The organism is Dolichospermum sp. FACHB-1091 (genome assembly GCF_014697585.1).
Lineage (GTDB): Bacteria > Cyanobacteriota > Cyanobacteriia > Cyanobacteriales > Nostocaceae > Dolichospermum.
The window spans coordinates 57,672-112,134 of the sequence record NZ_JACJSB010000015.1 but is presented as its reverse complement, the minus strand read 5'-3'; the positions used below and the strand labels follow the sequence as shown (position 1 = coordinate 112,134).

50 protein-coding genes (1 of these 50 running past the window's edge) are annotated in these 54,463 nt (G+C 38.5%); 21 read left to right on the top strand and 29 right to left on the bottom strand.

All coding sequences use genetic code 11. The annotated features are described in order from the left end of the window. Positions 1-95: 95 nt before the first annotated feature. A complete protein-coding gene (rimI, locus tag H6G25_RS11610; RefSeq protein ID WP_190392612.1) occupies positions 96-626 on the bottom strand; it encodes a ribosomal protein S18-alanine N-acetyltransferase in 531 nt (176 codons plus the stop codon). 147 nt (positions 627-773) lie between these two features. Between rimI and lysA the strand changes: the two genes are divergently transcribed. The 3 genes from lysA to H6G25_RS11595 all read left to right on the top strand — a co-directional run bounded on the left by lysA (position 774) and on the right by H6G25_RS11595 (position 4,008). Further along, a complete protein-coding gene (gene lysA, locus H6G25_RS11605; RefSeq protein WP_190392611.1) occupies positions 774-2,186 on the top strand; it encodes a diaminopimelate decarboxylase in 1,413 nt (470 codons plus the stop codon). A gap of 86 nt (positions 2,187-2,272) precedes the next feature. Continuing rightward, the gene (cdaA, locus tag H6G25_RS11600) at positions 2,273-3,262 is read left to right on the top strand and encodes a diadenylate cyclase CdaA (RefSeq protein ID WP_190392617.1); all 990 of its coding nucleotides are present in this window, start codon (positions 2,273-2,275) and stop codon (positions 3,260-3,262) included. Further along, positions 3,259-4,008, top strand: a complete 750-nt coding sequence (locus H6G25_RS11595; RefSeq protein ID WP_190392610.1) for an isoprenyl transferase — start codon at positions 3,259-3,261, stop codon at positions 4,006-4,008. The genes cdaA and H6G25_RS11595 overlap by 4 nt, the downstream gene beginning before the upstream one ends. 210 nt (positions 4,009-4,218) lie before the next feature. Here the strand turns inward: H6G25_RS11595 and H6G25_RS11590 are convergent, their stop codons facing one another. From H6G25_RS11590 to dnaK, 9 genes are all read right to left on the bottom strand, one after another. Further along, complete coding sequence (locus tag H6G25_RS11590) at positions 4,219-4,491, bottom strand: DUF3143 domain-containing protein (RefSeq protein WP_028090609.1); 273 nt, start codon at positions 4,489-4,491, stop codon at positions 4,219-4,221. A gap of 51 nt (positions 4,492-4,542) precedes the next feature. Beyond that, entirely contained in the window at positions 4,543-4,989 is a 447-nt protein-coding gene (locus H6G25_RS11585) for a J domain-containing protein (protein WP_028090610.1), read from the bottom strand. A gap of 104 nt (positions 4,990-5,093) precedes the next feature. Beyond that, positions 5,094-5,738 (bottom strand): flagellar motor protein, encoded by a 645-nt coding sequence (locus H6G25_RS11580; RefSeq protein WP_190392609.1) that lies wholly within the window; start codon positions 5,736-5,738, stop codon positions 5,094-5,096. A gap of 105 nt (positions 5,739-5,843) precedes the next feature. Then, complete coding sequence (locus H6G25_RS11575; protein ID WP_190392608.1) at positions 5,844-7,715, bottom strand: hypothetical protein; 1,872 nt, start codon at positions 7,713-7,715, stop codon at positions 5,844-5,846. A gap of 78 nt (positions 7,716-7,793) precedes the next feature. Beyond that, positions 7,794-11,033: a tubulin-like doman-containing protein gene (locus tag H6G25_RS11570; protein WP_190392607.1), complete on the bottom strand. Its 3,240-nt coding sequence runs from the start codon at positions 11,031-11,033 to the stop codon at positions 7,794-7,796. Between the two features lie 17 nt (positions 11,034-11,050). After that, entirely contained in the window at positions 11,051-12,190 is a 1,140-nt protein-coding gene (locus tag H6G25_RS11565; protein WP_190392606.1) for a VWA domain-containing protein, read from the bottom strand. 427 nt (positions 12,191-12,617) lie between these two features. Then, complete coding sequence (locus tag H6G25_RS11560) at positions 12,618-13,358, bottom strand: Uma2 family endonuclease (protein WP_190392605.1); 741 nt, start codon at positions 13,356-13,358, stop codon at positions 12,618-12,620. 138 nt (positions 13,359-13,496) lie between these two features. Beyond that, complete coding sequence (locus tag H6G25_RS11555) at positions 13,497-14,489, bottom strand: J domain-containing protein (protein WP_190392604.1); 993 nt, start codon at positions 14,487-14,489, stop codon at positions 13,497-13,499. A gap of 203 nt (positions 14,490-14,692) precedes the next feature. Next, complete coding sequence (gene dnaK, locus H6G25_RS11550; RefSeq protein WP_190392603.1) at positions 14,693-16,738, bottom strand: molecular chaperone DnaK; 2,046 nt, start codon at positions 16,736-16,738, stop codon at positions 14,693-14,695. An 835-nt stretch (positions 16,739-17,573) separates the two neighbouring features. Here dnaK and H6G25_RS11540 point away from each other — a divergent pair. Then, positions 17,574-18,152 (top strand): hypothetical protein, encoded by a 579-nt coding sequence (locus H6G25_RS11540; protein ID WP_190392602.1) that lies wholly within the window; start codon positions 17,574-17,576, stop codon positions 18,150-18,152. A 450-nt stretch (positions 18,153-18,602) separates the two neighbouring features. After that, positions 18,603-19,037: a DUF29 family protein gene (locus H6G25_RS11530; RefSeq protein ID WP_190392600.1), complete on the top strand. Its 435-nt coding sequence runs from the start codon at positions 18,603-18,605 to the stop codon at positions 19,035-19,037. Positions 19,038-19,127: 90 nt separating this feature from the next. Here H6G25_RS11530 and H6G25_RS11525 read toward each other — a convergent pair whose 3' ends face one another. From H6G25_RS11525 to H6G25_RS11510, 4 genes are all read right to left on the bottom strand, one after another. Next, positions 19,128-19,352 carry a type II toxin-antitoxin system HicA family toxin gene (locus tag H6G25_RS11525; RefSeq protein WP_190392599.1) on the bottom strand — a complete coding sequence of 75 codons (225 nt, stop codon included), beginning with the start codon at positions 19,350-19,352 and terminating at the stop codon, positions 19,128-19,130. Positions 19,353-19,354: 2 nt separating this feature from the next. Beyond that, the gene (locus tag H6G25_RS11520) at positions 19,355-19,561 is read right to left on the bottom strand and encodes a type II toxin-antitoxin system HicB family antitoxin (RefSeq protein ID WP_168359944.1); all 207 of its coding nucleotides are present in this window, start codon (positions 19,559-19,561) and stop codon (positions 19,355-19,357) included. 373 nt (positions 19,562-19,934) lie between these two features. Continuing rightward, the gene (gene trxA / locus H6G25_RS11515; protein ID WP_190392598.1) at positions 19,935-20,252 is read right to left on the bottom strand and encodes a thioredoxin; all 318 of its coding nucleotides are present in this window, start codon (positions 20,250-20,252) and stop codon (positions 19,935-19,937) included. 224 nt (positions 20,253-20,476) lie between these two features. Next, a complete protein-coding gene (locus H6G25_RS11510) occupies positions 20,477-20,941 on the bottom strand; it encodes a hypothetical protein (protein WP_190392597.1) in 465 nt (154 codons plus the stop codon). Between the two features lie 292 nt (positions 20,942-21,233). Between H6G25_RS11510 and H6G25_RS11505 the strand changes: the two genes are divergently transcribed. Then, positions 21,234-21,944, top strand: a complete 711-nt coding sequence (locus H6G25_RS11505; RefSeq protein ID WP_190392596.1) for a tetratricopeptide repeat protein — start codon at positions 21,234-21,236, stop codon at positions 21,942-21,944. 158 nt (positions 21,945-22,102) lie between these two features. On the opposite strand, the gene H6G25_RS11500 is transcribed toward H6G25_RS11505, so the two are convergent. Then, entirely contained in the window at positions 22,103-22,513 is a 411-nt protein-coding gene (locus H6G25_RS11500) for a hypothetical protein (protein WP_190392595.1), read from the bottom strand. 254 nt (positions 22,514-22,767) lie between these two features. After that, positions 22,768-22,863, bottom strand: a complete 96-nt coding sequence (gene psaM / locus H6G25_RS11495) for a photosystem I reaction center subunit XII (protein WP_006196319.1) — start codon at positions 22,861-22,863, stop codon at positions 22,768-22,770. A 166-nt stretch (positions 22,864-23,029) separates the two neighbouring features. Between psaM and H6G25_RS11490 the strand changes: the two genes are divergently transcribed. From H6G25_RS11490 to H6G25_RS11480, 3 genes are all read left to right on the top strand, one after another. Further along, positions 23,030-24,280 carry an FGGY-family carbohydrate kinase gene (locus H6G25_RS11490; protein ID WP_190392594.1) on the top strand — a complete coding sequence of 417 codons (1,251 nt, stop codon included), beginning with the start codon at positions 23,030-23,032 and terminating at the stop codon, positions 24,278-24,280. A 200-nt stretch (positions 24,281-24,480) separates the two neighbouring features. Continuing rightward, positions 24,481-25,677: an RNA-guided endonuclease TnpB family protein gene (locus H6G25_RS11485; protein WP_190392593.1), complete on the top strand. Its 1,197-nt coding sequence runs from the start codon at positions 24,481-24,483 to the stop codon at positions 25,675-25,677. A 374-nt stretch (positions 25,678-26,051) separates the two neighbouring features. Next, a complete protein-coding gene (locus tag H6G25_RS11480; protein ID WP_190392592.1) occupies positions 26,052-26,903 on the top strand; it encodes a universal stress protein in 852 nt (283 codons plus the stop codon). Between the two features lie 81 nt (positions 26,904-26,984). Here the strand turns inward: H6G25_RS11480 and psbM are convergent, their stop codons facing one another. The 5 genes from psbM to pcrA form a co-directional block, all read right to left on the bottom strand. After that, on the bottom strand, positions 26,985-27,101 hold the full coding sequence (gene psbM, locus H6G25_RS11475) for a photosystem II reaction center protein PsbM (protein ID WP_190392591.1): 117 nt from the start codon (positions 27,099-27,101) through the stop codon (positions 26,985-26,987). Positions 27,102-27,379: 278 nt separating this feature from the next. Continuing rightward, entirely contained in the window at positions 27,380-27,676 is a 297-nt protein-coding gene (locus H6G25_RS11470) for a 2Fe-2S iron-sulfur cluster-binding protein (RefSeq protein ID WP_190392590.1), read from the bottom strand. Between the two features lie 133 nt (positions 27,677-27,809). Further along, positions 27,810-27,947, bottom strand: coding sequence for a photosystem II reaction center protein K (locus tag H6G25_RS11465; RefSeq protein ID WP_006195022.1), 138 nt, complete (start codon positions 27,945-27,947; stop codon positions 27,810-27,812). A gap of 213 nt (positions 27,948-28,160) precedes the next feature. Beyond that, the gene (locus tag H6G25_RS11460; RefSeq protein ID WP_190392589.1) at positions 28,161-29,171 is read right to left on the bottom strand and encodes an adenosine deaminase; all 1,011 of its coding nucleotides are present in this window, start codon (positions 29,169-29,171) and stop codon (positions 28,161-28,163) included. Between the two features lie 220 nt (positions 29,172-29,391). Next, positions 29,392-31,719: a DNA helicase PcrA gene (pcrA, locus tag H6G25_RS11455; protein WP_190392588.1), complete on the bottom strand. Its 2,328-nt coding sequence runs from the start codon at positions 31,717-31,719 to the stop codon at positions 29,392-29,394. 260 nt (positions 31,720-31,979) lie between these two features. Between pcrA and H6G25_RS11450 the strand changes: the two genes are divergently transcribed. Further along, a complete protein-coding gene (locus tag H6G25_RS11450; RefSeq protein WP_028089695.1) occupies positions 31,980-32,417 on the top strand; it encodes a CAAD domain-containing protein in 438 nt (145 codons plus the stop codon). Between the two features lie 436 nt (positions 32,418-32,853). Here H6G25_RS11450 and H6G25_RS11445 read toward each other — a convergent pair whose 3' ends face one another. The 3 genes from H6G25_RS11445 to H6G25_RS11435 form a co-directional block, all read right to left on the bottom strand. Continuing rightward, a complete protein-coding gene (locus H6G25_RS11445; RefSeq protein ID WP_190392587.1) occupies positions 32,854-33,984 on the bottom strand; it encodes a CO2 hydration protein in 1,131 nt (376 codons plus the stop codon). Positions 33,985-34,044: 60 nt separating this feature from the next. After that, complete coding sequence (locus H6G25_RS11440; RefSeq protein ID WP_190392586.1) at positions 34,045-35,547, bottom strand: NADH-quinone oxidoreductase subunit M; 1,503 nt, start codon at positions 35,545-35,547, stop codon at positions 34,045-34,047. Positions 35,548-35,609: 62 nt separating this feature from the next. Continuing rightward, positions 35,610-37,466, bottom strand: coding sequence for an NAD(P)H-quinone oxidoreductase subunit F (locus H6G25_RS11435; RefSeq protein ID WP_190392585.1), 1,857 nt, complete (start codon positions 37,464-37,466; stop codon positions 35,610-35,612). A 636-nt stretch (positions 37,467-38,102) separates the two neighbouring features. On the opposite strand from H6G25_RS11435, the gene H6G25_RS11430 reads away from it, so the two are divergent. The 7 genes from H6G25_RS11430 to H6G25_RS11400 all read left to right on the top strand — a co-directional run bounded on the left by H6G25_RS11430 (position 38,103) and on the right by H6G25_RS11400 (position 43,312). After that, a complete protein-coding gene (locus H6G25_RS11430) occupies positions 38,103-38,411 on the top strand; it encodes a carbon dioxide-concentrating mechanism protein CcmK (RefSeq protein WP_190392584.1) in 309 nt (102 codons plus the stop codon). Between the two features lie 107 nt (positions 38,412-38,518). Next, on the top strand, positions 38,519-38,863 hold the full coding sequence (locus tag H6G25_RS11425) for a carbon dioxide-concentrating mechanism protein CcmK (RefSeq protein ID WP_168496664.1): 345 nt from the start codon (positions 38,519-38,521) through the stop codon (positions 38,861-38,863). Between the two features lie 10 nt (positions 38,864-38,873). After that, positions 38,874-39,173 carry a EutN/CcmL family microcompartment protein gene (locus H6G25_RS11420; protein WP_190392583.1) on the top strand — a complete coding sequence of 100 codons (300 nt, stop codon included), beginning with the start codon at positions 38,874-38,876 and terminating at the stop codon, positions 39,171-39,173. Between the two features lie 97 nt (positions 39,174-39,270). Then, positions 39,271-40,938: a ribulose bisphosphate carboxylase small subunit gene (locus H6G25_RS11415; RefSeq protein ID WP_190392582.1), complete on the top strand. Its 1,668-nt coding sequence runs from the start codon at positions 39,271-39,273 to the stop codon at positions 40,936-40,938. Between the two features lie 129 nt (positions 40,939-41,067). After that, positions 41,068-41,826, top strand: coding sequence for a transferase (locus H6G25_RS11410; RefSeq protein ID WP_190392581.1), 759 nt, complete (start codon positions 41,068-41,070; stop codon positions 41,824-41,826). Between the two features lie 103 nt (positions 41,827-41,929). Then, complete coding sequence (locus H6G25_RS11405) at positions 41,930-42,715, top strand: BMC domain-containing protein (protein ID WP_190392580.1); 786 nt, start codon at positions 41,930-41,932, stop codon at positions 42,713-42,715. A gap of 57 nt (positions 42,716-42,772) precedes the next feature. Next, positions 42,773-43,312: a Uma2 family endonuclease gene (locus H6G25_RS11400; RefSeq protein WP_190392579.1), complete on the top strand. Its 540-nt coding sequence runs from the start codon at positions 42,773-42,775 to the stop codon at positions 43,310-43,312. 403 nt (positions 43,313-43,715) lie between these two features. Here H6G25_RS11400 and H6G25_RS11395 read toward each other — a convergent pair whose 3' ends face one another. Then, complete coding sequence (locus tag H6G25_RS11395; protein ID WP_199319735.1) at positions 43,716-47,033, bottom strand: bluetail domain-containing putative surface protein; 3,318 nt, start codon at positions 47,031-47,033, stop codon at positions 43,716-43,718. A 309-nt stretch (positions 47,034-47,342) separates the two neighbouring features. On the opposite strand from H6G25_RS11395, the gene H6G25_RS11390 reads away from it, so the two are divergent. Then, on the top strand, positions 47,343-48,311 hold the full coding sequence (locus H6G25_RS11390; RefSeq protein ID WP_190392578.1) for a LysR family transcriptional regulator: 969 nt from the start codon (positions 47,343-47,345) through the stop codon (positions 48,309-48,311). A gap of 60 nt (positions 48,312-48,371) precedes the next feature. Here the strand turns inward: H6G25_RS11390 and asnS are convergent, their stop codons facing one another. Both asnS and H6G25_RS11380 read right to left on the bottom strand, forming a co-directional pair. Continuing rightward, positions 48,372-49,763: an asparagine--tRNA ligase gene (gene asnS / locus H6G25_RS11385; protein WP_190392577.1), complete on the bottom strand. Its 1,392-nt coding sequence runs from the start codon at positions 49,761-49,763 to the stop codon at positions 48,372-48,374. A 643-nt stretch (positions 49,764-50,406) separates the two neighbouring features. Then, on the bottom strand, positions 50,407-50,751 hold the full coding sequence (locus H6G25_RS11380; RefSeq protein ID WP_190392576.1) for a hypothetical protein: 345 nt from the start codon (positions 50,749-50,751) through the stop codon (positions 50,407-50,409). A 66-nt stretch (positions 50,752-50,817) separates the two neighbouring features. On the opposite strand from H6G25_RS11380, the gene H6G25_RS11375 reads away from it, so the two are divergent. Beyond that, positions 50,818-51,078 carry a DUF6439 family protein gene (locus tag H6G25_RS11375; protein WP_190392575.1) on the top strand — a complete coding sequence of 87 codons (261 nt, stop codon included), beginning with the start codon at positions 50,818-50,820 and terminating at the stop codon, positions 51,076-51,078. A 24-nt stretch (positions 51,079-51,102) separates the two neighbouring features. Here H6G25_RS11375 and H6G25_RS11370 read toward each other — a convergent pair whose 3' ends face one another. Both H6G25_RS11370 and rlmD read right to left on the bottom strand, forming a co-directional pair. Continuing rightward, complete coding sequence (locus H6G25_RS11370) at positions 51,103-51,552, bottom strand: ATP-binding protein (RefSeq protein WP_190392574.1); 450 nt, start codon at positions 51,550-51,552, stop codon at positions 51,103-51,105. 408 nt (positions 51,553-51,960) lie between these two features. Beyond that, on the bottom strand, positions 51,961-53,343 hold the full coding sequence (rlmD, locus tag H6G25_RS11365; RefSeq protein ID WP_190392573.1) for a 23S rRNA (uracil(1939)-C(5))-methyltransferase RlmD: 1,383 nt from the start codon (positions 53,341-53,343) through the stop codon (positions 51,961-51,963). A 146-nt stretch (positions 53,344-53,489) separates the two neighbouring features. Between rlmD and apcD the strand changes: the two genes are divergently transcribed. Both apcD and H6G25_RS11355 read left to right on the top strand, forming a co-directional pair. Further along, positions 53,490-53,975, top strand: a complete 486-nt coding sequence (gene apcD / locus H6G25_RS11360) for an allophycocyanin subunit alpha-B (protein ID WP_028082722.1) — start codon at positions 53,490-53,492, stop codon at positions 53,973-53,975. 294 nt (positions 53,976-54,269) lie between these two features. Continuing rightward, positions 54,270-54,463: the 5' portion of a glutamate--cysteine ligase gene (locus H6G25_RS11355; protein WP_190392572.1), read on the top strand. 913 nt of this gene lie beyond the right edge of the window; only the first 194 of its 1,107 coding nucleotides appear in the window; it begins with the start codon at positions 54,270-54,272; its stop codon lies off the right edge, out of view.

Here is a 54,463-nt window from a genome sequence, read left to right as displayed (position 1 = left end):
GAGATTTGAATGGTGCGCGAGGAATTTATCTTCGTGCATTGGTTGATACGCCTTGGTTGAGAGACAATCTCAACTTATGTATTTGTTAGCATTAGTTAGCGAAAAAGTATCGGTGAATTCATGAAACTTGCCCATTGATCCAGATTTTTGAGAAAATGTGGCTGCTGTAGTTCAGAAAGCCAAAGAATTAAAGCATCTTCATTGTTGTCTTTGTAATAACCCCGTCGTCGTCCCGCCGTTTTGAAACCAAACTTTTGATACAGGGAAATAGCAATGTGGTTAGAATCACGGACTTCGAGGGTAGCCCTCTCTAAACCAAGATCAGTAGCAGTTCGCAGTAGAGAATATAATATGGCTTTTCCTAGCCCTTGACCATGATACAGGGGATGAACAGCCAAAATTGTAATGTGTGCTTCCTCTAAAATTGACCAAAAACAGCCCATTCCCAAGAGTTCGCAGTCATTAAAAGGTGAAAATAAACCCAGAAAATGACTGTTAGGACTTTCTAATTCGCGTAGATAGCCTTCCATGGTCCACAAACCGTGGAAACAGGCTTTATCTAGTTCTAGTAACGCAGTTAAATTGTCTCTAGTCAAAGGTTGAATTTTTAAGTCTGATGAAATCACGATTTTTGAGGATTAAGGAAGTTTAATAACTAATTACCAATGATCAATGATCAATTACCTATTACCCATTAGCAATGAGAGGGTAAACTAGGAATGAGGACTTATTGTCATTCTGTAGAATTTTCACAAATACAATTTTAATTAATTATGGCATTGACTTACCCCGTCGAACTTCAACTTTCTGGCCGTCAATATTTACAGCCAATAAATGACAATACTGCTGATATTTCCCCTAACCAACAACTTTTACCCCTGACAGCGAGAGTTAATCATGATGATCACCTGGAAATCGGTGGCTGTGACGTAACAACCCTAGTCGAGCAATATGGTTCACCTTTATATATTTTAGATGAGGAAACCCTGCGGACGGCTTGCAGACAATATCGAAATACCTTTAAAGAATACTATCAAGGAGAATCTCAGGTACTTTATGCTTCTAAGGCCTGGAATTGTTTAGCAGTTTGTGCCATTGTGGCCTCAGAAGGGTTAGGAATTGATGTGGTATCCGGTGGAGAACTTTATACTGCGCTGAATGCTGGTATGAATCCCAGCAAGATTTACTTACATGGTAATAATAAGTCTGATGATGAGTTAGTTTTAGCAATTGAGTCTGCTTGTACTATTGTTGCAGATAACTGGCATGAGTTATATAGGTTGGTGAAGATAGGAGGGGAACAAGCAGAAAATTCTGCTGCCGCGCCGATTCGGATTATGCTACGCTTGACTCCGGGGATAGAATGCCATACTCACGAATATATTCGGACTGGACACTTAGATAGTAAATTTGGTTTTGATCCCAATGATTTACAGGAAGTGTTTGCTTTTGTGAGTAAACAAGCTAGTCTAGACTGTGTTGGTTTACACGCTCATATTGGTTCACAAATCTTTGAACGTCAACCACATAGAGATTTAGCGTCTGTGATGGTGCAGTGGTTAAGAGATGCGGCTAAACACGGCTTGACAATTACAGAATTAAATGTTGGTGGTGGTTTAGGGATTAAATATATAGAATCTGATGATCCACCAAGCATTGAAGAATGGTCAAAAGCGATTTGTGAGGTAGTGCAAACGGCTTGTATATCGGAAAATCTGCCTTTGCCAAAATTACTCTGTGAACCTGGGCGATCGCTCATTGCCACGGCTTGTGTTACGGCTTATACTGTTGGCTCTAGTAAGATTGTTCCCGAAATTCGCACTTATGTGGCGATTGATGGCGGAATGTCAGATAATCCTCGTCCTATCACCTACCAATCAGTTTATCGGGCGGTAGTTGCCAATAAAATGTCTGTTCCCTGCACGGAAACAGTGACATTAGCGGGTAAACATTGCGAATCAGGGGATATTCTGATTAAAAATGCCCAACTGCCAAAAACTGAGGCAAATGATATTCTGGTCGTTATGGGAACAGGTGCATACAATTACAGTATGGCATCTAATTACAATCGTCTTCCCCGACCGGCAGCGGTGGTGGTGGCCAATGGCGAAGCAAATTTAATTTTGCAGCGCGAAACATATCTTGACTTGATTCGACAAGATTGCCTACCAGAACGACTGAAATAGTCCGTCCTCAGTGGTCAGTGGTTAAAAAAATACAACTGATAACTGACTACGGACAAATGACAAATGACTATAAGAATCCAGATGTCATGAGAGATTGGTGGAAGCAATGGCTGATAAACCTGGGAGATTGGTCACAGTCCTTGCTCCTTGGGACTCTGGATATGATGTTAGTGTTGGCACTGACATACATGATCCTAGTGATTATTAGTGAACGGCGCACGTTATGGATGGTGCGAGGATTTATAGTCTTAATGCTCTGCTCGGCACTGAGTAGTAAATTAGGATTACCTCTACTAAATTTCGTCCTAGAAAAATTGGTGATTGGTTGTGCTGTGGCTATGGCGGTAGCACTACAATCAGAATTTCGCCGTTTTTTAGAACAATTGGGGCGCGGTGAATTTTGGCAGTGTTTTGTGAATAACGCTAGTGCAATTCCTAAGTCGGATAGTGTCATTGACGAAATCGTGGATGCGGTTAAAGAATTGTCGAAAAATCGCATTGGCGCTTTACTAATTTTAGAAACTACAAGACCTATTGAAGAACAAGATTTTTCCGTGCCGGGGGTAAAGCTAAATGCTGAGGTTTCTAAAGAACTGATCCAAACTATTTTCCAACCCAAAACCTTGTTACACGATGGAGCGACGTTAATTCGTGGTTCACGTATTATATCATCAGGAATAATTTTACCACTTTCAGGACGCACAGCCTCCCGCCAGTTGGGAACACGCCACCGGGCAGCAATGGGAATTACTGAAAGAGTAGAAAATTGTATTTGTGTCGTTGTATCTGAAGAAACCGGTTCTATTTCCTTAGCCGAAAGAGGAACTTTATATAGACCACTAACTATTAAAAAGCTCAAAGAGTCTTTAGAGGCTCGATTTTCCCCAACTGTAGATCGGGAAGCTCATGCACCTGGTATTTTAAGTTTAGTTCGTCGGCTTGGTGGTCAGTCACTACAATTAATTTCTCGATTAGTTAGATTACCTCGTCTGATCTATGAGGGGCTACACCAACGACGCGCTACGCGTAGTTCACTTCCCGGCAGGGATACGACCGCTTCTGAAGATAAAAAATGATAACACAACCAACTGAATTGCAATATTTACCCCCTGATTTAAAACAAGAATTACTACCCCGGCACGTTGCGGTGATTATGGATGGTAATGGACGATGGGCAAAACGCCAAGGTTTACCCCGAATTGTGGGTCATAAAGCTGGTGTCAATGCTCTTAAGGATTTGCTGCACTGTTGTAAGGATTGGGGGATTAAAGCACTAACGGCCTATGCTTTTTCGACGGAGAACTGGAAAAGACCACAGGAAGAGGTGGAATTTTTAATGACTTTATTCCAGCGGGTTTTGCGTCAGGAATTGCGGGAAATGGTGGAGGAAAATGTGCAAATTCAGTTTGTGGGTGATTTATCGGCTTTACCAAAGGCACTTCAGAGGGAAATTTCCCGTTCTATGGCAGAAACTAAGGATAATCGTAGTATTATCTTTACAATAGCTACTAATTATGGCGGTAGGCAAGAAATTTTACAAGCTTGTCAAGCGATCGCTCAAAAGGTTAAAGAGGGTTTATTAAAGCCTGAAGAAATTTCTGAAGAATTATTTGAAAGTCACTTGTATACATCAGGAATAGGAGATCCAGATTTATTAATTCGTACCAGTGGGGAAATGCGCCTGTCAAATTTCTTACTTTGGCAAATGGCTTATGCAGAAATTTATATTAGTGATGCTCTCTGGCCGGATTTTAACCGCAGTGAGTTCCATCGGGCCTTATCTGCTTATCAACAGCGGGAGCGACGGTTTGGGAAAGTCTGAAAATTTTAGATTGTAAATTGGTGATTTGAGATTGACAATCAATCCTAAAATCCTAAAATCCTAAAATCTTAAAATCCTAAAATCTTAAAATCTTAAAATCCCGAAATCCTAAAATCTAAAATCTAAAATCTAAAATCTAAAATCCAAAATCTAAAATCTAAAATCTAAAATCTAAAATCCAAAATCTAAAATCTAAAATCTAAAATTAGATTATGGACCAGAAAAAACCGCTGCTTCCACATCTTCCCGACTCAGGGAATACTTAAAGGAACGTTGAATATCTTGATTATTTCCTCCTGATTGGAGATACCGGACTGTAATTTCTTCAGTGTCTAACCAAATTTCTGCTTCCCAACTAGATCGTTGTATATGCCAACAATGTAGCTGAGTTTCATCTTGATGACAACCTTGGTTTTTTAACCACTGTTCGATTTGTGGTAAAGGATGACTATATAAGGGTGTATGGGAGGGAAGCATAAGCAATTTAAAATTATGGAAAAATTATTGTTTAGTCGAAAAGTGGGAGGTGGTTATTCAGAGGATTACTTCCCCACGAAGAACAGCAATAGCGATCGCTAATAGCATACAACCAACAATGGTCAATCCCAAAATAAATAATACAAATATTTCCCCAGAAGACAGGGGACGATCTGTGGCATCTAAATAACCTGATTTTGACCAGTCATGGCCACGAGACACTGGACGGTTTAAATCAGTCGGGGTTTGAATGACACCAAAACGAGAATAGCCAATTTTTAAATCATAGTTTAAGCGCCGTTCAGGATTACTGAGGGTAGCATAGGCTTCATTAATTTGCTGAAATTTAGCAGTAGCAAGATTAGCAGGTAATTCCGTCGTATCAGGGTGATAAATTTTGCTTAATTCTCTATAAGCGCGACGGATATCAATTACGGATGCTGAGGGATGTAGCCCTAGCAGGGAGTAATAGGTAGTATTGCTAAAAAAGTGGGACTTCCCCATTTTGGTTTACGGTTTTTTGAATCACTTTGCTCAAATTCAGTTCTTTATATTCTAAATCTTTTTTGACATCCTCTCAGATATATAACAAAACTAGATCATCTAAATTATCTAACCTCTTGTACTTCTCCCAAGCGGGTAAAACGGATTTCAATTCGTCGTCGGGTAACATCATCTTGACGCGCTATTGCTGCAAATTGTCCATTTGGTAATATTAATTGTGCCGCAGAATAGGCGCGAAAGGATAATCCAGATAGTCTATTTTCTTTTGTTTGGATATCACGCAGCGCCTTGACAACCGATAAAGCCCGCATTAATCCTAAATCAGCATTAGAACCTGCTCGTAAGTTTCCTACCTGTATATTACCACTAACTACATTTTCTAAATTGACATCCAAATTACTAGTTACTTGACCATTAGCTTGTCCGTCCGTGTGTCCGATTATTTCTACTACATTAATCCCATATTGTTTAGTTCTAGCCTCTATTTCTGGTACTATTTTTTGCAGGATATAATTCGACATTTCTTGAGAGATTTCAGCACTACCAGAAGCAAATCTATAAGCACCTTCATCTTTTATAACTATGATTGGTGGTGCGTCTGTTGATTTTTTGTCAGAGATTTGTGATATGATGATGGTTAAAAACAAAAATAAAACCAATATCATAAACGCATTAGACATTAAATCAGTAAATGCTGGCCAAACGTTTAGGTCTTCATTATATTGTGTGTAGCGTGAACGACGAGCCATAATTGCAATGTTTTATTAATGTTTTATTTTTGTAAATTTGTTAGTCAACTTCAACAGTAGGGTGTGTTAGCGCCAGCGTAACGCACCTCATGTATCGGTATTTGTCTAATCAAGTTTTTGTTGATATTCCTCAAGATTCTTGATTAATAGCTCCAAACCTTGAATATTAGCATCAAAACCCTTCTTGTTGATATTAGTTTGTCTATCAATTCCTTGAATAATGGTATTACTCACATTTTGATATTCAGAAATTAGTTCTGATTGAATTTTAGTAAATTCAAGACTAAATTTACCAACATAATAATTAATATCATTCACAAATGTTTGCAATTTTTGATTATTACCATCTATTTGATTAGATGCTATACTAATAGTATTATTTACATCATTTGTATATGTTTTCACAGTTTTTAACAACTGCTCAATAGTTGTGATTAATTTATCAAAACTATTAACTTTATCGCGCACTCTTTGATCTAAATCATCCAGTTTATTAACTGCTTTTTCATAACTATTAGCTCCTTGCTGAAGTCCGGGAATAATTTCAGTTAAAAGATTTTGGTTATTTTGATGTAAATCTAATACCTGAATTGAAGTTTGGTTCATAGCTTTTATCTCTTCAGATAAACTAATTAAACTCTGATTAGAATTTTCAGTTTCCGTTGTAACTTTGCTAATTAATTCCGTTGTATATGTTTTCACATTTTCTAATAACTGAGTCATAGCTGTGATTAATTGATCAAAATTATTGAATTTATCGCTCACTCTTTGATCTAAATCATCCAGTTTATTAACTGCTTTTTCATAACTATTAGCTCCTTGCTGAAGTCCGGGAATAATTTCAGTTAAAAGATTTTGGTTATTTTGATGTAAATCTAATACCTGAATTGAAGTTTGGTTGATAGATTTTATTTCTTCTCCTAAATTAATTAAACTCTGACTAGAATTTTCTATTTCAATTAAGGCATTTATAATCAATTCCGTTGTTGCTGCTAAACTTGTAGCTGACTCAGAAAATTTTTGTTGTGTATTACTCAAATCTACAACAGCTAATGATAATTTGAGAGGAAACTCACTTTTATTAAAAGTTTCAGCGGACTGTTTAAATATTTGAGATGTTGTGTTTAATGCTGACATAGAATTTTGAAACTCATTAGCAGCACGAGATATAGTTCCAGCAGCGTCTGTGAATTTTTCATAAACTTGTCTAGCTAAATCTGTAGTTTCTTTATTCCCGTCAGCAATTTGTTTTGCGACGTTTCCCATAGATTGTTCTACAGCTTCTCGCACTGTTTTCCCAAAATTTGTTAAAAATTCATCCTGTTGAGATACCATTCTATTAACTATTTTATCAAGACGGGTATCACCCTGCACTTTAGGAAAATATACATTATCTAGATAATCTTCTAAGGAACTAATTAAGCGATATTTAGCAAGTCCACTATTAAAGATGAAATTGACTATTGTTACCAAAGCACTGAAAAATAGTCCTGTTAAACTGGTAGTAAACGCAATACTCATTCCTTCCAATGGTTTTTTTAACTCAGTAACTAAATTACTGACATCACTAGCATTAGCTTGATTAATCGTTTGACTGAGAGTAGATAGATTAATAGTGATACCTAAAAAAGTTCCTAATAATCCAAAAGCTAACAGTAAATTTGGCAAAATACGACATAAATAATCTATTTGTTCACAGGTAAATCCCTTGATTGTTTCCTGACTATAAATTTGATCTATTAATGCTGCTGTATTTACCTGTTCTAATTGTTTACAAGCTTGTTCAAATCTATCTTCTAATGTTTGGATAATTTTCGGTTGTACTCCCCTGATTCCTGTTTTGATTAATCTTTGAACTTTGTTCGTCAAATCTATTAAATAGCGGTAAAGAGATATGCGAATAACAATAGTAATCACAGATGGAATAACGACCAGTAAGAGAGTGATGAGAATTAAGTAAAGTGGTATTGGTGGCATAAAAGTGACCTGTGGTAGTGCAAGAAGTAGTACAAGAAATCTGTGAAAATTGGGTAGATATTAACTACCCATAAAAAACTATAGTGGATATTGGAGGAAAATTCTTTGTTTTTCTCGTTCGTATTCTTCTGAAGTCATAAAACCTTCATCTAAATCTTGTTTAAGCTGCTCTAATTCCTGTCGTCGTCTTGAACGATTATCAGAAGAATTAGCAACTATTTCCCCCACAATAGCTTTTTGAGTTCCTGTATTGTTTCTTGGTAAAATTGAATTTGTGTTTCCGAATTTCGCCTCCATTTTCTTCAAAAAACGATTGATAACGCCCTCCTTTGTATTATCGTTATTATCCCTTGTGTCTGTATATACTCTTGTCTTATAGAGAGAATTAGGATTATCTTCAGAAATCCTGGTCAGCTTATCAGGAAATTGACGCAATTTGGGTAAATATTCATTTACCCACAATGTTGGATTATTTTCCATTTCTAAAATTGTATTATCCAAAATTTGCTTTAATGCTTCAGTCATATTGGGGTGACTAGCTAGATATTCCAAAGATTCTATCCAAATTCCACTCAAGGAAACAGTATCATAACTATTCTGAAAATGGTCATAATATTGAAACTCTAATTCTTGAGTATCATGATTTTCTACTAACAGTTCTAATGCTAAACAAGGATAGAAAATATTTTCCACTTCTTCCATTTTTCCAGCATTAGGTGGCATAATATCAGGAAAGGATATACGATAATCATTATGCAAAAAAGATTTACCAGAATTTTTTTCTTTTAAATATGGGTTTCTCATTTTTCCCAAACCAATAATTAATCTCAAAGGAAACCCACCGTATTCATTCACAAATAAAATTTCATCATCTGCTTGCATTTCTTGTAAGTCACTTTGTTGTACAGATAAATCCTGTGTCAATAAACTTTCAAACTGTGCCACTTCTAATTCTTCTGTATCCTTGTAACCTATTAATTTACTACTTTTACCCTTATCAGGTACAAAATACCTATCCTCCAAATCTAAACGTAAAAGTGGTTGAGATTCCTGGATAATTTGCTTTAAACGAATTGAACGTGCAGATAAAGAATATTTCTGCATGAAGCGTTTAATCACAGAAGTAACAATATTTCTACCGCGAAAAGCAAATAAAGTATTAACTTTCAGATCAATTTTTTCTTTTAGCTGAGAATAAGTAGTGCGTTCCATATTCAGGAAAAATCCTAAAGATGCTCCTCTATCGGTTTCTTGAGTAAGTTCTGAACTTGCCAATATTAATTGAGGACGACTATCATTTTCTGGGATCATTGTTTGATAGCAAAGTTCTATATCTTCAGTATCAAAAATTGCCTCTCCACTCATTTCATCGAAATTCAATTGTTTTAATTCTCGTTCCTCTTTTTCATAAGCACTTTCTAAGTCCTCTACTAAACTACTAAAAGCTGCAATTTGCTTTTCTTTTTCTTGAACTTGCTTTTGTAATTGATTGACAATTTTCAAAGTTTCTTGCAATACAGTTAATTCAAAATTATGCTTGATAATTTTGTAAACTTCTTGGATTACTTTTTTGCACTCCTCCTGAAATGGAATGTTTTTGAAATCAACAAAGGGAATACCTAGTTTATTTTCCATATCTTCAATTGTTTGTTCTGCATTATCCCATTTTCTTTCTACATCTTCTAAGCGCTTCATGCCTCCAAAATCAGTAATTGATTCTTGTAAATCTCGTTGATATTTATGTAATTCGTGTCGCAGAGAATCTAACCAATTGTGTGTATTTTTAATGGAGAAATTAGGATCTACTGGTGTGAGTAATTGCATCACATAATCATCAATATTTCCATTAAGTTCTTTGGTAATCTTAGGAGCAGCTTGCATTAATTTCGTCAACCAATAACCGCGAATACTTTCTGTTTCTCCTGGTTGCACTGTGCGAAATTGTTTATAAAACTCTGTTGCTAATTGCTGACGGATATTAGTGCGGTCATCCTTGTTTCTACAGTCAGCAATTAACCGGGATAATTTATTTTGCCAAGTTTTGAGACTATTACTAAAGGTCTTATTAGATTCTTCTACGGACTCTGCTAATTTATTAGTTAAACCATCTCGTTTTCCTAAGTCATTATGCCAATTATGTTGAATCAAAAATTGCTCAAGTAAGTTAATAGGATCTGGACTTTGACCTTTACCATTTAACCAAAACCTGACTAACTCTAAACCTACCTTTGTTAAAGCAATTTCAATAATAGTATCACGAGGAAAATAAATTGCTGACAGTCCAAATGTTAGGTAGTTTTGGCTATTACGACGTGGATGATCATCGTACTTGGTTATATGTTCTTGTAAATTATCTCTATTTCTTTTCACAGAAGCTGCTAATTCACCAGAAAATTCTAAAGCAATCTTATGGGCAATTACATTACATAGTTTACCTTGGGTAAGTATTGAATATTCTGCTGTTGCTTCATTACTTATTAAATAAGTGTAGTTAAATGGTGGACGCTTTTCTATTACAGAAACTACATTTTGAGTATCATAAAGTGCTTCAAATTTGGTCCCAGGAGAACTATAATAATTCAGTTCTTGTAATGCAGCATAAGTATTAGCAATCATGCTAGTTGTATTACCATATAATTCTGGACTAATTACTAAATAACCTAAAATTTGAGCGCCGTCTTCACCATACAGATTTTTTAGGGTATAGCCAACATCTAAAAACATTCCGCTTCCTGTACCACCACAAAGAGAACCGACAACAAAAATATTTAGTCCCGGTTCTATGATTAAACCTGATTGTAGTAATAAAGATTCATGTCCTTTCGTGCGTTTTTCTGCGGACTCAATGGCTGCTTGAATTTTTCGGTAGTTGTGGAAAAAAGCCAATCTTCCCACAGGTCTAATCCCTTTTGCACCTTCTTCTACTGCTGGGATATTTTGTAATAATTGCGGAGGAAACCATCTCCGAATATGCTCATAAGGTCCATAATTACTATATTCTGAACTCCGTTCTAATTCTTCTACAAACCTGGTGACATCTCTTGACGACATGGTAGCACTGACTTTTTCAGCTTCTTTAAAACTTAAATCCACACCATGATAGGTACTCCCTGTTCTAATCCCTGTGACTTGGGTGGCTGCTTTATCTGTGTCAATGTGAACAAAACTGACAATTGGTAACTTATTTAGGTCTCCATAACGGTCAACAATTAACCGTCTAATTCGCATTAATACATCTCTCCCAGTTCCCCCTAAACCGATACAAATTGTGCGATTAATGCCTCTAGATTGGGTTTCTTTTGCAGATGCTTGAGTCATAGTTTTTCCCCTGAATACTATTTTTCAATTTTAACATTTATTTGGTAATCACGCTGGCGTGAATCTGGACAATTTAGCGTAAATCTAGAATTAGTTATGAGAGTCTTTGATGTCACTTTTTTGTTGTTTAGTTGAATGTTTCCCTCTGGTGTTGGGACTAAATATAGTTTTTCTCCTTGACGTTGTAAATGGCCTCTAATTTCTCCCCCTGGACAGTCAATGGAATTGGGGCTATCTTCACCTATGCCGATTTTCTTCTTATTTGGTAGTATACATAATTTTTCTTCATCTTCTGTATTATCTTCAAATCTAATTCGCAATTTCCATTTTTTTTGTAATCTGGCAAATTTGCATAGACTCCAAACACCAGCAGCTATTAATAATAATAAAATTAAACTGGGAAACCATAGCTGTTTGAGTAAATAAGGATTAACTAAACAGGTTTCTTGACCTCCGGGGGCTGGTGTACAAAATTCTTGAATTGTCGGGTTAATGTCTACTACAGATAGTTGATAATCTTTACTGGATTGTGTTACAATGGTGAGCGATCGCTGTTTTAAAGGTAAAGTCTCAATCCATTTTTGTCTTTCTTGGCTTTCTGGTGATGTTGCTATTCTCAAAGGACTATCAGCAGGGGTTTCTGTCCAAATCTGAGAATTAATTCCCGGTTGAGTAAACAAAGGTGCATCAGTAATCCAAACAACGGACTGGGGATTAATTAATTGATGTTTAGAAACTCGATTTTGATTAATTTGTGCGATACCTTGATAAATAGTTAATTCTGCTTTTTGAATATCTGTACCATAGCGGTTAGGGTCGGAACTAAAAGGTATTTTTGCTAATACTTTATCAATATTTTCTGCATTTTTCTGCCCAAAATATATAGGTGTTCCCAAGGGATTTTCTACAGATATGACATCATCAAAAACCAAATTTTGAGCGAAGGGAACAACATAAACATAATCACCGGTTTTCAGACTGTCTGTAACTATTTGACGTAAACGAATCCGTCCTTGATCATTAAAACCGACACTTTCAGTGACATCAATAGCTAAAATAACATCACGTTTACCCCCAGTCAACAGGGATACTAACTGTAAGCCATTTTTCTGTATATCAGTCAGTGGTTGTCCGGGGCTAATTTTTGTCAAAGTCACAAACTCTATAGCCTATTTTAATAGTGTATGTGTCAATATTATTGCACAAATAATCAATAATTTTAGTCAACTATATAAAAGGATGTTTTAAAAATTGTCAGTATTTAAGTTGTTCTTGATTTTGTTATCAATAGACCTCTTGCACAATTGTTTCTGTGGTAGGATGGGAGGTTTTAGGTTTTATGTAGGGCTTACTGAATAAACCTAAAACCATTTATTAACAAAGGGTTTTGCGGATTTTTACCACAAAAAAGTGCAAGGTTTTGGCTAATAATGTCTCAAAATGAATTGCATTTTTCTTTGTCGGATTTGGAAAATTGAGGATATCCAAACAGTTAAAACTGTTCCCTGTTCCCAGTTAAGAGTTCCCTGCGCTCAAAATGTTGGGTTTCCTTGGGTCAACCCAACCTACACAAACTGTATTATCTCATAAAATGTCAGGGTCAATATTCAATTCTCTGAGTTTGGCTGCTAAACGTTCTGCACGTTGAGTTTGTTGTTCTGCACGTTGAGTTTGTTGTTCTGCGAGTTGGCTTGCTTGTTCTGCACGTTGAGTTTGTTGTACTCCATACTCTTCGGGTGTTAGCATTAACTGTCCTTCTGGCATAAAATAACGCAATTTACCGTCATGGACACCCAAATATAAATTTAGCTGCTGACTCCATAATAAACCTTGAGGATTGGGTTCTATGGGTTGATATGTTCCACCAAACAAGATAAAACCAGCAAATTCTAAACTTTGCGGATTAAACCAAAAATATTCAGGTGTGCGGAAAATATCTTGATAAATTTGTTTTTTTAACCCTTTATCAGTGGAAGCAGTAGAGGGAGAAAGCAATTCTATAATTAGATTAGGATATTTACCACCTTCCTCCCAGACTACCCAACTATTGCGATCGCAGTTTTCTGTGTCCAGCACTAGGAAAAAATCTGGACCACGAAAATCTTTGGTTTTAATTTGCCGAGGACTGTAATAAATAGTCATGTTCCCGGCAACAAAATAATTATTAATTTTATTAATATCTCGCCACCACCAATTGAGACATTGGATTAGCAGTAGCATTTGTTGTAGATGTAAAGATGATTCTAATGGGGGTTCGTCACTTTCTAAATTACTGGGAGGAAATATTACATCTAAACCGGGTTCAATCTTTTGGGTGACGGTCATAGCTGCAAGTTAGTTAGGAATGGGATCTATATTCAGGATAACAGATCCAGGAGTCTAACATTCTCTACCCACTCTGCATCTGAGCCATTTGTGGAGAAATTGATTTCTTTTGTTTTGTGGTAGTTTGTTTTGTTTTATTTAAATTAAATCAGCGCGAGGTTTAAAAGTTTCTATTTCTCGCAATTTCTCATACAGTTCCCGTTCTTGAGGACTAATATTTTTGGGAGTTAATATCTGAATTTCCACTAATTGATCACCACGTTGTCCATTTTCGACAGGGTAGCCTTTATTACCAAGACGGAATCTTTGTCCAGACCTCACACCTGGGGGAATAGTCATTTTCACTGGACCATCAAGGGTAGGTGCTTCAACTTGTCCGCCCAATGTTGCTTCACTGGGAGTTACAGGTACTTGGCAGAAGATATTAGCACCTTCTAGCTTAAACAAGGGATGAGGATCAACGGTGATTTTTAAGTATAAATCACCACCATTAATTCCTTGATTGCGGAGGCGAATAGTTTGACCTGTCACCATGGCTGGAGGCATAGTCACTTCGAGCGATCGCCCATCTTCTAAGCGTATTCTTTCATTACCACCTTGATAAGCCTTCTCTAGAGGTAAGGTTAATCTAGCTTCAATATCTCGACGGTTAGCACGGGGAGGAGTATTAACCGTATATGCAACTTTAGTTCTAGGACTGCGAAAGGGGTCGCTAGTGGTGGTATTTTCCGAACTGCTTTTCGGTTCTTTGCGGTTGCTAACACCAATTACCTGATTCACAAAACTCTCAAAATCGCTAAATTGGCTGGGGTCTACATCTTGACTGGAACGGTCATTAGTGCGGTTATTCCAACCTTTAGACTTGGGAGTTTGTTTATTACCTGCAAAACCGTTTTGTTGCCAATAGCGGCTAAATTGATCATATTGCGATCGCCTGCTAGAATCAGAGAGGATTTCATAAGCCTCACCAATGGTTTTAAATTTTTCCTCTGCTTCCTTATTGCCAGGATTGAGGTCGGGGTGATATTGTCTAGCTAAACGACGATAAACCTTTTTAATTTCTTCACTGGAAGCATCTTTAGGAACTCCTAAAATTTCGTAATAATCCCGAAAATTTTGCAAATTTTGCATAATCTGTTATTTAAATGTTAGTTTAGTGGTCCGTTGTCAGTGGTCCGTTGTCAGTAGTCCGTTGGTCAGTGGTCAGTTGTGCTTATACTTATTACTGACGCTACAAATATTGAAAATTAGATTTTAAATCAAAGATACTGAATCCAAAATCCAAAATCTAAAATCTAAAATCTAAAATCCAAAATCTAAAATCCAAAATTACCTTATAGCCAATCATCATCATCATCCCAATTATCCTGGTAACTGGGGCGTTTAGTGCGGGTGGGACGTTCATAATTAGGAGAACGATTTTCTCTCCCATAATCTCTGTTAACACCTCGGTTAGATGAATTTCGTTCCCGGTAATTATCCCTGTAAACATCTCGTTCCGGTTCTTTTTCACCAGCAAAGATGTCACGGATAGCGCCAAATAGATCATCATCTTCATCTTCAGCATAATACTGACGGACTTCTCTATTCAGTTCATAAAGAGCATCTTGTAAATCAGCATAAGCCTGATCAATACCCCGATCTTCATCAGCTTGTAAACTTTCCCGTAAATTGCGACAAATATTATCAATGCGTTGACGACGGTTACGAGCGAATTGCATTCCCATTTCTAACGCTAGTTCGCGTAATTGCCGTTCTGATTGTAATATTAAAGCTTCAGCCCGGGTACGTTTTTCAACTCGTTCTTTCCTTTGTCTATCAACATTGGCGTATTTTTGAGCATCCTGAATCATTCTATTAACTTCGGACTCGCTTAAAGTAGAAGCGCCTTGAATGGTGATGCTTTGTTCCCTGCCCGTAGTACGATCTAAGGCTGTTACCTGCAAAATACCATTAGCATCAATATCAAAAGATACTTGAACTTGGGGAATACCTCTTGGCGCTGGGGGGATACCATAGAGTTTAAACCGTCCCAAAGACTTGTTATCTGTGGCCATGTCCCTTTCACCCTGAACCACGTTAATTTCTACGCTGTTTTGATTATTTTCGGAAGTAGAAAAGATGTCAGAACGACGAACTGGGATAGTTGTATTCCTTGGTATAAGTTTTTTCATCACACCGCCAATAGTTTCCAACCCCAAAGACAGTGGTGTAACATCTAACAGTAGGATATCCTTAGTTTCACCCGCGAGAATACTGCCCTGAATAGCCGCACCGACAGCGACAACCTCATCAGGATTAACGTTTTCGCTGGGTTCAATGCCAATTAAGTCTTGTACTAGCTGTTTTACCATAGGTATCCTAGTAGAACCACCGACCAAAACAACTTCCTCAATATCTACCGGAGAGAGTCCGGCATCCTTTAATGCCCGCTTTACTGGTGTTCTTAATCTACCTAACAAGTCTACACATAAACCTTCAAATTGCGATCGCGTCAAACGGCTTTCTAGGTGTTTTGGACCATCCTCCGTGGCGGTAATAAAAGGTAAATTAATATCAGTGACGCTGACTGCGGAAAGTTCTATTTTAGCCTTTTCTGCGGCTTCCATTAGTCTTTGCAACGCTTGGCGATCGCGTCTTAGGTCTACCCCTTCTGCTTCTAAAAACTGTTCCGCCAACCAATCAACTACTTTTCTATCAAAATCATTACCACCGAGTTGGGTATCTCCACTAGTAGCTTTAACCTCAAATACGCCGTCTCCCACTTCCAGAATGGATACATCAAAAGTTCCCCCACCCAAATCAAAAACGAGGATAGTTTCCATATCACCTCGATCTAATCCGTAAGCCAAAGCTGCGGCTGTGGGTTCATTGAGAATGCGTAAAACATCTAAACCTGCAATTCTACCCGCGTCACGGGTAGCTTGGCGCTGAGAATCATTAAAATAAGCCGGAACAGTAATCACAGCCCCGGTAACAGGTTCACCCAAATAACGACTAGCATCATCAGCTAATTTTTTCAACACCATGGCCGAAATTTCTTCCGGGGAAAATTCCTTATTCAGCCGAGGACAAGCAACTTTAATATTGCCAATTTCATCTTTACGGATAGTGTAAGGAACACGCTTAGAATCCGGGTTTAATTCCCCATATTTGCGCCCAATAAAGCGTTTGACAGCAAAAAAGGTATTTTGGGGATTAAGGACGGTTTGCCGCCTAGCCATTTGCCCTACAACCCTTTCACCTTCTTTACTAAAGCCAACTACGGAGGGGGTTGTTCGCATTCCTTCTGCATTGGCAATCACCACCGGCTTGCCACCCTCCATGACGGCGACTACTGAGTTGGTTGTCCCCAAGTCGATGCCAACTACCTTGCCCATGCGTTACTCGTCTCCTGTTGCGTGTTTTGTAGATTTATTATGATATAATAAGGCTGATTTTGACTTAGTGCTAAATTAGGTCAATAATCCAATAATATAATAGTCATCATTAAATCAGGAATTAGAGGCATTTTAGCAACAGCGGTGCTACTTGCTAATGAGGATAGCATTTAGAAAGAGGCAAGAGGCAATTACACTTCACTGGCGATGACGATTATGGCTTCTGATGGACTGGGATCTCATAATTATCTCGCAAACTGTCATGAATTTTCACCCAAGTTCCGTCTAAAGCGTGGCGTTAGCCATAGTTCCAGGCTAATAGCTAAAGTTTACTAAAATAAACTAAGCAAATTCAAAAATTTTCTAGTTCTTTTAGTCATCTTCAGATGACTTTTGCTATAAGACTGGGAATTCATTCCCAGTCGAGTTATAGGTTTTACGTCCAAGCCGTTTTGAGTATATCAACGGTCATAAACCGCTTCCGCCCTTTGATTTGTTTGCCTGCATCATAGCCTACTTCCTGACTCACCATCGCCGCACTTTTCTTTTTACACTTCACTTTGACTATCTATGGCTTCTGATGGACTCGGATCTCGTATATTCTCGCAAACTGTCATAAACTTTTTTTAACCCAAGTTCCATCTTCAGGAAGGGTTGAATTAATAAAAAAAGTGAAGGATTTGTTAAGAAAAGTTAAAAATTTCAAATAAATATGTATAAAAAATTAATTTTTTTGTGTGTGATATAAAGTCAATTCATGATGTTGTGGTTTTCAGCATCCATCAAATAACTTCAACTCGTCGGAAAAAATTATTCGTGAAAGTGAGTGAATGTGATGAAATTAACTCTATCTCGTCTTTTCCCTTTAGTTGTTGGTAGTGCTGCTGCTGGTGTCCTTGCTAGCTCGTCTCCTGCTAAGGCGGTTGTATTAACAGTCAACAATGTGGATTACCATGTGGAATCTGTGACCGATACTTATAACAACCTCAAGAACCGGCTTACCAATACTCCTTGGTATCAAAAACCTTACCTTGCAAAAATTTTGGCTAGGCATCTTGGTGAGCTGGACCAACTAGGCCGGCAGGAAAATCTTTTAAGGCCAAAATTTATGTGGTTTTCTCCCTTTTTTCTTTTCTCTGCTGTCCCTGCTGAAAACAATACTCTCTCTGCATATGCTTTTAATTACCTTGACATACCAAATGAATACAATCTCCCTAAAGGTGTGGCATCAAATTATGTACCAAATGCTTTTGACTTGAAGGTAACATACGTTGTGCAAAGTGTCCCCTGGGAAATTTCCGGACGCACTACCATTCCCGCAGTCGGCGCTCTACTCTTGGCCGCAAGATGGAAAGCTAGAAAAAGCATAGCATCAAAAACCCGCACTGCCAACCCTGATGTAGCGGTTCGCTAGAATAAATTTTTCGGCGTTGCTGATTAAGAGTATAATTTTATTATGGCTACGGCAAGCTGCGCGAACACGCAGAGGCGCAGAGAGTAGGAGTTTCGTTTTTTTGATTTTTCAATTTCATACCTCGGTTCAGCAACGCCAAAAAATCCTTGTTCCATTCCTGCTGCAGCCGGATTACCATGAATATAACCTTTCTTTATCCTCCATAGCAAACCCAGCACTGTAATATCGTGCTTTGTCAAAAATGCCCCCGTCGTTTGAGAATACGATTAAAACACATTGCTGTAAGATTAACGCAGATTCTCGAAAAAAGTCAATTGCGATCGCCGCATCTGTTGTATAAAGGTTATTATAGGCGATCTGAAGGTCAGTGTAGTGATCGGCTCTTATCTTAATGGATATAGTAACTAATGCTATAACTACTATATATCCCATTCTCACATCACTAAAGATATGGAAGAACTTTTGACATTAAGGGAATTACTACTTAAAGGTGATATGACTGGAGCTTTGGCAATTGTTGACGAATTAGAAGAAATGAGCAGAGACGATAAAATCAACAACATTCGTAGCTATGCAGTAATTCTGCTTATGCATCTAATCAAGCAAAAAGCAGAAAATCGCACTACGAAATCGTGGGAGCTATCAATTCGCAACTCTATACGCGGTATCCAAACCAAAAACCAGCGACGTAAAGCTGGCGGAACATACCTCAATACCGATGAATTACGCCTAGCAATTTCTGAAGCTTATACAGAAGCAGTTGATCGCGCCTCCTTAGAGGTTGAAGAAGGACGCTATGAACCCCATGAGTTAGCCAAACTAGTCAACCGTCAAGAGATATGCGATCGCGCCATGATTTTAATCTCTACAAATCTAGAAATTTAAACTGGGTGTTAAGGATTCTAATGGGAGCTTAGGCGATTCAGAAGGTCAGTGTAGCGATCGCCATTACTACAAATAATACATACCATATATTTAAACATTGGCAATAAATTCTCCTACTGTTAACCCAGCAGTTCGTATCAGTCCACCTAAAGTCCCTTTTGCCACCTCATGATGATCAGAAACAGACAAAGTTACTATTTCACCTTCTTTGACCAAAATTACATGACTTGCACTTTGGCGTGCAAATCCCCAGCCCAGCTTTTCAAAAGTACGAACTATTTCTTGTCCACTCAGAACAGGTAATTTTGATGCCATAACTATACTAAGACTTCTACTTGTTTAGTTTCAATAGTCAATGGCAACCCCATTTCTGCCCTCACTTGTAAGCAAGCAGAAATCGCATCTTGAATATTCTCTAAAGCCTCTTCTTTTGTCGTTCCCTGACTAATGCAACCAGGAATACTAGGACATTCAATAATCCAGACACCATCTTCGTCTCGATCAATCGTGACATTGAATTTCATACTACAGCGATTTCCAATCATATAAGGTACATCTTAGCCCCCTCATCGCACCCCCCTCAATCCCCCCGCTGCGGGGGGAAGAAAAGGATAAACTTTTGATATTGGAGGGGGTTGGGGTTGGGGTTCTTGTTCCGGGTTTGATGACAATTTGCTGTAAGTTGTAGTTAAGTAATACCTGTATTTTAGCTTTGAAAATTTCGACCGATTATTAGTCTTAATGGAAGATTATCGCAGATTCTCGAAAAAAGTCAATTGCGATCGCTTTAACTAATAATTATAGGCAATTATAGGTGATACCTGCTGAGTAACAAACAGATACCACTCTCATAACCGTTCTCTTTCTCCGTCGTGGTGTATTTCACAACCTACCCTATTAAAGCCGTGATTTCAGGTGTTCTACTAATTGTTGTGCTTGCATAACACCTTCAATTCTGTCCACCGGTTGACCTTGTTTAAATAGTACCAAGGTTGGTAAAGCCGAAATTTGATACTGACTTGCTAGATTTGCATACTTTTCTGTGTCAATCTTGACAATCCGTAATCTGTCTTTTAATTGGAGATTGACTTGTTCTAAAATTGGTACCATCATTTGACAAGGACCACACCAGTCAGCATAAAAGTCTACTAAGACGGGTAAATCTGAACCGGATAGCATTTCTTCAAAGCTATTGAATTGTTTTTTGGTTGTCATAACACGCGCTAATTTTTAATTAATAGTTTGTTTTCAGTCTAGCTAATTCTCCGCGAACTACCCCATCTTACTTCGTTGAAGGTGGGGTTTCTAGATCCCTGTCAGTAAGTTGATATCTTTGACTTTTCCCGCGACCCATTTACTTCATATTTCCAGGATTTTTACCTTTACTTCTTACATGGAACTATGGAGGCAGCTATTAGAATTGCTATAGCAAGCTGAAATTAAAGAACTTTGTGGGTGTGGGAATGTTGTTTCACGTTGTCTTCTTTGGTGACAATTCTGGCCGCGTTGAGTACCCGTTTCCGCTCAGTAGAATAATTCAAATCCGTTTTAGTTGTTCCCAAGGGAATCAGGGCTTGGGCTGCTTCGCGGCGCTTGTAGGTACGAGCCGCAGAAAACAACCGTAATCGAAATTCATCCCCAAATTGGGCTGACTCTGGGAAGCCTTCTGGCAATAGCATTTTATCACCATTTAACACAGATCCCAAATTCGTTGCATAAGCCAGCCTGTAAGAGGTGGGGATGTCTTTACATAGGGCTTCTAATGCGGCTGAAGGAATGGGTTCTATGACTTCAACTTGATGTACTTCTCCATCTTCTTTATAGAAGCACGTAGCTAAACCAAGAACAATATAGTCGTCAGTATTGAGATCCGTAGCATCAGCATAAGAAATTATTGTTGTCATGAGAAATGTCTCTTCTAAAATTGGTAGTTAGTTGTCATTGATAAAATCTTACCTATTCTGTCTTAATTACCTCTTACTTCTTGCTCTTTGTCTGTCATCTTGAAAATTTACACTTCGATTCTTCAGATTTTTACTGATTCTGGAATTGAACTTGGGTATGAAGTATACATTATTAGATTTATGGCTGATGTTGTTTCAGCTTGTCAAATCTATTTCCTTCCACAGTCCTAGAGCCATCAAGACGGGAAAACTTTCACTTTGACAAACTCAAGTAAATCAAATAGGTAAAATCATGAGTAAGCACTCTTTTTTAAATTCTGGCATTCAAAACAATCAAGTATCTCTTTTTGATAAAAACAATCTTTCTCCTCAATATGCGCGGTTACAGGATGGTGACGAGCTAATCTTGGAAGAACGTTATCTACGCTCTTGCGCGTTGAAATTAGCACAACAAGGGGATTATACCAAAGCGATCGCTCTTTTAAGTCACCTCATTGACCATCATCCTGAAAATGCTGTGGATTACAATAACCGAGGTCTGATTTATTTTCAAAGTGGTGACGGACACAAAGCTCTCTGCGATTATAACAAAGCCCTGGACTTAAATTCTAAATTAGCTAGTGCCTACAATAATAGAGCTAATTATTATGCTGCTTGTGGTCAATTAACAGCCGCATTGGCTGATTATGAACAAGCATTGGATTTAAATCCTCATTATGTTCGGGCTTGGATTAATCGCAGCATTACTTTACGCGACTTGGGTGAATATGCAGAAGCCATTGATAATTTAGAAACCGCGCTACTTTTTGGTCAACTTAAAGGACACATCTGGGCTGAACGCGGACGTACTTATCATATCTGGGGTGATTGGAATTGTGCGATAGCTGATTATCGTCGCGCATTAGCAGAATTATCATCTTTCAAGGATCAATATGCTTCCGGTTATCGCTTACGGTTACAACTCCACAACTGGTTAAACGAGTTGCTATTTTTTGAAGAATAATTTGGTAGATAGCTCAATTTAGGAGTCAGGATTTTGGAAGTAATTTGTGAAACCAACTCGAAAATTTGAATTTTCTCACTCTTATCAAAACTAAATCAAAACTTATATCCTTGGTAGTCACCCTAATAACCATGATGATTAATATATTTTCTGCACTTTTATGGAACTGAATCAGATTGTTGCGTTACAGTCTGATCTTGATTCGTCAATATAACTGGACGCTGATTTGCTTGAAATCGGTATGATTTTTGTTGCATAATACTCTTAGCTTGTCCAGGATCAAAATTGCGGCTAAATTCGGTCTGCAAATTCTGGACACGCCCTTCCATGACTTTAACTTCAGTCCGTATTTCCCGTAACTTTTCCTGTTGTAACCAATGATAAGGTAACAATTGTACTAAAGCGGAAACCGCTGCAGCACCAATAACTGTATTAACTACTACTTTAGCTGTAGTTTCCAGTGCCATTACCTGATAAGCGCGTTGGCGTAAATGTCGTTTTGGTCGCGGTACAGTTGGGCGTTGTTCTACTGGCTGTATAGAACGTCTAGATGGTTGAAACGCATTCATGATAGTAACAAAAGGCTTGCATGATTTACGGCAATTACCGTCAAAAGCAAAGAGGTGCTAATTGCGGCTTAATTTAGCTGTCATATTACTTCATTTTTCGCAAATTTAAACAAATGTGAAGATGAAAAAAATATTACCAAGTAAATTGAGGTGCAATTTCCAAAATCCCCCCAGCCTAGAACCAGGAGCATTTAGAAACTACACCTCATCATACTAGGTTTGATAACCGGAAACAGAATTACATTAGTCTGGTACTATTTGTATAACTCTGTAGCTAAACGCCAAGCTAAAATTCCTGGAATTAATGCTACAGCCAAAGCAATGTAAACTTGAGTATCTGAGATAGGCATAATGGAAATCCTCCTAAGTTGAACTTGATTTTCAAGACTCCACTTACTACTTTTCACTGTTTTACCAAAATTAGGAAACATCTTGTAACAAGATGCAACAAAAACCGCGGATTAGTCAGTTGTCAGTTGTCAGTTCCCTATTCCCTGTTCCCTATTCCCTGAATCTATGGCATTATCTCTGGGTATTGACTTTGGCACTTCTGGCGCACGAGGTGTGGTAATTGATCAGGAAGGTCGCATTCTGTCCGAAATGCGCCATCGTTGGCACCTTGGGATTATTGATTGGGTAAAATGTTGGCAAGAGGCTTTGTGGAGTCTATTAGGGCAAATTCCAGAGGTTTTCAGGAAGGAAATAGGGTCAATTGCCATTAATGGCACTTCTTCGACCATTTTACTGACTGACGAGACTGGAAAGCCAGTGGACGCGCCTATATTGTATAACGACAATCGGGGATCTGTGGCTTTAGAACGGTTGAGCGGAATTGCACCCCCTAATCATACTGTGCTAAGTGCAACATCAAGTCTAGCGAAACTACTCTGGATGCAAGAATTACCTTCTTTTGTAAATGCTAGATATTTACTGCATCAAGCCGATTGGTTGGGTTTTCTGCTGCATGGAAAGTTAGGTATTAGCGACTACCATAACGCCTTAAAACTGGGTTATGATGTGGAAAAATTGCAATATCCAGAATGGTTAGAACAGCTACAAATTCCCCTCCATTTACCCCAAGTCTTCCCACCAGGAATACCTATTGGTGAATTACTTCCACAGATAGCCGCTGAATTTGGCTTTAAAGCCCATTGTTTGGTGGTTGCAGGTACGACAGACAGTATTGCAGCTTTTCTAGCCAGTGGAGCTAAATTTCCGGGGGAAGCGGTAACTTCACTGGGGTCAACCTTGGTATTGAAACTTTTAAGCCGCCATAGAATAGAAGATGCGCGATATGGAATTTATAGCCATCGTTTAGGCGATTTGTGGTTAACTGGGGGTGCTTCTAATACAGGTGGTGCTGTTTTAAAGAAATTCTTCAGTGATGTTGAGTTGGTGAGGTTAAGTGCCAAAATTAATCCAACTCAAGCCAGTATGTTAGATTATTATCCATTATTAAAACCAGGCGATCGCTTTCCTATTAATGATCCCCAATTATTGCCAAAACTAGAACCACGTCCAGATCAACCCCATGAATTTCTCCACGGTTTACTGGAAAGTATGGCTAAAATAGAATCGAGAGGATATGAACTACTGCAAAATCTAGGGGCGGATTCATTAACTCATGTTTATACAGCCGGTGGTGGCGCTGCTAATTCTACCTGGACTGCTATTCGTCAACGTTATTTAAAAGTACCTATTGTTTCATCAAAAAATACGGAGGCAGCCTATGGAACTGCACTTTTAGCAAGAGGAGAAAATCAGTAAAGTCCTTTATCAGAAAACGCCGTAATACCCCATACCTCTACAGGGTGGGGATGTAAGGCCGGTAAAAATTAAACACCCTCGCAGCGATATTAAGCGCAGCTTAATCGTGAGAAAGGGTAGTTTCATTTTTACCAATCTTAGGGATTGACTAATTTCCTAAAGTGTATTACACTTAAAACAGGTCGAATTAGTAATAAAAAATGATTGTTTTTGAATTTAAAGCCAAAGGCACAAAGCAGCAATATCAAAAAATTGATGAAGCTATACGGATAACCCAATTCATCCGTAATAAGTGCTTGCGCTTTTGGATGGACAATCAAAATGTTAAATATTACGACCTGAATAAATACACTGCGGTCTTAGCTAATGAATTTGATTTTGCAGATAAATTAAATTCCATGGCTAGACAAGCAGCAGCAGAAAGAACTGCTTTTGCAATTAAAAGATTTTTTGATAATTGTAAAGCAAAAGTTCCAGGTAAGAAGGGTTATCCCAGATTTCAAAAAAATAACCGTTCAGTTGAATATAAGACAAGTGGATGGAAACTTTTAGATTACCGAAAACACATTACTTTCATAGACAAATGTGGAATTGGTCAGTTAAAATTAATTGGAACTTGGGATTTACATTTTTACCAAATTAAGCAAATAAAGAGAGTTAGGATAGTTAAACGTTCTGACGGTTACTATATCCAGTTTTGTGTAGATGCAGAACGGAATATTGACATCAATGCCACAGGTAAAACCGTTGGTTTAGATGTTGGTCTTAACAGTTTCTACACTAATTCTCAAGGGGATAAAATTGATAATCCCAGGTATTTGCGGAAATCAGAAAAATCTTTAAAACGATTACACAAAAAAGTTAGTCGTAAAAATAAAGGTTCTAATAATCGCAAAAAAGCTATTAACCGTCTTGGTAGAAAACACTTGCAAGTATCACGTCAACGTAAAGACTTTGCTGTGAAAACAGCATTGTGCGTGGTTAAATCTAACGATTTAGTGGCCTTTGAAAAACTGCAAGTGAGAAACATGGTTAAGAATAGCAAATTAGCCAAATCAATTAGTGATGCGGGATGGTCATTGTTTACTCAATGGTTAGAATATTTTGGTAAAGTCTATGGTCGTGTAATTGTATCAGTTGCACCACAATATACTTCTCAAAACTGTTCTAATTGTGGAGAAATAGTTAGAAAATCCCTATCAGTTAGAACTCATGTTTGTAAATGTGGGTGCATACTTGACCGTGACCACAATGCTGCAATTAACATCCTAACTAAAGCACTAAGACAAACTGGCTATGATTTAAGTACGGTGGGGCGCACCGAAACTTCTAACGCTTGTGGAGAGATTACCCGCTGCTCAGACTTGGTAACAAGTTTGAGTAAGGTTGCTCATTGAAACAAGAATCCCCGTCCCTCTATAGGGCGGGGAGCGTCAAGCCTAAATGCCTAAATATTTAGGGCTTGCTGAATAACAGTATAGGGTTTCAGGTTTTTTGATTGTCAAAAAGTGCCGGGTTTTGGCTGATGATGTCTCAAAATAGATGCATTGTTCTGTGTTGGATTTGGAAAATTGAGGATATCCAGATAGCTGAAACTGTTCCCTGTTCATTGTTAAGATTTCCCTAGCTTCACAGACAACTTATTCAGCAACCCATACTTAACTTGGTTGTTCAGCATATCAGAAAAAATATTCTGATAGCCTGCGTAGCGTGGCCATGGCTGAATACTAGCATTAAAAACCACAAAAACCCTCACGACAAAGAAGTAACCATGATCCAAAAAATTTTGCTGGCTGTCTCTGGCTTGGGACACGCGGAAGAAATGCTCAAGAACATGAAAGAAATGCCTTCATTACGAGGTGCGAAGGTAACGGTTCTTCATGTTGTTACTCCACAAAGCACTGCTGCTGTAATGACCGATAAATGGGAAGAAGGGGGCAAAATTCTCGCTAAGGCTATACAGTACTTAAACTTAGATCCAAGTCAGGTTTCTTCTATTTTACGTCAAGGTGATCCCAAAAGTGTAGTTTGTCAAGTCGCTGATGAGATGGATGCTGATTTGATTATTATGGGATCTAGAGGTCTAAAGCGGTTACAATCAATTTTATCTAATTCCGTCAGTCAGTACGTTTTTCAATTGTCCTCCCGTCCTATGTTGCTGGTGAAAGATGACATTTATGTCAAAAGTATTAAGCGTGTTATGGTGGCAATGGATAATTCTGAAGCTGCTAAAAATTGTTTAAATTTAGCTTTGTTTCTCCTCCGAGGTGTTGTGGGTGGACAATTAATTTTAGCTAACATCAATACAGATTTAGGCGGAAAATTATCAGGTATTACCGATCTTAAACCAGAAAGAAGTTCTGTGTTGGGAATGGCTGTAGCAGAAGCGGAAAAGCAAGTTGTAGCAGTGCGTTGTGTTACCAGCAGCGGTAAACCGGGGGAAGAAATTTGTCGTTTAGCTAGTGAGTTGAATGTAGACTTATTATTGATCGGTTCTCCAGACCGTCGGCCATCTATTGCTAAGAGTTTTGTTGATTTAGATCGGTTGATAGGTGCCTCTTTATCTGATTATGTTCGTGTTAATGCCACCTGTCCAGTCCTCTTATCACGAACTGCTGCTTAATCTCTAAGAAGAATTAGTAGGTGATAAATAAAACCCCCTATACTATATAGCATAGGGGGTTTTCATCTTATAGTCCAAGTATTAACTATCTTTTTTACCTTGGCTACTGGCAGTTTGGATGTAAAGCATGATTAAAAACACGGCGGGTACTAATACGAACAAAATGCTCGCTACGAAACCCAAATCATTAACTTGCATGGCAAGATAGCCTTTTGTGTAATTTCCAGTTAACTACTTTAGAATAGCATCAGATGACAAAATGAAGCTAAATTTTTGTAACTCCTTGACTAAACAAGTGATCGTGAAGTAGTCGTATAAAATAAATTTCATATTGAGAACGGGAAACAAGGAATTAAACCCAGACAAGGGCGGATAAATACAGATAAATTTCTACTTTTTTAATAACAGTTAATAAATTTAAACTCACTTAAGTGAGTTTAAATTTTAGAAAATTTGTTTCTACTCCCAAAATTCAGTTATGGTTTAGTGATGACGCTAACAGGTCCGTTAACTAGGGTTTGACAGGCTAGACGGTAATTATCAGGCTTGTTTTTGAATTTGCGTTGTTCTAAATCTGTGCGGGGAGAAAGGTTTTCTAGTCCTTCGCTAATTTGGACAACACAAGTGCTACATTGTCCAGAGCCGCCACAATTAGTGATTTTACTGAGGAATGTATAAATATCAATCCCATTTTCTACTGCTTTGAGTCGGAGATTAGCGCCGTCTGCGGCCACTATTTCTTTATTCTCTTTAACAAATTTGATGTTTCCCATCGTAGATTCCTGGTGATTTAGTATGCAACTGGATTAATTATATTGATTTATTGCAAAATATTAAGAATTATTAATTTTATCAAAAAAATAGGACAGGCATGAGTCACCTGTCCAAATAATAGGAGATGGTAGGTTATCTGAAACCGACTGCTGCTTGCCAAACAAATGCAAGTAACAAGAAGAAAACAGGAATAACGGGTAAAACATCTACCAAGGGGTCGAAGATTTGGTAAGCTTCAGGCAGTTTTGCTAGTAATAGTGCTGCTTCCATCTTTGTTTAAATCCACCTAATAATCAAATACAGCTTTATATGCGAGATGTATTTTAACATGGTTTGGCAATCCAATTTTGGATTTTGGGTGTTGTTGAAGTAGGACTTACCCAGGGGTCAGGGAAATAACCGTTTTTTGAGAGAGTCTGTTACTTGAATCCCTTTACCTATAATACTTTGACACCTTCAAGTCCAACAGTTCAACAACTTGGATTACTTCAACAACCCAGTTAACAAAGACGCGGGACCTTGACTGTGAGGCCAAGCAAAAGCATGACGGAAAGCTGCATCTTGACAAGCTTGTAACTGCTGAAAATTAATAATGTCGTAAGTCAAAAGATTTTCATATTCAAAGGGTAGACGCATATTATGCAATCCCGCATTATCCGTACAAATAGCGATATCAACTTCGGCTGCAAAACATCGGTCAAAAACTAATTTTAGCTGACGGATATCCTGTAAAGTGCCTGTTTTTAAATAAGTTGTGGGACAAACTTCTAAACATTGTCCTCTTTTACCAATCTCTGGAAGTAGTTCAGGATACAATATAGGAATCTGAATGCCATGACCGATTCGCATTAAATAAGGTAATAATTCTGGATAACAACCGTCCTTGGTTTCATAAAGATGCCCTGTGGTGTTAATACCCAAAGAATGAGCATAATTATATAAATTTATCCATTCTTCCATCCTTTCGCCATAACAGCGATCGCCTCCTGCTATATCTATCCCACAGACATATTCTCTATTTTGTGCTGCTAAATCAATAATTGCCTGATTTACCTCAAAAGGTAAACGGGAGTGCATACAGAGAATTTGACTGGTAACAATGGGATATTCGGGGACATGACTGGATTTACCCACAATATCCACAATTTCTGCCATTTTATCAATTCTCTGAATTTGATTCAAATGTTCAGGAGTTCGTAAATAGGGCGTATAACGTAATTCTAAATAAGCCAAATTCTCAAAAATATAAGCCCCGCGTAATAAGCGGTAAATAAAGTAGGGTAAAGTTTCCACCGTTTGTACACTTTCTACCAGAGTATGTAGTTCTAGATACTCATCCAAGTTGTTGCGGGGACGGGTGTAAAAATCTTCAAATTCTGCGTATTCCGTAAAGGAAGAAATCAACTCGGTATTATGACGCTGGAAATATCGCCATAGTACACGAGGTACAACTGAACCACCTAGATGCCGATGCAATTCTGCGTATAAAGCCATAGTGGTATTTTGCTGGAAAAACTTTGTTAAGTCTAACAAAAACTGAGAAAAACGACACCATCTTGGATATAAAAAGATCAAGATCAACTAGAGAATAACGAATCACTCCAGGTACAGAAGTCCTGAATAAATAAGGGTTGGAGAGGTATTTTGCATAGATCCTAACTTTGTCTGGATCACACCATCTTTTTACCCTATTAGTGTTACCTAACCGTTACCATTAGACTTTCTGTAACTGTGCTACTCTAGGGTCTATAATTTTCTGTCCTAAACTAGCAAATTGAATGGCTACGGAAACTTTATTTCCTTCTCCAAAAACGTGAGTAACTTTACCAATGCCAAAAGTTTTATGTAATACATTATCACCGACCTGCCAAGCTTGAGAATTGCTTTGTTTATTAGGGTTTGCTGATGATGTCTTAGTAACAATACGGGTAACTTTATTCTGTGTAGTTAATAACTCTGCTGGTAATTCGTCTAAAAATTGCGATCGCATAGCCGGTTCTCTAGTACCATATAAACGGCGTTCTCTAGCATGGGATAGGAATAGACGTTCTTGAGCGCGGGTGATACCTACATAACACAATCTACGTTCTTCTTCTAATAAGGATGGGTCCTGTAATGAACGATAACCCGGAAATAATCCCTGTTCTAATCCAACTAGAAAGACTACGGGAAATTCCAAACCCTTAGAAGCGTGTAAGGTCATTAGAGAAACTGCTGTTTGTCCCTCTTTTAAATTATCTAAATCGGAACTGAGCGCAGCACTTTGTAAAAACGCTTGCAAGGAAATATCTTCGCCTTCATTTTCCTCTTGAAATTGCAACATGGCGTTATATAATTCATTAACGTTGCTAATTCTGTTATCAGCTTCGTCTGTACCTTGATCTTGCAATTCTTTGATATAACCAGAATCTTCTAAAATCCCTTGTAATATCTCTGAACCGGGAATAATTGCGATTTGTGCTTGACGATTTTGAATCATTGCAGCAAAATTATTCACAGCTTTTGCTGAACGTCCTGCTAAAGTATTAACTGATGTTTCATCACTAATTATTTCCCATAATGTTATTCCTAATTGCTGGGAAGCATTTACTAAAGCGTCCATAGTAGCTTTACCAATTCCCCTACGAGGTGTATTAATGACTCGCAATAAACTAACAGTATCCGCTGGGTTATTAATAGCTCTTAAATATGCAACAGCATCTTTAATTTCTTTCCGGTCATAAAACTTCATTCCTCCCACAACCGTATAAGGAATTTGATATTTAACTAATAGTTCTTCAAAAGGTCGAGATTGAGCATTAGTTCTATATAAAATTGCAAAAGCACCCCAATTTAATTCCGGGTTTTGATTTTCTAAACTGCGAATTTGGTCAATAACAAAAGCTGCTTCGGCCATTTCTTCCTCAGCTTTATGAAAACAAATTGCTTCCCCCGGTTGTCTTGTGGCCTTGAGAATTTTATCAATGCGTTGGGTGTTATTTTCAATTAATTCATTAGCAGCTTGGAGAATGTTTTCACAAGAGCGATAATTTTCTTCTAATTTTACCATAGAACGGGTATCATCATCTGCTAAACCATCGCCAAAATTCTCCTGAAATTCTAGTAAAATCGTAAAATCTGCCATTCTAAAACTGTAAATTGACTGGTCAGCATCTCCGACAACAAATACAGAACGATTTTCCCATTTCCATTCACTTTTACGTTTTTCCCCATTGGTAACTAAAAGCTGAATTAAATCATATTGAGTCCGGTTAGTATCTTGATATTCATCAACTAAAATATGACAGAATTTGCGATACCAATAACCTAAAACCTGCTCATTTTGTTGAAATAATCTAGTAGGAATTAAAATCAAATCATCAAAATCTAAAGCATTATTTTGAGCCAGTTTATCTTGATAGCGGTTATAAACATCAGCAATTACCCTCCCGCGATAATTTGGCTGTTCACTTTCAAATTCTCTAGGGGAAAATCCCTGATTTTTAGCATTACTAATAGCGTAACGCACAGACTTAGGTTCAAATTTCTTACTATCTAAATTTAAATCTTTAGTCACAATTTCTTTAATCACACTTTGTACATCAGATTCATCAAAAATAGAAAAGTTTTTTTCCCATTTTCTCCCTTTTTCATCTTGATATTTCTCAATATCATAACGAAGAATCCGAGAAAACAAACTATGAAAAGTTCCACACCACATATCTTTAATAGTAGTGCGGTAAACTTGTGATTTAATCAAAGTTTGTTCATATTCCGTTAGTAAATCAAACTTTTTATCATGTTTTGTTATCGCTAATTGTTCAGCAAATATCCTTTGAATTCTTTCCTTCATTTCCCTTGCGGCTTTATTAGTAAATGTCACCGCGAGGATATTTTCAGGATTAACACGGTGTTGTAGAATCAAGTTAGCAATACGGTAGGTAAGCGCACGGGTTTTACCCGAACCAGCACCAGCAACTACTAACAACGGACCGCAATAGTGTTCTACGGCTTGACGTTGACTAGGGTTAAGGTGATTAAGAAAATCAATACTTGTTATCATGAAATATAAAGACAATGAGGAGTATAATTTATGATTATTGCACTTTTAGAGGGAGTCTTGTTTCTTGCCTATCCCCTAACTAGTAACACAAATGGCTAGATTTTGAACAAATTTTTGTCATACTTATCAATGAGTCTAGATAAGATAAACCAATAATCTCTGATTTCTCATGCTTATTAGTGGAAGAATTGTCAATTAACAGCCTTTTGGTTGTAAATGTCTAGGTAAAAAACTCAACGATCAAAATCATGGAAATAAAAATGCAAGAACCAGAATACCAAGAAACCCAGTCCAAAGAAACAACTACCCCCCAAATTAACACCCAAACTGGAAATCTTACCAAACTTCAGCCCCCTATGCAGCCTCAAGAACAATGGCTCAAATATGGACAGCAAGTTTCTGGTTTTCTTGGTACATTACCAGATTATGTAGGTAAGTTCTTTGGTCAATATCAGCAGCCTATAGTTAGTATTGGTTTAGTAGTGACATCTGTAGTCGCAGTTAAGGTGCTATTGGCCGTACTAGATGCTCTTAATGATATTCCTTTAGTAGCGCCCAGCTTTGAATTAATTGGTATTGGTTACTCTGTGTGGTTTATCTATCGCTATTTACTCAAAGCTTCCAGCAGACAGGAGTTGTCTAGTGAAATTACTACCCTCAAATCTCAAGTTGTCGGTAAAAAAACTTCTGAATCTTAACTAACAAATTTAGACAAATTTAGATACCCGAATTATTAAAGAATTCGGGTATCTTTTTAATTAACTGCCTCAAGTATAACATGGTAATATAGATATGTAGGATGTTAAATACAGGACTTACGCAAAATATTCCTCAAACCCTGATTTCTCTGTGTTCTCTGTGCCTGGAGTGGTTCGTTATTCAGTGACTCGTGCGTAAGTCCTAAAATAGTAGAGTTGTTAGTGATAGCGTGACCCACACCATTTCAAGTGATTTACATGGTGATAAAATCCCTTTTTCATCCTGTATATCCTGATTCTGACAGTGAGTATATTGACTGTAATGTAAAAGTATAAATTTTACTAGAGTCTCTTGTGTGACATTTTTTATTTGTAATTAACACATTGATATCAAAGATAGAGTCAAACCAGTTGTGAATAGTCTACCGATATTACCCTATTTATTTACTTCTAATAACCGGGAGTTTTCTAATCTTGACAGCCACTTTTCTAAATAAACTTGAATGGCTTTTTTTTCAGATGGATCTTGAGTATCTAATGGATAAGGTAAAAGTCCTAAAATTGCGGCCGTGGTGACGCAAAACATGGATTTTTGGAAACTCATACAAATTTGTACTCGTAAATCATCTTCACTCCTGAGACTGCGACGATAAATACTATGTAAATATTCTGGCAAATAATGACGCATATCCTGCATTAATAAAGTTGGCGGAATCCCTGCACCACCAATAGGTAAAGGATCGGCGTATAATGCACCATATTGGAATCGAGATTGATCTGGAGGAACTTGATATGCTTGGGCGTTTAAAGACACTGTTCCTAAAAATGGTGTTCCTCTAAAAAATACTGCTTCTACATAGGGAATTGCGGTATCTGCAAGGAAGGTTAAACCAACTGATTTAGGAATAATATCATAGACTTTCTTGCCAATTTTGACACTGTATGTAATTGGTTTAATTGCATCTGCAACTAAAGCCAGTTTAATATGTTCTACAACTTGGGGAATAGATTTAATTTCGCCGTTGTCATAGCGGTCTGATAAATTCAGAAACATATCAGCCATAACTCGCCAAAATTGACCTAAACCAGTGTAATAAGCTGAAACTCGTAACTGTTCTGTTAAAAATTCAGGAAATAGTTGATTTAATCCCAACAGCAGGGGATTATATTTAAATTTAGCAGCAATAACGGTTTTTGCTCTATCTTGAAATTCCTGAGTATCTAAATATGCGTCTAAACCGCCTCCACCATGCCACATCATGGTTTTCATGCAATATTCAGCATATTCAAAATTAATCCGATCATGCCATAAATGACGGATTAATTTAGCTAAAGAAACATCACCATCAAAATATTTAAAGAAGGGAAAAAACACTAAAAATTGATGTTCAGCGATGTAAATGAGGTTTTTAGAATAGGCATCTAAAACTATACCATAACTTTTGAGAATGCCAACAACTTCTAAAACGTTTTCGGGGCTATCTTTGAGTAATGCACCACCATTTTGTAAGCGTTGAAGATACTCAGCTAGGGGGTTGTAAGCGGGCTTTTTTTCAGTTTTCATCATTAGTGTTTCTTCTGTAATTGAATTAGAAATCAAAAGTTAAAAGGCTGAATAATACGACTTTTAACTATTTTGAATAGCTATTTTATGCTCACTATTGTGTACTAGATTACTGGTGTTTACCATGGTGGTAATTGTGGTTTCGGTGTAATGTGCCAGCCAGGTGGGTTGAATACCGAAAATGAGGATAAATACAGCTAAAATAATAGCAGGAAGGCGATCGCTCCAGTAAACACGAGGTAGGTTGTAAATTTCCTCTGATAACCGTCCAAAAAAGGCACGATTGACAAGATTTAAGAAATAAACGGCAGTTAAACCATTTCCTAGCATTCCCAACAATGTTTGAACAGGAAAAACCGCGAAACTACCGCGAAAAACGATAAATTCCGAAATAAATCCCACCATTCCGGGTATACCTGCACTGGCCATGACTCCCATAATCATTAAACTACCAATCAGGGGTAAACCGCGTTCTGGGTTGAGTAGTCCCCGAACCACGTTTAAATCTCGGCTACCAGTTTTTTTATAGACAACTCCTACTAACAGGAATAACATAGCGGATATTAATCCGTGACTAATCATTTGCATAACTGCCCCTAATACGCTTAGAGGTGTAGATGCAGCAGCCGCCAACAAAACATAGCCCATGTGTCCGATAGAACTATAAGCTACCATTTTTTTCATATCCGTTTGCGCGATCGCACAAGAAGCGCCAAATAAGACACTAATTACTGCCCATGTAGCTAACCAAGGGGCTAAATAAGCCCAAGCATCTGGTAACAAATTCATGCCAAATCGGAGTAGGCCATAGGTCCCTAACTTCAATAGTATGCCAGCCAAGAGAACAGATATGGGTGTAGAAGCTTCAACGTGGGCATCTGGTAGCCAAGTATGGAAGGGAAAGAGGGGGATTTTAATGCCAAAACCGACCAAAATGCCTACAAGGAGTAAAATTTGGGTAGCTAAGGGCAGATTTTGACTATTTAAGGTCGAGAGTGCAAAACTGGAAGAACCACTTAACCAAACTATACCCAGGAAACTAGCTAAAATGACGATTCCCGAAAAAGCGGTATAAATGAGAAATTTCGTGGCTGCATAACCTCGTCTTGCACCTCCCCAAATAGCAATTAGTAAATACAGGGGTATTAATTCCAACTCATAGAACAGGAAAAATAATAATAAATCCTGTGCTAAAAATGCTCCAATTACCCCAGTGGTCAAGAGAAAAATTAAGGAATAGTAAAATCTAGGACGTTGTTGAGATTCATCACTACTATAAATAGCAATACAAGTTAATAGTCCATTCAGAAGTAATAACGGTAGTGATAAACCATCTATACCCAAATTGTAATTTAAGCCAATGGCATCTACCCACAGTAGAGATTCGGCAAATTGTTGAGTAACGTCTCCGGGGTTAAACTGAATAGCTATGAAAATACTCCATAGAAAAATAATACCGCTAAAAACTAAAGCTATGATGCGGGCGAGTTTACCAGAAATAGTAGAAGGATAAAAACCAAAGAAAGCCGCAGCAATTAACGGCAGTAAAATCAATATACTCAGCATAGTAGATAGGTGACGGTTGACAGTTGACAGTGGTTAGTTAACAGTTGACGGTTGCCTCTTTTCTAAAAGGGTAATTTATCGAATAAGCCCAATGAGAAACTAATGAAAAAACCCAGGATGCTAATAACAAAGATAATTGTCAGCATATAGCCTTGGGATTGACCAGAAATGCTGTATTTCAAACTTTGTCCGCTAAAAATTGCCGCAAAGCCGATTAAATTGACTAGACCATCTACCACAAAGCGATCGCTCCACGCCGATATTTTGGATAACAGCGCCACAGCACTTACAATCGTTAAGCGGTAAATGCGGTCTATGTAAAAATCATAGCCCAATAAATCTTGTAAAAATCTCCAGATTAAAATTCTGGATCTTGACCAAGCCTTGTGAAGATGAATGGTAGCGCCAAGAGTTACTCCAGCCAGAGTGGAAGCGAATAGAGAACCAACTATATACCTATCTAAACTTTCCCAGCTAGGTAATAAATACCATTGTTGTAGCATTAATGGTAACAATAATGTTAGTATAGTTAAAGTCACCATTGGTAATGCCATTGGCCAGGCGACTTCTGGGGCGCGGTGGGTTTTTGGTTGAGATTTTCCCCAGAAAATTAACCGGAATACCCTAGTTAAGTTCAAAGCTGTGAGGCCATTAACTAAGATTAAAACCACAATTACCCAGGGGCTAACTCTGACTAGTCCATCAGCCCATGCTAACATTGCCCAGAAACTGCCTAATGGTAGTAGAGTCACCATACCTGCTGAACCAACCACAAAAGCAGTAGTTGTCGCTGGCATTTTTGACCATAACCCCCCCATTTCTGTTAAGTCTTGGGTTTGGGTGGTATAGATAACAGAACCAGAACTCATGAATAATAGGGCTTTGGCGATAGCATGACTGAGGAGTAACATTAAGGCTACTCCGCCTTGTTCTAAACCCACTGCTAAAAATACCAATCCCATGTAGGCACTGGTAGAATGGGATAGCGATCGCTTAATATCAATTTGAGCTATAGATACCAATGTTGCGCCCACTGCTGTCATTATTCCCACCACCACTAAAGTATTTAAAGCAATAGGGGATAAAGATAATAATGGTTGAATCTTGTAGAGAATATAAGCACCCCCAGCTACTACCAAGGAGTTTCGCATTACCGAGGCTGGATTTGGACCCTCCATGGCTTCATCTAACCACAGATGCAGAGGAAATTGAGCGCATTTACCAGCAGGACCTGCAATTAAACCCAAGCCAAGTAAAGTAGATGTAACTGGGTTTAAATCAGCAGTTTGCGCCCATTCATACAAATCGGAAAAATTTAAGCTACCAGCCAGAGTAGAAAGGGTGACAACAGACATTAATAGTAATAGGTCGCCTACCCGTTTCGTCAAAAAAGCATCTCGCGCTGCTGTGACTACCAAAGGTTGAGCATACCAAAATCCTACCAATAAATAAGTGGAAAGAGTGAGAACCTCTAACAAAGCATAACTGAGAAAGAGAGAATCACTAATTGCTAAACCAATCAAAGCCGCTTCAAAAAATCCTAATAAACCAAAAAATCTGGCTAAGGACCAGTCTTTTTCCATGTAGCCTAGAGCGTAAATTTGTGCTAATAGACTTAGTGCGGTAATTAAAACAGTTGCTCCCACACTGACCACAGAAATTTCTAAAGCGAAAGATAATTGGAAATCAGCAGCTTGAAACCAAGTTATCAGTAGATGTTCTGGTTCTCGATTCCAAACATCTTTAAATACTAAAAGACTGTGAATAAAACCTAAGATGGTAGTCAGCAAATTCAAGTATACAGCAGGTCTAGGTCCTGTGCGTTGGATAATTCCTATGCCCCAAGGCAAAGTTAAAATTGCCCCTATTAAACTATAAAGAGGGACGAACCAACTTGTTAAAAATAGAAATTCATTCATCTAAAATCTTCCTTGACAACTGAGTTTCGACTCTCTTAAACACCCTTAAAATAATCCTTTGCTCAAAAACAAAATTTTCTGAGAAAATCCATGTTTTCTTAACTTTTTAGCTAAATATCTTAGGCATATTTACTTGAAAATAGCCTTTGATCGAGTCATTAAATAATCATGTCACATTTTAGATATTCTCTAAAGAACATTTTTCTCTTCCTGCTGTTTTAAATTAGTTTTTCATGTACATTTGTAAAATTTGCGAATTTTCACCCAGTATTTATGAAAATAGCCAAGTAAAATATCTAGCCAATAGCCCATCTATCTCATACCCAGCCTATGCTAATCCTCCTGATCAAAGAATTAGCTGAGGCTGTAAACTGTAGTGGTTCTAAAAGTGATAAAGAAATTATAAAGCATAAGCTGTCACTCTAGGGATCAGTGAATTTGAAGATCACAAAAGACAGTATAAAGTTTTGTTAAGTTTTTTAAATATATTTTATGACAAACTATTATAGTAATTTATGTTGCCAAGGATGCCAAGGTTTCATAAGCTTAAATATGGCGGTATTTTGGAAAGTGAGCATCCCCGGCCAAAATTTCCACCGCTAGTTCTAAAACGATTAATTTTTGAGGAGTTCTGCGATGCCAATTGCAGTTGGAATGATTGAAACTAAAGGCTTTCCCGCAGTAGTAGAAGCTGCTGATGCCATGGTAAAAGCTGCCCGTGTAACCTTAGTAGGATATGAAAAGATTGGCAGCGCTCGCGTTACAGTGATTGTGAGGGGAGATGTTTCTGAAGTGCAAGCTTCAGTTGCGGCTGGCATTGAAGCGGCCAAAAGAGTCAACGGTGGTGAAGTGGTGTCTACACACATCATTGCTCGTCCCCACGAAAACTTAGAATACGTTTTGCCAATTCGTTATACAGAAGCAGTAGAACAGTTCCGCACTTAAGTCTTCTAATTACTGTTTAAACGAAAAGATTAACGGGTCTGTTTGCTTGGGTTTAAATGAGTTTAAATCTGGTACGAGTAAAAAATTTAATTTAAGGACAAGAACAAATGTCAATTGCAGTAGGAATGGTAGAAACTCTAGGCTTTCCCGCAGTAGTAGAAGCTGCTGATGCCATGGTGAAAGCTGCTCGTGTTACTTTGGTAGGCTATGAAAAAATCGGTAGTGGTCGGGTGACAGTTATCGTCCGTGGTGATGTTTCCGAAGTTCAAGCTTCAGTAGGTGCTGGGGTAGAATCAGTAAAGCGTGTTAACGGTGGACAAGTGCTATCTACCCATATCATTGCGCGTCCTCACGAAAACTTGGAATATGTTCTCCCCATTCGTTATACCGAAGATGTAGAACAGTTCCGGGAAGGCGTGAACGCAATTCGTCCTTTTGGTAGAAGACCGTAATTAATAAATAATGCAAATTGCCAGAGTTCGTGGCACAGTAACTAGCACCCAAAAAGATCCCAGTCTGCGGGGTGTGAAACTGCTGATGTTGCAATTAGTAGATGAAAATGGCAATCTCCTGCCAGTGTACGAGGTAGCAGCCGATAGTGTGGGGGCAGGAGTGAATGAGTGGGTACTTGTCAGTCGCGGCAGTGCTGCTCGTCAAGTGCTGGGCAATGAACAACGACCCTTAGATGCAGCAGTGGTGGCAATTATAGATACCATTTATGTTGAAGATCGTGTCATTTACAGCAAAAAAGACCAGTTATAGATAGTCAGGAACAGGTGACAGGTGACAGGTGATAGGTGACAACTGACAACTGACCACTGACCACTGACAAAAAGCTTATTTCAGGAGGAATCTCGCAATGGTAGTCCGCAGCACGGCGGCACCCCCAACCCCGTGGTCAAGGAGTTTAGCCGAACCCAATATCGATAAAACTGCATTTGTACACTCTTCTTGTAACCTAATTGGTGATGTCAATATAGGTGCAAATGTCATAATTGCTCCAGGAACTTCCATTAGAGCAGATGAAGGTACACCGTTTTGTGTTAGTGAAAATACTAATATTCAAGATGGTGTAGTTATTCATGGGTTGGAGCAAGGCCGAGTTATTGGTGATGATGGACAGAAATACTCAGTATGGATTGGCAAAAGTGCTTCCATTACCCACATGGCGCTAATTCATGGACCTGCTTACGTTGGCGATAGTTGTTTTATTGGCTTTCGTTCTACGGTATTTAATGCCAGAGTGGGTGCAGGGTGCATTATTATGATGCACGCCTTAATTCAAGATGTGGAAATTCCACCGGGTAAATACGTGGCTTCTGGGTCAATAATTACTACTCAGCAGCAAGCGGATAGATTACCAGATGTCCAGGTGCAAGATCAAGAATTTGCTCACCATGTAGTCGGAATTAATCAGGCTTTGCGGGCTGGTTATCACTGTGCTGCGGATAGCAAGTGTATTGCACCCATTCGGGATGAACTTAATCTTGCAGCAGATAAATCTTATACAAGCATTGAAATTGAAGAGTTAGAAAGGAGCAGTGACGTGGCCAGTTATAGCTTAGGTGCAGAAACAGTAGATCAATTACGTTATCTACTAGAACAAGGATTTAAAATTGGCACAGAACACGTAGACCAAAGACGTTTCCGTACTGGTTCTTGGCAGAGTTGTCAAGCCATTGAAACCCGGTCTTTAGGTGAGGCTGTTTCTGCTATAGAATCCTGTTTGCGAGACCATAGCGGTGAATATGTGCGTCTATTTGGTATTGATAACAACAGAAGACGGGTATTGGAAACAATTGTTCAACGTCCTGATGGTGTAGTTGCTGGTACATCTAGCTTTAAAGCACCTGCGGCTGCATCCGTTGGCAGTTACAATGGTAATGGTAACGGGAATGCCGTTGGTAGTGGGAAATTCAGTGCGGAAACCCTAGAACAAATTCGTCAACTTTTGGCCAGTGGTTACAAGATTGGTACAGAATACGTAGATGAGAGACGTTTCCGTACAGGTTCTTGGAATAGTTGTGAACCAATTCAATCTACATCTACTCAAGCAGTTATTTCTGCTTTAGAAGAGTGTATAGAGTCACATAAAGGTGATTATGTGCGTTTAATAGGCATTGACACCAAAGCTAAACGTCGCGTATTGGAAGCAATTATCCAAAGACCAAACGGACTCGTAGCGTCTGCTGGTAGCACCAAATCATTTACAAGTACAAATTCTGCAACTGCGACAGCGACAGCAACGGCGACAGTTACCAGCACCCGTCTAAGCGCAGAAACAGTAGATCAATTGCGCCAATTGTTGTCCAGTGGTGCAAAAATTGCGGTTGAACACGTAGATCAGCGCCGCTTCCGCACAGGTACTTGGACAGTTGCGGGTCAAATTCAGACTACATCTGAACGAGAAGCGATCGCAGCTTTAGAAGGATACGTTTCTGAATATCCAGGCGAGTATGTGCGTTTAGTGGGTACAGACCCCAAAGCAAAACGCCGCGTATTAGAAGCAATGATTCAGCGTCCATAGGAGTAGGTAAAAGGGAAAGGGCAAGAGGGAAAAGGCAAGAGGCAAGAATTACCAATTACCCATTACCCATTACCCATTACCCATTAGCTAATATATCGTCCATTTCCGGCTTCCGAGGTAATAAATTTCATGTCAGTATCGCTGCTACAACTGAGCGATAGATTTGATACACATATTTATGGCGACGTGATTATTCATCCCAGTGCGGTATTAGCCCCGGGAATAATTCTCCAAGCAGCTACTAACAGTAGAATTGTGATTGGTGCTGGGGTATGCCTGGGTATGGGGTCAATTCTCCAAGTAAGCGAGGGTATCCTAGAAATAGAAGCAGGAGCAAACCTGGGAGCCGGTTTTTTGATGGTTGGTCAAGGTAAAATTGGGGCTAATGCCTGTATTGGTGCAGCAACAACGGTTTTTAACTATTCCGTAGCGCCAGGACAAGTGATTGCCTCTGGTTCAATTTTGGGGGATACTAGTCGGCAGGTTGTTGAAGCGTCAGCGGAAGAACCGGAGTCTTCTAATTCTCAACCAGAGAAACCAGAGAAACAGGAACAAGTAATTTCCTCAACTCAACTCTCGGTAGCGGCTTTTCTGGAATTTAAACACCAATCTACACCCGTATCTCCACCTTCACCCACACCGAAAAGCCAGTCTCCTCCGGTAGAAGAAACCGCTGTAGTAAGTGATTCTACATCTGAAGAAACTACGCTCCCGGAGTCTACAGAAGAATGCTCTGATCACTTAAAACCCAGTGAGTCGAATCTTGAAACTCACAATATTTTTGGTACACAAATTTATGGACAAGGTAGCATAAATAGGCTGCTGAGTACATTATTCCCCCATAGACAATCTTTGGGCAATCAAAACTCTGACAATTCTTCAGGTTAAGTGTTAAGTATGAAGTGTGAACCCAAGTCCATATTCAAATGCTAGTTTTCATTCTTCTGTGATTGAAGACGGTATACGAACCTTATCCTGGAAAATAATGCAGATGGAAACATATAATGAAAGTGCTTTGAGCAATATTCATGCAGAACGTCGCCGTGATAGCCTCAAAGATACTGCTTTAGGTTTAGTCTCAACCCTCAGTTTCCCCGCTATAGTTGGCACGGCTGACATGATGTTAAAGTCGGCTGGAGTCCACTTAGTTGGCTATGAAAAAATTGGTAGTGGTCATTGTACCGCTATTGTCCGAGGTGGTATCGCTGATGTACGCTTGGCTGTAGAAGCAGGTGTACAAACTGCTGAACAGTTTGGACAGTTGGTGTCTAGTTTGGTGATTGCGCGTCCTTATCCTAATTTGGATATAATTCTACCTATTAACCGTCTGACTCGATTTATGGGAGATGGTAGATACAGCCGTTTGAGTAATCAAGCCATTGGGCTGGTAGAAACTCGCGGCTTTCCCGCTATGGTGGGGGCTTGTGATGCCATGCTGAAAGCTGCTGATGTACATTTAGCCTCCTATGAAAAGATTGGTGCTGGTTTATGCACCGCCATCATTCGTGGTTCAGTGGCTAATGTAGCTGTAGCAGTAGAAGCGGGAATGTTTGAAGCCGAACGCATTGGTGAGTTAAATGCAGTTATGGTGATTCCTCGGCCATTAGATGAGTTAGAAGAAACTTTACCTGTGGCTAGTTGCTGGATGGAAGAACGCCAACCAGTGAATATACCTATTAATATTAAAGATAAAATCACAGATGTGGAGGCGGTGGAGTTGCCAGATTTAGCGAAATTGCCTGTGAGGGTGAAGGAAGAAATTTGGCATGATGAATAATATCACGGGGAATAGAGACTTTATAGTATTTCCGTAGTATTTCAGGAGAAAACGATCATGTCTTTTACAGTCAAAGAACTAGAAGAAATACAGATAGCATATCCTGACTATCGCCTGGAATTAGTAGATGGGAGTATCATTATTATGAGTCCGTCGGGTTATGAATCGGAAGAAGTAGGTACTGAGTTTGCGCGAATTTTGGGTAACTGGGTAAGACCTCGTAAACTAGGGCGTGTAGTTGGTTCAAGTGCGGGGTTTAAATTACCAAATTCTGATTTACGTGCGCCTGATGTATCTTTTGTTTGTGCTAATCGCCTCAAAAAATCAACGGAAGATTATGCTGAATTAGTTCCTGATTTAGTAGTTGAAGTAAAATCTAAAACTGATTCTTTAGATAAACTGAGAAAAAAGATTGAAGATTTTATGAATTTAGGTGCAAAAGTTGGGATTTTAATTAATCCCAAAACAAGAACTGTAGAGGTTTCTTGTCATGGAGAAACACAAATTTTCAAAGATGGTGATATTTTAACTCTTCCTGATTTATTACCTGGTTGGGAAGTGGGAATTTCTGAAATTTGGTCGCCTGTTTTTGAATAGTTTAGATGATATAACGTTTTTTAATTCAGTTCCGAATGAGATGTATAATAAGTAGTGTTAGTTTTCTTTTGTCAACCCAATCTAAAAGTTTTGAATCTTCATTACATATTATGCTAATTATACTAAATTGGGTTCACAAAAACCATGAAACCCTTATCCTGCAATAAATACTGGCATTATTTATTAACGTTTTAGGTGTTTTTCATGGATTCTGGCTTTTTGCCTTTATTTTTGCACACATTTTTGATGTTTAATTAGTAGTTTAGCATACCAAGTACTGAAGAACGAAAGTTTTTAAACCACCTCTGAGGTTGGGATAAAGTGGGATAAAGAAAGAAATATTAAATATTAGAGTGATTTGGGTTAAACTCGCTCCCCAATCACAGAAGGGGCGCTTATGCACTTAGATAAATAAGCTACTAACGGCAATAGTACCCAAAGCTGGTAATGTACCACTGTATCCTGTGATATTCACCAATAGGTCATTGCGGGATTGGAAACCAGCCACACCATCATTAATGACTAAATAAGTCCCGGTAATACCGGAAGTGGTGACACTGACTAAAGCTGCACTATTTACACCTAAAGCCTGATTGCCAGTTAATACTCCATTAGCATCAGTAAATACATTATTGACCACATTTGTTAAGGTAGTGGCTGTACTATTAGCAGCACGAGTGAAGCTAGTGGGAGCATTCATAGCTACACCCAGGGAGGTCAACAGGTCAATTTTATCAGTTCCAATGGCAAAGTCGGTAATTCGGTCTGCTCCTGATACTGGGGATTGTCCAAATTGGAAAACGAAGATATCGCTTCCTACCCCTCCTCTGAGGGTGTCTGCACCAGCACCACCATTGAGGGTATTATTACCACTATTACCTGTCAATGAATTGTTACCTGCATTCCCAGTACCATTAATAGCATCTGTTCCAGTTAAAGTCAGATTTTCGATGTTGGGGAAAACCGTTAAATCAAAGGTAACAGAAGATTGAATGCTATCTGTTCCTTCTCCGGGGTTTTCAGTAATAGTGTCAGTAGGAGTATTAATTTGATAGGTATCATTTCCTGAACCACCGATTAGGGTATCAATTCCGGATCCTCCATTGAGAGTATCGTTACCAGCATTTCCTGTGAGGGTGTTATTGCCGCTATTACCAGTGAGGGTGTTATTCAAACTGTTACCTGTGCCATTAAGATTGGTGGTTCCTGTCAAGGTCAGGTTTTCCACATTATTAGGTAAGGTGTAGGAAATGGAGGAGTTGACTAAATCAGTTCCTGCATTGAGAGCTTCGGTAACAATGTCACCTATGTGATTGACGGTATAGGTATCGTTACCAGCGAGTCCGATGAGGGTATCTGCACCATTTGTACCGATTAAGGTATCAGCGTTAGAGGTTCCAGTAAAGGGATCATCATTGGTAATTGTCCCTGTGACTGCATTTGTTGTACCAATAGTGTAACCAGTTCCAGAGGCTAAAGTTAAGACAACGGTTTCATCACTTTCTACAGTGGCGTCAACAGTGGGGTTAACTGTGACGGTGGCTGTGGAAGCACCAGCGGCAAAGGTGACGGTTTTTGTGGTGCCTACGGTAGCAATTCCTGTATAATCAGTGCCTATTGTGGCAGTTCCGCCGACTTTATAGTTGACGGTGAGGGCATTACTAGTAACTCCTGTGCGGGTAAAGGTGTAGACTAAGTTGGTTGTTCCATCTTCGGTAACACTGGGAGGAGAAACTGCTAGGCTAACACTGGTGTCGTCATTTTGGATAGTACCAAAGGCGTTGGCGGTGGTAATAGTTGCCCCATTAGTCGGATTAGAGAGGGTAACTGTAAAGACATCCTGACTGGGGAAATCACCTTCCACTTCAGGAGTGGTGTCTCCTTGCACATTTACCCTAATCACCTTACTGGTCTCACCCGGTACAAAGCTAACTGTTCCTGACGGGAAAACCCCCCCGGTAAAGTCATCGGCACTAGCGGATTCCCATCCATCTACAACAGCAATAAGTACGACACCTTCTACGGTGTAGTCAACACTGACCGCACTTAATAGGTAGCCAGTCCGGTTGATGGTAAATGTAAAAGCTTTGCTACCACTATCCCCCTCGCTCTGGTCAGCATTGGCAGGGGCGATCGCTAGTACAGTATCGATGAAAATCCCTCCCCCAGTATAATTAGAAGTATTGTTGCTGATGATACTGTTATTAATCAAGACAGTTCCCTGATTACTAATTCCTCCCCCATTAAATTCAGAAATATTTTGATTAATTGTGCTGTTAATGAGAGTAATGCTACCAGTATCTGAATTATAAATGCCACCACCTTCACCAGTAACAGCATAGGAGGAAATTTTATTAATGATACTATTGTTACTCACAATAGTATTAGTCAGAGTCAGACTACCCTCGTTATAAATACCTGCTCCGTTGTTTGCAGAACTGTTATTATCAATTAAACTATTAGTTAAATTTGCAGTACCGAAATTACCGATACCACCAGCATCTCTGTCTGTTGCATTTTTGGTGATATTACTATTGGTTAAATTCAGTGTTCCAAAATTTATAATTCCCGCCCCTTGTGACTTACTTCCTCCTATAAACCTATCAGAAGTGTTTTCAGTGATTGTACTATTATTAATGTTCGCCATGCCGTTTTTATCAATCCAAACACCTCCCAGTTTCGCCTTGGTAATTGTTATATTATCTAAGGTAAGATTGCCCCCATCTAAAACATGAAGAACGCGATCACCCACTCGAAATGGGCTTAAAACCTGACTACCATCAATAATTGCCGAGCCATTACCAACACTTTTGATAGTAATATTTCCTCCGGCTAATATATCTATATCTCCTGTTTTTGCGGCATTTTCATCATCAAGAATAAGAGGTGAATTATTACCTTGGGTAAGAAAATAAGTTTGTCCCCCTTGTAGTTCGATAATATAATCATTCGTCGTATTAGCATTAGCAATTAAAATCGCATCCCTTAATGATAACCCATTAGTTGCACTCCCATCATTTTGATCGGCGGTCGTATTAACGGTTAAAATGATTGGTGCAGATTTTTCTACAGGAATATCATTTCCTGCGATCGTAATATTTGCGAAGTCATTTTCAGTAGCAATTCTTTTTAATTCTTGCGCTGTCAAATCTACTCCACGGACTAATGCTGAGAAATATTCTCCCTCATCCCCCACCGTATCCACCTGATTAATTTGAGCATCTACATAATGCCCAATTTCTTCTAAAATCACATTAACTATCGATTCCGGTGAAGCTGTATTCAAAAAAGATGCTGATAAATAAATCTTATTATTGCTGCTGGCATAAGCACCATTCGCCGTCCCCAAAACGTCCCCATTAAGTACCTCAATAAAGCGAAGTTGACTGAAATCTCGACTTCGCCACTGCTGTCGTAATTCTGTCGCTTTGATAACATCATAATTTGTGCCGAAAGCCCTTTGCCAATTTGCCCAAAACCTATCAGATTGAGTAAAATTAAACAGGCGTTGCATAATAAGACCATCATGGAAATACAAACGAGAGTCATTTTCGATGATAGTTCCGGTATTGTTGAGTTGGGTATTTAGATATTTTTGATAATAGTCACTAATGGTTAAAGTGCCGATTTGGGTAATAGGAGTTGCTGATGATAGAGTTCCATTATCCCAAAGAGTACCATTTAAGGTAGTTGCGTCAATCCAGTTGAAGTTATTAGCCATGATAAATCCTACTTATTTCTAAAGTTTTTGTTCAGAAAATAGTTGTTGCTAATTTTAGCGTAAACCTATGATCAAGATAAGAGGTGAACCAGTAAGCAGCACTTTTATTTAAACCTCAGTTTAATAACTGGATAAATTTTGATAGCGATCGCATTATACCCACCGGAGGCGATCGCTCATATTATAAACTCTGAAGATACATTTTTATGTATACTAAGCTTAAAGACTTTGTATAAATAACGCTTAGAATCATCTAGTGTTACGCAATACCAAGCTATATCTACAAATTGTTATCAGAGGAGAATAACCTTGAACCAAGCGACATTGCACCAGTTGAAGGTGTTCGAGGCTGCCGCCCGACATGGTAGTTTTACACGCGCTGCGGAAGAGTTATTTTTGACTCAGCCTACCATATCCATGCAAATCAAACAGCTTACGAAATCGGTGGGTTTGCCATTATTTGAGCAGGTAGGAAAGCGCTTATATTTGACGGAGGCAGGACGAGAATTATTTGCTACTTGTCGCCAGATTTTTGAGACTATGGATAAGTTTCAAATGACTATTGCGGATTTAAAGGGATTGAAACAAGGACAATTAAGACTGGCGGTAATTACTACTGCTAAGTATATTATTCCCAGATTGTTGGGTCCTTTTTGTCAGCGTTACCCTGGTATTGATATTTCTCTCCAAGTCACAAATCATGAACTGATTTTAGATCGGATGATGGGTAATTTGGATGACTTGTATATTATGAGTCAAATTCCTGATCATTTTGATGTCAATTTCCAGCCATTTTTAGAAAACCCCTTAGTAGTTTTTGCACCAGCTAATCATCCCTTAAAGAAGGAAAAAAATATTCCTATCGAACGACTAGGAGAAGAACCGTTTATTATGCGTGAACCTGGTTCAGGAACTCGCAGCGCTGTCCAAAGTCTGTTGGAGGAACATGGGATAAAGGTGAAGGTGAAATTAGAGTTGGGAAGTAATGAAGCGATTAAGCAAGCGATCGCAGGAGGCTTAGGTATTTCTGTGTTATCCCGTCATACAATGTTAAGCGACGCTGCGGAGTTTAGCATTTTAGATGTCCAAAACTTTCCGATTAAGCGAAATTGGTATATCATTTATCCCGCTGGTAAGCAGTTATCCATTATTGCTCATACTTATTATGAGTATCTTTTAGATGCAGCAAAAAAAATTACCGCGCAAGGTGGTTTAATCTCAGATCATCCCCCTCTTTCGTCAGTCTCTGAAAAGTTTTGCTATTTCTCAAATTCATAAGTAGCAATTAGAACAATAAGATTTTTAAAAGAGACGTTATTTACAACGTCTCTAAAATCATTAAAACTCAGCGTTTTCTGGTGTGCGGGGGAAGGGAATTACATCCCGAATATTCCCCATACCCGTCATAAATTGTACCAATCTTTCAAACCCCAAACCAAAACCAGCATGAGGAACAGTTCCATAACGACGCAAATCTAAATACCACCACAAATCTTCTGGGTTCATACCTTGTGCTAATACCCGTTTTTCTAAAACATCAAGTCTTTCTTCCCGTTGGGAACCACCAATAATTTCCCCTATTTTTGGTGCGAGAATATCCATAGCGCGGACGGTTTTTTCATCGTCACTCAACCGCATATAAAAAGCTTTGATTTGTGCGGGATAATCTGTCACAATGACTGGCTTTTTAAACAGTTGTTCGGCTAAATAGCGTTCATGTTCTGATTGTAAATCTGCACCCCAACTCACAGGATAATCAAATTTAACATCGGCTTTTTCTAAAAGTTTGACTGCTTCTGTATAAGTCAACCTTTCAAATTGATTGTTAATAATATTATTAGCAGTTTCTAAAACAGTTTTATCAATGCGTTCATTGAAAAATTCCATGTCTTGTGGACAAGTTTCCATTACATATTTAAAAATGTATTTCAGAAACTCCTCAGCCAAATCCATATCACCTTGTAAATCACAAAAAGCCATTTCTGGTTCAACCATCCAAAATTCGGCTAAATGACGAGAAGTATTAGAATTTTCCGCACGGAATGTAGGACCAAAAGTGTAGACATTAGTAAAAGCCATAGCCATAATTTCGGCTTCCAATTGTCCACTAACTGTTAAATATGCAGGTTTACTAAAGAAGTCTTGGCTATAATCAATTTCTTGATTTTCTCTGCGGGGAACATTCTTTAAATTAAAATTAGTAACAGTAAATAATTCCCCAGCCCCTTCGCAGTCACTAGCGGTAATAATGGGAGTATGTACCCATAAAAAACCCCGTTCGTGAAAAAATTGGTGAATAGCAGTCGCGCAAGCATTTCTCACCCGAAATACCGCACCAAAGGAGTTAGTTCTACCGCGCAAATGGGCTATGGTTCTTAGAAACTCAAAGGAATGACGTTTCTTTTGCAGGGGATAGGTATCAGGATCAGCGTCTCCGTATATTTTCACCGTATCCGCTTTTAATTCTATTCTTTGTCCTTTACCTTGGGAAGCTACTATTACTCCTGATATTTCTATAGAAGCACCTGTATTGATTTGTTTTAATATTCCTTGATAATCTGGTAAATCTTGATTAATCACAACTTGCAAATTACCCAAAGATGAACCATCATTAACTTCTAGGAACGCAAATCCTTTTAACTCGCGTTTTGTTCTTACCCAACCTTGGACTACCAAAGTTTCTTCTGGTTTACCACTTCTTAATATTTCTGCAATACGACGATTTAGCATTTTCTACAACTGTTTTTTTGACTATATAATACCAATTATAGCAAAATAGAGCCTGAAAATCGGAGGAACTGAATCATAAAATTTCCGATTTGATATCATTGGACTTGATTTAAATAAAATCCAAAATCCTATATAATACCGATTTTAGCAAAATAGAGCCTGAAAATCGGAGGAACTGAATCATAAAATTTCCGATTTGATATCACTGGACCTGATTTAAATAAAATCCAAAATCCAAAATCCAAAATTCTATATAATACCGATTTTAGCAAAATAGAGCCTGAAAATCGGAGGAACTGAATCATAAAATTTCCGATTTGATATCACTGGACCTGATTTAAATAAAATCCAAAATCCAAAATCCAAAATTCTATATAATACCGATTTTAGCAAAATAGAGCCTGAAAATCGGAGGAACTGAATCATAAAATTTCCGATTTGATATCACTGGACCTGATTTAAATAAAATCCAAAATCCAAAATCCAAAATTCTATATAATACCGATTTTAGCAAAATAGAGCCTGAAAATCGGAGGAACTGAATCATAAAATTTCCGATTTGATATCACTGGACCTGATTTAAATAAAATCCAAAATCCAAAATCCAAAATCCAAAATCCAAAATCCAAAATCCAAAATTCCATCATCCAACCCAAGATCTTAGTAACCAACCCATAATAACGCCTAAACCGCCAAAACGGATAGCTTGCCAAAAAGGTCTTTTTAGGGTGTTCCAAGAAAACAACTGGCTTTCTAAGTTGATTTCTAAGGTTTCCAACTGTTTTTGAATGCGGGTTAACTCGGCCTTGATTTCTGGGGTCTGTTTACTATTTTGCCTTAAATTCTTTAATTCTTGTTGCCATTGTGCCTTTTGTTGTTGATCATTTTGCACTTGGGTATATCTATCCTTCAAGAATCTTAGTGAAGTTTCCACTTCCTCTAATTCCCGTGCAAAATCTAGGTAGGGATTTTCCTCTAAATTAGTCATTAGCGATTAGTAATTAGCTATGATGATTAAATCATAAATTTTACTCTTAACTTAGCACTTAGTCTTATGTCGCAAACTAGTCAACTACATGAAATTAGCACTTTAGAACTAGCACAAGCCCTCATGGAAAGGTTAAGGATCACTCCAGAGGAGTGGCATCGTCTCAAATCTAACCGCAATGCCCGTGCTAGTGAACAGGTTGCCGCCGCCATAGTCTTTTTGGTCAAAAATGAACCCCAGGAGGCGCAAGCGAGACTAGAACAGGCTGTAGGCTGGCTAGACAAATCAATTTCCGCGCCTCCTTGTCCCACCCACGGACACCCGTAGGGGCAAAGGAATAAACCTCACCCCTCACCTTCGCAAAGATAATAAACGACGGCTTTCTACTTGCTTACAAAGACTGAGTTCTGTACCTTTGCCATTCCATTCTACTTGATCAAAAATCTGATGCAGTAAGGACATACCGCGTCCACTTTCTGCTTCGTCTGGTGGTAAATAGTCATTGGGATCACTATCACCTGTAATGGAGGGAGTGAACCCGCTACCCTGATCTGAGATAATCCACCAATATTGATTATCTACTAGTGAGAAACGGACTACGACTAACTTACCTGGATCAAGATTATTCCCATGTTTAGCGGCATTTACTAGGGCTTCTTGGAGTCCTAGTCGCAGTTCTGATTGTAATTTTGCCGGAATATCAGTCAACAGTAAATCTAGGATTGGACAAAGATAAAGGGTGGAGGCAAAACTAATTGTCCCCCAGTAACGCCCAACTGGACGAAGAGAAATGGTAATCACAAGAGAAACCCCGTAGCTTTTAGTTAGCTAGACATCAGGAAAGCTTTTTCAGCTATTCTGGTCAGAATTAGGTAATCATGTTGCCTTTAAACTAGCGTCTGTAAAACTAAATTTATAAAAATGCTCTTGGCTGGTAACTTAAGATGAGAATTCATATTGCTTATTTACAATTTGCTAAAGTTAATCCGTTGATTTAGCAGATAAAAAACTGCTACTTTTGAACAGGACGAGCAAAACAATCTCATTAACTGCTGGTTTGTATTTAACACAATCTTATCCCTTTCTTAACATTTCATGCAGCCTCGATTTCTTTAAAACAAAATGAGTTTCTATTTTTATGTAATTTCATTCTAGCATTATGAGTATCCACTAGACTAAAAATTTCTGATTTTTATTTTTTGTGAAGAATTAATGACTCTGATCATTGTCCGATAGTACCAGAAAAGCGGCTGCTTCTACATGGGCGGTTTGGGGGAAAAAGTCGGCAGGTTGCACCCTTGTGAGTCTATACAGTCCGTTTTCGCAAAGTAACTTGAGGTCACGGGCTAAAGTAGCTACTTTACAACTGACGTAAACAATTCGAGAAGGTTTCAAGTTTCTTAATGTTTTGATAACGTTATCTTCACATCCTTTCCGGGGCGGATCAAGTAAGACAACATCCGGTATAATTTCCAAATTCTGGAAAATTTTTTCCACTGCACCTACTTGAAATGTTACATTATTAATTCTATTTTCTTGAGCATTGACAATTGCCTGTTTTACTGCTGTTGATTGTAATTCTAAACCGATGATATGCTTTACTTGTTTAGCCAGGGGCAAAGTTAAAGTTCCTATGCCACAATAGGCATCTACTAGGACTTCATGACCTTGTAAATTTAGTTCTGACTGAATTACCTCTAATAAAGCCTCGGCTGTTTCTGTGTACACTTGGAAGAAGGTATCTGGGCGAATTTGAAAATCCAGTCCGGCGAATTTTTCTCGTAGGTAAGGAACTCCAGCTAGACAACGGGTTTCTAATCCAAATATAGCATTTGTGCGATCGCTATTACGATTTAATGACACGCCTACTAATTGGGGATAACGCTGTAACCATTGCTGTGCTTGGTTTTCAATTCCTGGTAAGTTCCAATCTTTGACGACTAAAGTTAGCAGCATTTCTCCTGTGCGACGGCCAATGCGTAAACCTAAATGGCGAATTAATCCTTTGTGTCTGGTTTCGTCATAAATTGACCAACCCTGCTTTTCAATGTCTAATTTGACTTCAGCTAATAAAGGATTTAACCGTGAATCTTGCACTGGACATTGATTTAAGTTGATTAATTTATGAGTACCTTTGTGATAATACCCAGCTTGGACATGACCTGTAGCAGAAATTCCAAACGGATAGCTAACTTTGTTACGATAACCCAAGGATGCAGCGGCTACTAATACTGGATTTACAGATATGTCAACAAAACCGCCAATTCTTTCTAAAGCTTGAATTACTTGATTTTGTTTGGCTATTAACTGGTAATTATAGTTAATATGTTGCCACTGACAACCACCACATTTGTCAGCGACAATACAATTTGGTCTTACCCGTTGAGGCGAAGCCTCTAATAAATCCTCAATTTGACCATAAGCATATTTTGGCTTAACATTTAGTAATTTGACAAGTAGGCGATCGCCTGGTACAGTATCTGGTACAAAAACCACACGCTGATCAAAGCGTCCCACACCGTCCCCAGTGTCGCTTAAATCAGTAATTTCCAATTCGATGACTTCACCTTGTCGCCACATTATATTAGTCATTAGTCAGTTGTTAGGGAATAGGGAAGGGAGACTTCCTTAATGTAGAATTGTGAATAGATTTACCTCTATCTTCCCACACACTTCACGAATGTTCCTCTAAGTCGCTAAACTAGCAAATATAAATATTTCGGGTTATTTAGATCATCATGACTGTAATTAGCCAAGTTATTCTCCAAGCTGACGACGAACTGCGTTACCCCAGCAGTGGCGAACTCAAAAACATCAAAGCATTTTTGGAAACTGGTGTAAAGCGCACAAGAATCGCTGCTACCCTTTCAGAAAACGAGAAAAAAATTGTTCAAGAAGCCACCAAAAAACTTTGGCAAAAACGCCCTGATTTTATCGCCCCTGGTGGTAATGCTTACGGTGAAAAACAACGGGCTTTGTGTATTCGGGATTTTGGCTGGTACTTACGCCTAATTACCTACGGTGTACTTGCTGGTGACAAAGAACCCATTGAAAAAATTGGTTTGATTGGTGTACGAGAAATGTACAATTCTCTGGGTGTTCCCGTTCCCGGCATGGTAGAGGCGATTAATTCTCTCAAACAAGCGTCCTTAGATTTACTGAATGCAGAAGACGCTTTAGAGACTGCACCCTACTTTGATTACATCATTCAGGCGATGTCCTAATCAAAGGACTGTATTATAGGAGGGAATAGGATCATATCTTATACCTAGTCCTGGCGATTATAAATCGCGCCTATACAAACAAAGTCCTCCTTAGGTGGGACTAACAGAAAATCAAGGTTTTTCTGCTAGTCCCTGTATCAGTTATTCCCAAGATACCTAACTTCTCAAAGAAGTTAAGTATCTAAACCCCCTCCAATGTCTAGACAGTTAACTTCTAGTCCTCCTTTTATAGGATTCGCAACCGCATAAATTATGGATATAATGGTCATATTTATAGTAAATCCGGGGTAAAGTATGTTCTGTTTTGGCGTTGAACATGAAGTTGCTTTTCTTAATCATCAAGGAAAATTCGCGGATTTCCATAATACAAAATTCGCAGATTTTCAGCAAATTATTGATAGATTACCTATTTATGCCACTGACTACCCACAATTAAGAGTTGGTGACGCTGGAATTAAGAAAAAGCGTTGGTATATTGAAGGATTTGA

Coding starts and splice junctions, on each gene's coding strand:
- H6G25_RS11570 (WP_190392607.1), bottom strand. CDS start 11,033: ATGACTCAAGCATCTGCAAAAGAAACCCAATCTAGAGGCATTAATCGC.
- H6G25_RS11450 (WP_028089695.1), top strand. CDS start 31,980: ATGCAAGAACCAGAATACCAAGAAACCCAGTCCAAAGAAACAACTACC.
- trxA (WP_190392598.1), bottom strand. CDS start 20,252: ATGACAACCAAAAAACAATTCAATAGCTTTGAAGAAATGCTATCCGGT.
- H6G25_RS11425 (WP_168496664.1), top strand. CDS start 38,519: ATGTCAATTGCAGTAGGAATGGTAGAAACTCTAGGCTTTCCCGCAGTA.
- H6G25_RS11400 (WP_190392579.1), top strand. CDS start 42,773: ATGTCTTTTACAGTCAAAGAACTAGAAGAAATACAGATAGCATATCCT.
- H6G25_RS11380 (WP_190392576.1), bottom strand. CDS start 50,751: ATGACTAATTTAGAGGAAAATCCCTACCTAGATTTTGCACGGGAATTA.
- H6G25_RS11440 (WP_190392586.1), bottom strand. CDS start 35,547: ATGCTGAGTATATTGATTTTACTGCCGTTAATTGCTGCGGCTTTCTTT.
- H6G25_RS11395 (WP_199319735.1), bottom strand. CDS start 47,033: ATGGCTAATAACTTCAACTGGATTGACGCAACTACCTTAAATGGTACT.
- cdaA (WP_190392617.1), top strand. CDS start 2,273: ATGAGAGATTGGTGGAAGCAATGGCTGATAAACCTGGGAGATTGGTCA.
- apcD (WP_028082722.1), top strand. CDS start 53,490: ATGACTGTAATTAGCCAAGTTATTCTCCAAGCTGACGACGAACTGCGT.
- H6G25_RS11460 (WP_190392589.1), bottom strand. CDS start 29,171: ATGGCTTTATACGCAGAATTGCATCGGCATCTAGGTGGTTCAGTTGTA.
- rlmD (WP_190392573.1), bottom strand. CDS start 53,343: ATGACTAATATAATGTGGCGACAAGGTGAAGTCATCGAATTGGAAATT.
- H6G25_RS11575 (WP_190392608.1), bottom strand. CDS start 7,715: ATGCCACCAATACCACTTTACTTAATTCTCATCACTCTCTTACTGGTC.
- H6G25_RS11405 (WP_190392580.1), top strand. CDS start 41,930: ATGGAAACATATAATGAAAGTGCTTTGAGCAATATTCATGCAGAACGT.
- H6G25_RS11560 (WP_190392605.1), bottom strand. CDS start 13,358: ATGACCGTCACCCAAAAGATTGAACCCGGTTTAGATGTAATATTTCCT.
- H6G25_RS11580 (WP_190392609.1), bottom strand. CDS start 5,738: ATGGCTCGTCGTTCACGCTACACACAATATAATGAAGACCTAAACGTT.
- lysA (WP_190392611.1), top strand. CDS start 774: ATGGCATTGACTTACCCCGTCGAACTTCAACTTTCTGGCCGTCAATAT.
- H6G25_RS11530 (WP_190392600.1), top strand. CDS start 18,603: ATGGAAGAACTTTTGACATTAAGGGAATTACTACTTAAAGGTGATATG.
- asnS (WP_190392577.1), bottom strand. CDS start 49,763: ATGCTAAATCGTCGTATTGCAGAAATATTAAGAAGTGGTAAACCAGAA.
- H6G25_RS11470 (WP_190392590.1), bottom strand. CDS start 27,676: ATGGGAAACATCAAATTTGTTAAAGAGAATAAAGAAATAGTGGCCGCA.
- H6G25_RS11490 (WP_190392594.1), top strand. CDS start 23,030: ATGGCATTATCTCTGGGTATTGACTTTGGCACTTCTGGCGCACGAGGT.
- H6G25_RS11465 (WP_006195022.1), bottom strand. CDS start 27,947: ATGGAAGCAGCACTATTACTAGCAAAACTGCCTGAAGCTTACCAAATC.
- H6G25_RS11505 (WP_190392596.1), top strand. CDS start 21,234: ATGAGTAAGCACTCTTTTTTAAATTCTGGCATTCAAAACAATCAAGTA.
- H6G25_RS11430 (WP_190392584.1), top strand. CDS start 38,103: ATGCCAATTGCAGTTGGAATGATTGAAACTAAAGGCTTTCCCGCAGTA.
- H6G25_RS11585 (WP_028090610.1), bottom strand. CDS start 4,989: ATGGGGAAGTCCCACTTTTTTAGCAATACTACCTATTACTCCCTGCTA.
- psbM (WP_190392591.1), bottom strand. CDS start 27,101: ATGCAAGTTAATGATTTGGGTTTCGTAGCGAGCATTTTGTTCGTATTA.
- H6G25_RS11435 (WP_190392585.1), bottom strand. CDS start 37,466: ATGAATGAATTTCTATTTTTAACAAGTTGGTTCGTCCCTCTTTATAGT.
- H6G25_RS11595 (WP_190392610.1), top strand. CDS start 3,259: ATGATAACACAACCAACTGAATTGCAATATTTACCCCCTGATTTAAAA.
- psaM (WP_006196319.1), bottom strand. CDS start 22,863: ATGCCTATCTCAGATACTCAAGTTTACATTGCTTTGGCTGTAGCATTA.
- dnaK (WP_190392603.1), bottom strand. CDS start 16,738: ATGGGCAAGGTAGTTGGCATCGACTTGGGGACAACCAACTCAGTAGTC.
- H6G25_RS11510 (WP_190392597.1), bottom strand. CDS start 20,941: ATGACAACAATAATTTCTTATGCTGATGCTACGGATCTCAATACTGAC.
- H6G25_RS11415 (WP_190392582.1), top strand. CDS start 39,271: ATGGTAGTCCGCAGCACGGCGGCACCCCCAACCCCGTGGTCAAGGAGT.
- H6G25_RS11375 (WP_190392575.1), top strand. CDS start 50,818: ATGTCGCAAACTAGTCAACTACATGAAATTAGCACTTTAGAACTAGCA.
- H6G25_RS11540 (WP_190392602.1), top strand. CDS start 17,574: ATGAAATTAACTCTATCTCGTCTTTTCCCTTTAGTTGTTGGTAGTGCT.
- H6G25_RS11410 (WP_190392581.1), top strand. CDS start 41,068: ATGTCAGTATCGCTGCTACAACTGAGCGATAGATTTGATACACATATT.
- H6G25_RS11525 (WP_190392599.1), bottom strand. CDS start 19,352: ATGGCATCAAAATTACCTGTTCTGAGTGGACAAGAAATAGTTCGTACT.
- H6G25_RS11445 (WP_190392587.1), bottom strand. CDS start 33,984: ATGATGAAAACTGAAAAAAAGCCCGCTTACAACCCCCTAGCTGAGTAT.
- H6G25_RS11520 (WP_168359944.1), bottom strand. CDS start 19,561: ATGAAATTCAATGTCACGATTGATCGAGACGAAGATGGTGTCTGGATT.
- H6G25_RS11485 (WP_190392593.1), top strand. CDS start 24,481: ATGATTGTTTTTGAATTTAAAGCCAAAGGCACAAAGCAGCAATATCAA.
- H6G25_RS11480 (WP_190392592.1), top strand. CDS start 26,052: ATGATCCAAAAAATTTTGCTGGCTGTCTCTGGCTTGGGACACGCGGAA.
- H6G25_RS11555 (WP_190392604.1), bottom strand. CDS start 14,489: ATGCAAAATTTGCAAAATTTTCGGGATTATTACGAAATTTTAGGAGTT.
- pcrA (WP_190392588.1), bottom strand. CDS start 31,719: ATGATAACAAGTATTGATTTTCTTAATCACCTTAACCCTAGTCAACGT.
- H6G25_RS11420 (WP_190392583.1), top strand. CDS start 38,874: ATGCAAATTGCCAGAGTTCGTGGCACAGTAACTAGCACCCAAAAAGAT.
- H6G25_RS11500 (WP_190392595.1), bottom strand. CDS start 22,513: ATGAATGCGTTTCAACCATCTAGACGTTCTATACAGCCAGTAGAACAA.